Source organism: Streptomyces sp. KL116D, assembly GCF_030766975.1.
Classification (GTDB): Bacteria; Actinomycetota; Actinomycetes; order Streptomycetales; family Streptomycetaceae; genus Streptomyces; species Streptomyces longispororuber_A.
In genome coordinates, this window is record NZ_JASERH010000154.1 from 1 (window position 1) to 54,162 (window position 54,162).

The window sequence follows — 54,162 nt, forward strand, 5'->3', positions numbered from 1 at the left end:
CGGTCGGCGCGGTCGGCGCGGTCGGCGGCGACATCCGGAACGGGCCGCGGGTGGCCGTCATGGCGCGGCCGCCCACGGCGCACAACCGACGACAGCCGCCCGCGGCGCACCTCCGACAACGGGCGCACGGCAGCGACAGCGGCGGCGGCATCAGAGGCAACGGCTGCGGCAACGGCAACGTCCGGTGTGGCGCACGGGGCGCCACCGGCGCGCAGGCGTCGGCCGCGCACGACGTGGCGTCGTGCGAGGTGGGGTGATGGTCCGTCACGGAGTGCACTTCCAGGCTGCCGGCCAGTGGCGGAGGATCTGGGCCAGCTGTTCGTGGGCGGGTCGGTAGACCACGCGGTCGTCCTCGTGGTCAGTGGTGAGATACCCGGCAAGGCGGCTCTTCAGCAGTTGGCGGATCTTCTCGTCGGGGTCACGCAGGGGCGCTTGGAGCACGGCGTGCGTCAGCGCGGGCCACACGTCCCCCCATGCGACCCCGCGCCCCAGCGCGAACGCGCTCGCCCGCAGCAGGCCGACGGCCTCGACCGCGGTCAGGCCGCTGCCCGCGGCGACGGCGAGTTCGATGTCGGTCCTGAGCAGGCCGGTGATGCCGTCGGCGACACGGTCCAGCCAGGCCGGGTCGGTCAGCAGCCGCGGACCCTCGGCGCGCAGCTGCTCGACCGCGAGACGGGCTTGCAGGAACGAGCCGTCGGCGCGGGCGCCGACCTCCAGCGCGGCCCGGGACACGGCCGCCGCGTTCCAGCTCTCCTGGTCGCGCAGGAGGACGTTGACGTAGGCGCGGATGTCCTGGTCGGGTGCGGTGTCGCAGCGCACCGTGCGGGCGTGCGGGAAGCGGTCGGCGAGTTCGGCGAGCAGGTCGGCGGCGGCCGGCCGGGGCGCGCCGTCGTGGGCGGTGGGGCGGGCGCTGCGCACGCCGAGGAGGAGGCGCACCCGGCGGCGCCGGGGGGCAGGCCCCCGCACGGCGGGCGCGGGCACGCCGCCCGTCGCGCGGTCCTCGGGCCGGGTCGCGGAGACGAACGGGGCGAGCGCCGTGGTGATGAAGTGCGTCGGGTCGTACGCCTCGTCGAGGCTGTCCACGACGACGGTGACGGGTGGCCCGGGGCGGGCCAGGAACTCCTCCAACGCGGCCTGCCAGTCGCCGAGTTCGTCGCCGTCGTCGGCCGGACGGCAGCCCAGTGCGCGGCCGATCCTGCGCAGCGCGGACACGGCGGTGTGGTTGCGGGCCGAGACTGCCGCACTGACCGCGTGCGGCGGCGGAATCGTGTCGGGCGGGCTGTCGAGCGCGGTCTTGTAGCGTTCCTCGCCGCGGAAGAGGGGGTCGCTGAGGGTCACCATGCGGCCCAGCAGGGCCGACTTCCCGGTGCCCGCGCCGCCGGTGACGATCATGGCACCGCGGGGGCGCTGGATGAACTCGACCAGGAGCCGGTTGAGTTGGGTGCGGCCGGAGAAGTACCAGCCGCCGTCGGCCTTGTCGAGGCGGCCGCTCGCCTTCTCCAGCCAGTACTCCAGCTCGTCGAAGGTCGCGGCGACGTCGCTGACCTCGGCCAGGGCGACCCGCGGCGCGGGCTCGTAGCCCGGATTGGGCAGGGCACGGGAGCGCTCGTGCTGCCATTGGGTGAGCAGCGGCTGCGGGATGTTGACGCGGGCGGCGGCCCGGCGTGCGCCGCGGCGGCGTACGGGACGCTCGTCCTCCAGGAGCCGGGCGGCGCGGTTGAGCAGCTGGGTGAACTCGCTCATCGTCAGGTGCGGGTGGGCGATCTGCTCGCTGGTGGTGGCCAGCAGATGGGCGCGGGACAGCACCCGGGCGAGCTCCAGGCCGAGGACCTGGCGGCCGCGCTCGGTGGTGGCCAGCACGTTGAGGCGGGCCTCGTCCTTGCGGGCGGGGTCCAGGTCGTCCTGGAGGGTGACGAGTTCGCTCTGCACGGCCGCCGATTCGCACATGTTGAGGATGACCAGGACGTCGTGGGCGTGCGAGTCGAGGGCCGCGTAGGCGAGGCCGGAGGTCGGGACGGCGGTGGTGAGGAGCCGTTCGTCGGAGGTGGTCGGCAGGCGCAGGTAGTGGCGGGCGGACTTGGCGGTCATGCCATGGGCGCTGACGAACAGCACCAGCGGCGTCCCGGCCTCGGCCTCGCGCACGCCGCTGGCCTCCAGGTACGTCTCGACCTCGTGCCGCGTCGACAGCGGGGTGCCGTCCGGGTTCTGCGACATCCGCCAGCCGAACTCGCCGCCGGAGCGGGGCCACCACAGCTCCAGTGCGGCGAGCTGCTGGCGGAGGGCCTCGTCGAAGGCCGGGTCGCCGTCCGGGACGATCAGGCCGACGAGCAGCCCGCGCGGTCCCGTCGACAGCGGCCCGTGCGGCCATTCCAGTGCATCCGGTTCGGCGGCAACCGCCACAACCGGCCCCCGTTGCTCGTGCATCTTGCCTATTGTCCCGTTCATGAGCTCCCAGCGACAGGCTTCCACCTCCCGCTCCGCCTCCGGAGAGGGCGAGTTACCACTGCATGTGACGCAGGACGCGGTCGTCATCGTTCCCGGCATCATGGGCAGCGAACTGCGCGACACGGCGACCGGCGACGTCCTGTGGGGTCTGTCCGGGGCCGGCTGGCTGCTGCGAGCGTGGACCCGGCGCGACGGGCTTGCCGACCTCCGGCTGACCGATGACGAACTGGCCGGGAAGACGGGGCGGGTGACGGCGACGCAGCTGCTGCGGCACGGCACCTGGACGCCGTACCTGCGGGGCCAGGAGCCGTACACCGACCTGGTCGACACCGTGCTGGAACACGTCGCCGACCCCGCGGCGATCCTGCCGTTCCCCTACGACTGGCGGCTGCCGGTCGCCACGAACGGCAAGCTGCTCGCCGAGCGGGCCCGATCGCACCTCACCGCCTGGCGCGAGCACCCGGCCCACCGTGCGGCGCTGGCCCACCGTGCCGACGAGCGGCCCGCCCGGCTGGTGTTCATCGCCCACTCCATGGGCGGGCTCGTCACGCGCAGCGCCCTGGACGGCACGCACTCCGACGACCTGGCCGCCGACACCCGTACCGTCGTCACCCTGGGCACGCCCTTCCACGGCTCGGTGAAGGCCACCGTCATCCTCAACAGCGGCCGTGGCGCGCCGGTTCCGCTGCCGCACGCCAAGTTGCGTGCGCTGTGCGCGACGATGCCGGGCCTGCACGACCTGCTGCCGCTGTACCGCTGTCTGCGCGACGCCGACGACGTACGGCGTCTCTCCCCCGGCGACATCACCGCGCTGGGCGGCCACCCGGACCTGGCCCGTGACTCGCTCGCCTTCCACGAGAGCCAGCGGCACGTGCGGCTGCCGGACCACCGTACGGTCGTCGGCGCCCGTCAACCGACGTGGCAGAGCCTCTCGTTGACGGGTGGTCAGGTCACGCCGTACGGAGCGGGTCCCCGGCCGAACAGTGACGGCACCCTCATCAGAGACGCCGCGGGCCGGGTACGGCACTTCGCGACGCACGGCGACGGCACGGTGTACCGCGACGCGGCCGCCCTCGCGGGCCACGTCTCGACGGTCCCCGTCCAGCACGGCGACCTGGCGCGCGCCGACAGCGCCCTGGACGCGGTCGCCGACATCCTCCTGGAGGACCTGCCGCTCGGCATCCCGCTGGGCGAGCCCGGCTGCGGCCTCGACGTCCCCGACCTCGCGGAGGCGGGCGTCCCCTGGCAGGTCACCGCCGAACACGTCGACTCGCTCCAGGGCCTGACCTGCACACTGACCGACACCGCGACGGGCACGGAGCGGCCGGTCCGCCTCGGCATGCGCGACGGCCGCCCGACGGCCGAGGTGACGGCGGCGACGCCGGGGCTGTACCGGGTCGAGCTGCATACGTACGACCGGTACACGGTGAGCCAGTTGGTGCTGGTGGGCGAGCCGGGGGTGGCGGTGGAGGAGGCGGACGGGTAGGGGTTTGTGGGGAACGGCTTGGTCGTGCGGGCTGCCCTGCCATGACGTGTGTGTGAGAGTGAGGTGGTCAGGCGAGCGTCGACCGGATCCGGTCGATGGCTCGCAGGACCTCGCCTCGGTTCTTTGCACTCTTGATCCAGGTGGGTAGCCGCGCGACGACTGTCATCTTCGTGACCGGCGCATCCCACGGGGCTCTTTCACGCAACGGCGCCTGTACGAACTGCCGGAGCAGCTCCAGGTGTTCCGGGTTGTAGGCCCACAACCAGCCGTGCCGCGTCTCCGCCTGCAACCACAACGGCAGCCCGAAGTAGGGATCTGTGGCTTCACCACTCCCCCGGAAGAGCCGATACCCGCGCCCGGCCGCATCCCGAGTCAGGCCGCACGCCCGACAGACGAGCCGGCGGCACGCGAACACCGAGGGCACCGAGCCATCGGTCGCGGGCACCGCCGGGGCAACGTGTGCGATCCCGGCGCACTTCGGACAGCGCACGAGCACGTGGTCGATGAAGTGGTACTTCGTGTGCCGAGAGTCTCGGCATCGCAAGGGCGGGAGCATGACGCCAGTATGCGATCCGTCCACCAGAGCAACCGAGCTACGGATGCTCGGCTCAAGGGAGAAGCGATGGCTGAGAAGCCAGGTAGACGCAGGCTGTACGGCCTGTGGATCACGGTGATGATCTTTATCTCCGGCAGGGTCACTGTGTGGCCGTTGCTCGACGGGCACCGGTTCGCTCAGGAGGCAGCGGTCTTGGGGCTCATGGTGCTTGCCTACCTGCTTGGGTTCGCGGGCGGAAGCTCACGTGGGAGCACCTCTCCTGGTGGTGGGAACGTCAAACCGACCACGGATGTCTGACAACACCGGCTGACACCAACAGCCACCGCCAGAGGCGGTCAGTGTCGATCCCCGACGACCGACTACCGGGTCAGACCGTTGCCCGCCGGACCGAGTAGCCCCAGCGCGTGAGCGACCTGACGACGGTCTCGGAGCCGATGGGGTTGGCGCTGTGCACGAAGACCGTGCCGATGCGGAAGGGCCGCCCGTTGAAAGCGGCTTCTTCCATGAGGGTCACCACGGGCAAGATGCTGTCGTCGCCGCCGAGGTCGTGGTCCAGCCAGAGTTCGTCGATGACGCTGTCGCGGTGCTCTTGCAGGAGCTCGATGCCTTCGGCGCTGCTTCGCGCGATCAATGTGGTCCAGGGCAGCGGACGGAGATCGTCTATGCCGAGGATGACGGGCGTCAGCACCGCCGACTCTTCTTCCATCCGACCATTGTCGCGGCAGTGCTACGAGTCAACGGGCGCAACCTGTCGAGTGGTGGGGTCGTCCGCAAGGTAGAGGCCGACCCGGGGTGAGACATGGGTCGGCTGCCTCACACTCAGGTCCGTGCCGGGCCCGTGCGGGGTTGGGCGGGGAACCACGGTGAACTGCGGTGCACCGGGCCGTCGGCGTCGAGGGTCGTGAGGCCCCTTCGCCGCAGGTCGGACGGTGGCAGGTGCAACGCGGCCACGAGATGTTCATGAACAGCACGTGCAGCCCGGTCTGCAACCGCAGGCATCCGCTGCCGGGCCGTCCAGGGGAACACCGACGGTGGGTGCGCAGCAGCCCTTGCCCTGCCAGGCGTCGCGGCCTTCCTTGACGACGATGACGGCGATGACGAGGGCGGCGATCGGGTCGGCCCAGGACCAGCCGAGGGTGGCGTTGAGCAGCAGGCCGACCAGGAGGACGGCGGAGAGGTAGGTGCACAGGAGCGTCTGCTTGGAGTCGGCCACCGCGGAGGCGGATCCGAGTTCCCGGCCGGCGCGGCGCTGTACGGCGGACAGGAAGGGCATCACCGCAAGGGACAGGGCGGCGATGACGATGCCGGTGGCCGAGCGTTCCGCCTCGCCGGTGCCGGCCAAGGCACGGATGGCGTCGACGGTGACGTAGGCGGCGAGGGCGAAGAACGAGACGGCGATGATCCGCAGGGTGGTTTTCTCCCGGGCCTCGCGCACGGCGTGATCGCGGGCGGAGAACTGCCAGGCGACCGCGGCGGCGGAGGACACCTCGATCACGGAGTCCAGCCCGAATCCGACCAGGGCCGTCGAGGAGGCGATGCTGCCCGCGGTGAGGGCGACGACCGCCTCGATGACGTTGTAGATGATGGTCGCGGCGACCAGCAGCCGTATGCGGCGGGTGAGCGCGTCGCGGCGGGCCGGGGACGGCCCGAGGGATATCGCGGTCATCAGCAGCAGCCTTCCGTGGCGGCGTCGGGGCAGGTCCTGTCCGACTCGACCGCGACGACCGCGGCGAGCAAGTCGTCCAGTGCATGGCCGAGACGTTCGTCGGCAAGTTCGTAGCGGGTGCGACGTCCGTCCGGGACGGTGACCACGAGACCGCAGTCGCGCAGGCAGGCCAGATGGTTGGACAGCCGGGTCCGGGAGACTTCGAGGGAGTCGGCGAGGTCGGACGGGTAGGCCGCTTTCTGGCGCAGTGCGAGCAGGATCCGGCAGCGGATCGGGTCGGCGAGCGCGCGGCCGAAGCGGGCCAGCACGTCGATGTCGGAGGCAACGGTCAGCACCCCCCGACAGTACAGCTCATCCTGAATTCAGGAAACAGTGGATAGTGGTGTCGAGCGATGCCAGGTGGCGCCGGGCCTACACTCGTCCCGCTGACCAGCGCCGAAAGGACGAAGACCATGGCAGGAGACGCGCACGACCTGGCTGACGCGCAGCAGGCGCACTGGCAGAGCACGTACTCCGCCCATCCGGGCATGTACGGCGAGGCACCCTCCGGGCCGGCATGTCACGCGGCCTCGGTCTTCCGGAAAGCCGACGCCCGGGACGTGCTCGAACTCGGGGCCGGCCACGGTCGCGATGCCCTGTACTTCGCGTCCGAGGGCTTCAGCGTCCACGCCACGGACTTCTCCGCGACCGGCTTGGAGCAGCTGCGCGAGGCCGCCCTCACCCGGGGAATCGCCGGTCAGGTGACCACGTCCGTCCACGATGTCCGCGAGCCTCTGCCACTGCCGGACGATTCCGTCGATGCCGTGTTCGCGCACATGCTGCTGTGCATGGCCCTCTCCACGCGGGAGATCCGGGCCGTCGTCGACGAAGTCGGTCGGGTACTGCGGCCTGGAGGCACCTTCGTCTACACCGTGCGGCACACCGGCGACGCCCACTACGAGACGGGCATCGCGCACGGTGACGACATCTGGGAACAGGGCGGCTTCGCCGTGCACTTCTTCCCACGCGACCTGGTCGACGCCCTCGCCGACGGCTGGGTTCTGGAAGACGTCCATTCCTTCGAGGAGGGCGAACTGCCCCGTCGTCTGTGGCGCGTCACCCAGACGCGACCAGCCTGAGCCGACCGCGCGCCGGGTTCTAACCGCAGGCACTGATACGGAACCTGCCAGGCGTGCTGCACCCGTGCCAGGGCGGGCGGGAAGCCGCGGTGAACGGCGTGCATCGAGTCATCCGCCGAGGGGCCGTCAGGCCACTCCCCCGCAGGCCAGACGCCCAACTCCCCTACATCACGCTGTTTCCCAAGCTCTGGGCACAGGCACGAGCTTCTGTATGCAACTCGCTCAACGTCAGAGTGTCAGACCCTAATGGCACCGTAGGCCGCCAACCACACAGAGGTGAAGTCTCGCCACCCCGACAGCTGAATCGGTAGAGCAAGGGCATGGTCCAAGGGCTGGCGATACCCCGGTCGTCCCAAGTGGCGGCGGCCGGGGTCGTACAGATCTACTCACCCCACCCCGATCGCGGCCTCGATCCCCTCGAGATGCCCGGCCAGGATCTCCTCGAACGCCGCGGAGCGGTCCTCCCCGAGTGGGCGGACCTCGCGCGCGAAGTGGGACAGGGCCGGGAAGCGGTCGGGGTCGGCGCCCAGGACGGCGACGCGGAAGAGTTCCGTGCCCTGTTCGTACTCCTCCGGCGTCATGATGCCCACCCCGGCCTCTGAGGCGATCAGCGAGACGATCAGGACCACGAGACGGTGGTAGCGGCGCGGGATCTCCTCGTCGGGGAGGCCCGACTCCCGCAGGGCTTGCAGGACTTCTTCCATGATGAGGCGGGAGCCGGCGCCGCCCGACGCGTATCGGCCCCAGGCATGGGCGAGTTGGGGTTGTTCGGCGAACGCCGCGCGCACCCGTAGGGCGAGGGCGGTGAGGCGCTGCTTCCAGTCGCCCTCGGGGCGGTAGCCGTCCATGGCCGTCACCAGGACGCGGTCCGCGACCGCCCGCAGCAGCTCCGTCTTGCTGCGGAAGTGCCGGTACAGGCTGGAGGAGTCCGTGCCGAGCGTCGCGGCGAGTTTGCGCACGCTGAACGACTCCGCGTCGCTCGTGCGCAGCAGCTCCGCGGCCGCGTCCAGGATCTCCTCGGTCGTCCAGCGTCTGCGACCTGCCATTTCGCTCCTCTCGCCGGCCTTCAGCCTAGCCCATGCACCCACTTCTGCACCCGATAGTGCACTTGCTGCTGCACGCACCGCGTGCATAATGAGGACATCAGTCTGCCGGGGACTGCCCCGGGCCTACGAGAGGACACCTGTCGTGAGCGACGAACTGAATCCCGCACCACTGGACGCCGCCCTGGAGCGCGTCCACCGCGCCGGAGTTCCGGGCGTGTTCGCCGAGGTGCGCGCCGGTGACCAGGTCTGGAGCGGCGCGGTCGGCGTCGCCGAGACCGGGACCGACCGCCCCGTCACCCCGCGCATGCGCCACCGCATAGGCAGCGTCACCAAGCCGTTCACCGTCGCCGCGGTGCTGCGGCAGTTCGAGGCCGGCACGATCGACCTCGACGCGCCGGTCGGCCGGTACCTGCCGAAGCTGGTGCCCGGTCCGCGCGGCGACGCGATCACCGTCCGGATGCTGGTCAACCACACCAGTGGCCTCGCCGAGTACCTGCCGTACGTCTACCCCTCACTGGAGGGGTTCGCCGAGTTCGACTTCGCGCGGACCGGTCCGCAGAGCCTGGAGGACCACCGGTTCACCCGGTTCGAGCGCACGGAGCTGATCAGGATGGGCGTCGAGGCGCCGCCCGCCGGTGCCCCGGGGAGCACTCCCGGGCTGTACTCCAACACCAACTATCTGCTGCTCGCAGAACTCCTGGCCGAGGTGACGGGGATGCCCGCCGAGGAGTACATCACCCGGGACGTCATCGAGCGCGCCGGGCTGCGCGACACCGTCTTCCCGAGCGGTCCGCGCATCGAGGGACCGCACGCGCGGATGTACGAGTCGTGGTTCGGGAAGCACGAACCACCGCGCGACTACAGCGAGTTCGACATGTCCTTCGTCGGGCCGGCAGGTTCGTTGATATCGACGGTCGCCGACCTGAACCGCTTCTTCGGGCTGCTGCTGGCCGGAGAGATCGTCGGTCCCGCGTCGCTCGCGCAGATGCAGCGCACCGTCAAGGTGGTGTCCCAGGAGGCCAAGGTCATCGACTACGGGCTCGGTCTGTACCCGATGTCGGTGCCCGGCCTGCCCACCTTCTGGGGACACGGCGGCACCGTCTGGGGCGCCGGCACGCTGGCCATGACCCGCGCCGACGGACGGCGGCAACTGGCCGTCGCGGTCAACCTCCAGCGGTGGAACGTCCTCGACTCCGAGGGCAGGCCCCAGGCCCATCCCATCGACGCCGCGCTCGCCTCGCTGTACGAGGTCGCCATGTACGGCTGAGCGTTCAGGCCGTCGGCGCCCCGGGAGCCGGGACGACCACCCGCAACGGCTCGCTCAACGGGACCGGCAGACTCCAGGCGCGGCGGACCCCGTCCAGGAGCGTACGGGCGCTGTGCGGGGAGACGGCGAGTTCCTGCCGGGCCTCCGCCAGCAGGTGCGGGTCCCCGTCGGGGCCGAACGCGGCGGCCGCACGGCGGCGCTCCCCGAAGGCCGGACCGGTGAACACGTCGAGGAAGGTCAGGGCCAGGTAGGCGTACGCGGTGGCCTCGTCGACCAGGCGGACGGCCTCCTCCGGGACACCTGGGGCGGGCGGCAGGGGGTGGAAGGCGAAGGTCTGCAGAGCGTCGGTGAGCCCTCCGTCACGTGCGTCGGCCGCGGAGGCCACGGTCCGCAGCAGGGTGGTCAGACCGCGGAAGCGAGTGAGCACCTCGCTGCTCTGCGCGGACCACTCCTGCTTTCCGAGCAGGATGCGGAACCCGGCCAGGGTGTCGGCGAGTTCCTCGACCACGAGGCGTCGGCAGACGGTCGCCAGTTCGTGGGACTTGGTGTGCGCTTGCATCTCCACGATGCGGCGTGCGTAGCGGATCAGGTCACGAGGGATGCCGCCGGACAGCGCGTGGGCGAGCAGGACGTACGGCTCGGGGATCCCGTCGGCGCGTCGGGCGAGTATCGCCTTCGAGGCCTCCAGCGTGCAGGGCTGCACGTGGAGGACGTCGTCCAGCGAGCTGTCGGTGGCATCGCGGTGCGGAAGGCCGCGGCGGATGAAGGCGGCGCCCACGTCCTCGGCGACGGACAGCAGAAAGTGGACGTGCGGGATGCCGAGCACCGCCTTGATCTCGCCCAGGAACTCGAGCGCCCGGGTGTCGGTGCCGAGACGGTCGAGCTCGTCGACCGCGATCACGACACGCTTCTCCTTCTCGTCCGCGTCCAGAGCGATGCGCGCGAGGAGGTCCCTGAAGTCCTCGACCAGTTCGGGGAAGCGGGGTGGCACGGAGGTGACCGCGGCGGCGTGCGAACTGCCGAGGGAGACCATGGGGGCGACGGTTCCCGACAGGGTCGTGGTCATCGTCTGCACCGTCTGCAGCCGCATGAGTTGGGTCCGGCACTCCTGCACCAGGTCCGGCACCCGGGCCGGCGGGCGGAGCCGGACCCGAAGCCTGATGAGGGCCCAGCCCAGGGCGAAGAGGGCCGACCGGGGCAGGTTCTCGGCGTCGAGCACGATGGCGCGGGTGTGCTCGTTGTTCCACAGGAGCACGAGAGGCACGACGATGCCCGGGATCCCCGTGACGACGGTGATCAGAACAGCGGTCCAGCCTTTCGAGCCGCGCCAGCCCTCGGGCGTGACGGCCTTGCACTTCCCGTACCAGTGCATGGACACCAGGAGCGGTATGAAGCTCACCACCAGCGCGGCCAACGGGTCGCCTCCCGGCTGGCCCTTCTCGTTCTTGGGTCCGCTGGCCACGAAGTCCGACCAGTGCCGGGCGATGCCGGGGTCGGTCAGGAGGTCGTAGACGCTCCACAGCATGAGGGCACTGCCGACGAAGACGCAGACGGCGTTCCACAGCACCCGGATCCCAGGACCGAGCCAGGGCACCCTGCTGAGCCGGAACAGCAGGAAGGCGGCGAGGAGCGTCAGGAGCGCGGCAGTCGGCCGGCCTCCGGCCCAGGAGTTCTCGACTGCCTCCCGGACCACGCCTGTCGCGTCCTCGGCCCGGTGGACGAGAACGCCCTCGTTCCAGTTCTGCAGAGCCCGCACACCGGGCGCCACCCCGAAGATCGCCAGCACCGCCGCGAGGAACAGCGTCGCCGTACGTCCCAGCAGGCGGCGGGACGTGCCGGTGGCGGTGCGCAGCGCCCGGCGGAACCTGGACAGGTCGTCGTAGCGGGGAGTCTCGTGGCCGCGCCAGACGATGTACCGCTCGCAGACGGTGGTGAACAGCAGGAGCAGGAAGTCGTGCGCCACGTAGCCCGCCGGCGCCTGGACCAGGACCGAGAAGTCGTCGGTGCGGGCGATGCTGCTCAGCAGGGTCGACTTGCCGGCGCCGCGGGGGCCGCTGACTGCGACCGTACCGCCCTGCAACTGGTCGAGTTTCGTCTCCAGGCGCTTCATGGAGTCGACCTGGACGACGAGTTCGGCGGCGTGCCCCTGGCTCAGGCCGGCGGGATCCAGGGGGATCCACACCGCGTCCGGGTCGGCACCGAGCAGCTCCGAGATCGCGTTGTGGACGTCCGGCGTGAGATCCGACTGCCCGAACTCGCGTTTCCAGCATTCGAGTTGAACGTCCCGCAGCAGCAGGACCGGAGTCTGGGCCACCAGGCAGCTTGCCGCGTCGCGCATGAGCACCAGCCCTTCGCGGGACGCCGGATGCTGTGCCACCGTGACGCCGAGGACGCCGGTGCCCGCCAGCAATCCGATGCCGACCCAGCCCGGCAGTTGTCCCACGGCGAGGCCGGCCACGATGGCGGTGCCCACGCCGAGGATGACAGGGCGGGCCGGGTCGCCGTGCCGCTCACGGACCCCCGGGTCCGTCCGCCACAGGCCGATCGCACCGAGGAGCACCACGCTGAGGAGCAGGAACAGTCCCGTTGGGCTGTGGCCCAGGACGAAGAGGCCCAGGAACACGGCACACACGACCAGCCCGCGCAGTCGGCGGGTTCCGACCCGCCACCAGGGCGCAGGCAGCTGGCCGCGGCTCCGCTCCCGCCGCTCGCGGCGCAACCAGCGTCTGGCGCGCACGACCGGGCGGTGCAGTCGCAGGGCGACGGCCTCCGTGCGGCGGGCGGCGACCAAGAAGCGCCGGCGCTGTCGCAGTGCCCGTGCGATGCGCGCGGGATCGGTGGTCATGACGTGGTGGACGGCCGCTCTGGTGACGGTGGGCCGCATCGCCGATGCGCGACCGCGCCTCGGGTCCGTCGAGGGCCTTCTCCAGGACGTCCACGTACACGTCCGTTCCCGGGACGACCGCAGCCCCAGCGAGTCCCCAGCCCCTCGGCCTCGGTCACGGCGGCCCTCCCTTGCGTTGCCCGGATGCTCCGAACTCCATTGGAGCGGAAGGGCGTTCGGGACAGGAGGGTTCTCCGGGAAACGGCGCCCCGGGCGCCCCCGCGTGATCCGCGGAGGGCGTCCGGGGCACCGATCAGTTCACCTCAGGTGAGCTCAGGTCTCGTCACTTCACGCCGAGCAGCTGCTCGACCGGGTCGATGCCGAAGTAGACGAGGAAGAGCACCGACACGCCCCACAGCAGCCAGTGCACCTCGCGGGCCCGGCCCAGTGCCGTCTTGATGATGACGTAGGCGAGGAAGCCGGCGCCGATGCCGTTGGTGATGGAGTACGTGAACGGCATGACGGCGATGGTCAGGAACGCCGGGATCGCGATGTCGTAGCGGTCCCAGTCGATGTGCTTGACCTGCGTCATCATCAGGAAGCCGACCGCGACGAGGGCGGGGGCGGCGGCCTGCAGCGGGACGATGGTCAGCAGCGGGGCCATGAAGAGGGCGAGCGCGAAGAGGCCGCCGGTGAAGAGGTTGGCGAAGCCGGTGCGGGCGCCTTCGCCGACGCCTGCCGCCGACTCGATGTAGGTGGTCGCCGAGGAGGCCGACGCCGCGCCGCCCGCGACCGCGGCCGCGCCGTCGATGAGGAGCACCCGGCCCAGCTGGGACCTGGCCGTCCTCGTCGAGGAGGCCCGCCTCGGCGGTGACGCCGACGACCGTGCCCATCGTGTCGAAGAAGTCGGACAGGATGAGGGTGAAGACCAGCAGCAGGACGGTGACGACACTGACCTGCCCGAAGGCGCCGAACAGGTCGAAGTTCCCGAGGAGTCCGAAGTCGGGGGTGTCGACGAGGGTGTCGGGCAGCGACGGCGTGGTCAGGCCCCACGTCTTGATGTCGGCGGCCTTGTTGAGGACGACGGCGACGAGCGTCATCGTGACGATGCTGATGAGGATCGCGCCCTTGACCTTGCGGGCGAGGAGCACGACGGTCAGCACCAGGCCGAGGCAGAAGACCAGCATCGGCCAGCCGGTGAGGCTGCCGGTGCCGAGCTGGACGGGCACGGTGGTGTTCGCGACGTCGGGGATGCGGGTGACGAAGCCGGCGTCGACGAAGCCCTGATGAACGCGATGAACAGGCCGATGCCGACGCTGATCGCTTGTTTGAGCGGCTGCGGATGGCGTGCATGACCGCTTCGCGCAGGCCCGTCACCACCAGGGCGCAGATGATGAGGCCTTCCAGGACGATGAGTCCCATCGCGTCGTCCCACGTCATCAGCGGGGCGAGCTGGTAGGCGACGACGGCGTTGAGCGCCGAGACCGGCGGCCAGGGCCAGCGGCAGGTTGCCGCCGACGCCCATGATGACGGTCATCACGGCGGCCACCAGGGCGGTGGCGGTGACCAGTTGCCGGGTCGAGCTTGGCGCCGGTCATGTCCTTGGCGCCGCTGAGGATGATCGGGTTGAGCACGAGGATGTACGCCATCGTGAAGAAGGTGGCGAGTCCACCCCGGATCTCACGGCCGTACGTCGATCCGCGCTCGCTGATCTTGAAGTACCGGTCGACCGGGCCCTAGGGCGTCTGCCGGGTGTGCGGGTGTGCCGGGCGGATGGGGGGCGTCGTGCACCGCGCCCGTCGCGCTGCTCTTCATCAAGTCTCCAGGATCGTGCGCGTCGCGCCGGGGGTGCGGGGACGCGTGGGGAAGCGGACGGACATTCGCGGGCGGAAGGGCAGGGATTGGACGATCTGCCGACTCCGCCGTCGGCGAGGCGATGCACGAACGCACATGCGGACGCGGTGGATCTTATGGCGACACGCTCCGCTCGACAGCCCTGCAAGAGCTCAACTGCCAATGGTTGCAAGGATGCTATGGAGATCGCGTGGCGCTGCGGAGCATTCCGGATGTTCGGGACCGATCACTCACTCGGATGTTTCGACGAAACGTGTGCCTTGATCAACGCACCGTAGCCAGAACGGAGTTCGGCACGTATCATCCAGCCCCGTGCCTGGTCCCCCTCTTATGACGCGCCCCGCCCTTCGATGCCGCCGCCGCGCGCCGCGTCCGCGAGTCCCTCGGCATGGCGGCCATGTCGCGCATCGGCATGCAGGCGTCCTACGGGTCGCGTCACATCACCCCGACACCATCGCGGCCTGGGAGCGCGGCATCGCCTCCCCAGCCCGTCCGAACTCTCCGCCCTGGCAGCCGTGTTGCGGTGCGAGCCCACCCGTAGCTGACCGGCACGCCGCGCTCGCTGCGCGAGTCTCCGGCTGACTCCGCGGCGTACGCGTCTCGCCGACGTGGCCCGCGCGATCGGCATGGACCCGGCCTCGTACGAGCAGGCCGAGCGGACCGGCAAGTGGACCGGCGACGCCCGCCAGTCCGCCGCCCTGGCCTCCGTGCTCTCGCTCTCCGCCCGCGACCGGCTCACCGCCACCGGCCACGACGACCGGCTCGCCGAACTGCGCGGGAGGCGGCCGAGACCCGCTGGCAGGCCCACATCCGCCGTCGCGAAGCTCACCGGCATCGACAAGCGCACGCTGGAGGAGCCGCTGCGCACGATGCACCAGGAGTACCAGCGCCTGATCGCGGCGACCCTCAGCCGGGCCGGCGGCTCGGCGGCATCGGGCGAGCAGGGGCGGGTCTATCTCGACCAGGTCCTGGACCACTTCTGAGCCGGCTGCCCGGAATCTGAGCGCGCCGCACTGGCTGCCGGGGCGCGGGTCCACCGACCGGTGGACCCCAGGTTCCACCGGTCGCCGCTGCCGCCGCACCGCCTCCTCCGACCAGCATGGTCGCCATGAGGAAACCAGGGCGGGCGCCGGTGAACGGCACACAGGATCAGCAGGCCGGGCCGGTTGTCCGGCTCGACCGCGTCAGCAGGGTGTACGGCGGGGCGAAGAACCGGGTGACGGCGCTCGACGACGTCAGCATCGGCCTGGAGCGGGGCACCTTCACCGCCCTCATGGGGCCCTCCGTCGGGCAAGTCGACGTTCCTGCACTGCGCGGCGGGCCTCGACCGGCCGACGTCGGGCGCGGTGCACCTGGACGGCGTGGATCTCGGCGGGCTGCGGGAGCGCGCTCCCGACGAGGTTCCGGGACGCGAGCGCATCGGGTTCGTCTTCCAGGCGTTCAACCTGCTGCCCGCGCTGAGCGTGGTGGACAACGTGACGCTGCCGCTGCGGCTGGCCGGCACCCGCCCCGCGAAGGGCGTCGTCGACGAGGTGCTGGAGCGGGTCGGTCTGGCCGGCCGGCGGCGCAGCCGCCCCGGTGAGCTCTCCGGCGGCCAGCAGCAGCGCGTCGCCCTCGCCCGGGCGCTGGTCACGCGGCCCGCGGTGGTCTTCGGCGACGAGCCGACGGGCGCCCTGGACACCCGGACCGCCGCCGAAGTCCTCACACTGCTGCGGCCGTCGGTGGACGAGGCGGGGCAGACCCTCGTGATGGTCACGCACGACCCGCTGGCCGCCGCGCGACGCGGACCGGGTCGTCTTCCTCGCCGACGGCAGGCTGATCGGCGCCCTGGAGCGGCCGACCGTCAGAGCAGATCACCCGGCAGATGCAGGAACTGGGCACCTGGGGCGACCCGTTCGCGCCGCGGCCGACGACCGGGCTCGGGGTGCGCCGATGATCAGGCTCGCGCTGCGCACGCTGCGCTTCCCGCAAGGGCGGCTTCGTCGCCCTCGTTCGTGGCGCTGTTCCTCGGCGCCGTCATCGTGATCGGTTCCGGCGGACTCTGGAGACCGGCATCCACAACGCGGCGCCGCCGCACCGGCTGGCCGCCGCACCGGTCGTCGTCACCGGCGACCAGCGGTACGCGCGTACACGCAGGCCGAGCTCGTCTTCCCCGAACGGCTGCGCGCGTGGACGCCGAGTTGGCCGACCGGATCGCGAAGCTCGGGCGTGGGGTCGGCCGTCCAGGACCTGCCGTTCCCGGCGGCCCTGGCCGAAGGCGGCAGGGTCACCGGCCACAACTGGTCCGCCGCCAGGCTCTCCCTCGTGCGCGCTCACCGACGGCACCGCACCGGCCGGCGACGGGCAGATCGTGCTCGGCGAGGGCGCTCGCGGAGCGTGCGGGACTGAAGCCGGGCGAGCGAGTCCGGCTCCTGGCCCACGGCGCCGCGAAGACCTACCGGGTCTCGGGCCTGGCCTGCAGGGCCCGAGGGCGAAGACTACGGGGACGTGTTCCTCGCGGACGCCGAGGCCGCCCGCGCCGCGTGACTGCGTCGGCGAGGTCGACTCCATCGGTGTGTTCCCGGCCTCCGGCGCCGACCCGCGACAGGTGGCCGACGCCGTCCGCGCGGCCGTCGACGGCGCCCAGGTCACCGTGCTGACCGGGGACGACCGCGGTCGCGCCGAGGACCCGGACGTGGTGGCCGACGGCGGTGATCTGATCCCGCGCTGGCCGCCGCGTTCGGCGGACTGTCGGCGATGGTCACCGTGTTCGTGGTGGCCGGCACTGCTCGGGCTCAGCGTCCAGCAACGGCAGCGCGAGATGGCCCTGCTGCGGACGGTGGGCGCGACTCCGGGGCAGCTGCGCCGGCTCGTGCTCGGCGAGACCCTGATTCCTCGCGGTGGTCGCCACCGGGCTCGCGGCGCTGCCGGGGCAGTGGTTCGGGCGGTGGCTGCTGGGGGCGTTCGCGGACGCGGGCGTCGTACCGGGGTCGATCGCGTACCGGGCGGGGTCCGTGCCCGTGATCGTCGGGATCGGCACGGCGCTGCCGACGGCCGTCGGTTCGGCGTACATCGCGGCGCAGGCGGCGGCCCGCACCCGGCCGACCGAGGCGCTGGCGGAGGCGACGCTGCGGCGCCGCTGGTTCAGCGCGTTCCGGCTGGTCGCCGGGCTGGTGTGTCTGGCCGCGCGCGGCGCTCGCCTGGGGACGGCCGGTTCGGCGGGGCCGGACGCGGCGGGTGTGGCGACTCCGGCGGCGATGGTGTGGGCGGCGGCGTTCGCTGCTGGGGCCCGTGGTCGTCCGGGGTCTGAGTGGCCGTGCTGCGCCGGCCGGTCGGCCGGGTGTCGGGGCTGGCGGGCGAGCTGGCCGCGCACAACGCCCGGGCGCGCACCGCCCGGCTCGCCTCCGCGGTCATCGCCGGTGATGCTGGCCGGCGGACTCGCGCTCGGACTGATCTACATGCAGACGACCCAGTCGGACGGAGCGAAGCGGGCGTTCGACGAGAACCTGCGCGCCGACGTCGTGCTGACATCGGCCTCCGGCGGACTCCCGCTCGGCCGTGAGTCGACACCGTCCGCGCGCAGCCCGGGGTGGCGGCGGCCTCCGCGCAGATCCCCACGACCGGCTACCTCGAACCCGACGAACCGCTGCGCCCGAGCGAGGCGAGGACACCGGCCCGCAGCCGACCGAGGTGTCGGTGCAGGGCGTCACGGCGCGCGGCCTGGACCGCACCACGGCGTACCGGGCGGCGAGCGGCAGCCTGTCGGCGCTGACCGGCGACTCCGTGGCGCTGCCCACCGCGTACGCGAAGGACCACCGGCTCGGCGACCTGGTCCCGATGCGGCTCGGGGACGGTACGCGGGTCAAGCTGCGGCTGGTCGCCACGGTGGACGGGCGGCGCGGTTACGAGACGGCGCTCGTCCCTGCGGCACTCCTGATCGGACACACCGACGGCGGGCTCGTGCCGCAGATCATGGTACGATGCGGCGGCCGGCACCGACGTCTCCCAACTCACTTCCTCCCTCGGCAAGTTGACGAAGGCTCATCCGGGCTCCTGGTGTCCGGCAAGGAAGTCCTGGAGGCGGCGCAGGCCGACGCGGACGACACGCAGGCGTGGATGGCCTACCTGGTCCTGGGCGTCGTCGTGGGCTACGCGACGCTCGCCCTGGTCAACACGCAGGTGCTTGCCACGGCCGAGCGGCGCAGGGAGTTCATGCTGCAACGGCTCGTCGGGGCCACCCGTCGTCAGGTCCTGCAGATGATGACGGTCGAGGCGTCGCTGGTGGCGCTGGCCGGGATCCTGCTCGGGCTGCTGGTCGCGGCGGCGACGCTGGTACCGCTGAGCATCAGTGTGCTGGGCACCGCGCTGCCCGGCGGCTCCCCCTGGATCCTGGTCGCGGTGGTGGCCGGGGCGGCGGCCCTGACCCTGACGACGACGCTGGTCGCGGCGGGGGTGGTGCTGCAGCGGCCCGGGGACCTGGCCGGCGTCAAGGAGTAGCGCGCGCAGGCAGGAGGAGTGGCCCCCGTCATGCCAGGGCGGGGGCCGTCCGTGGTGCGGAGGAGGCCAGGCGCAGGCCCACCTCGACCAGGGTCCAGCCGAGGCGGGCGCGCAGGCCGTACCGGTGGCGGGCGGCGCGGGCGCGGCGGTGGGTATCGGCCTCCGTACGCAGGTCGGCGGCCCGGATGCGGTGCAGGGCGAGGCTGGTCTCGGGGTGCATCGTGGGCCTCTCCATCGGTTCCATCGGCTCAATCGGTTCCATCGGTTCCATCGGTGGAGACCGGCATGACGTGTGTGTGGATGCGGACCTGCTCGACGCCCGGGGTGTCCGCGGCAGGCGCCAACTCCTGATAACTCTCAGGAGTTGATGCATCTTGCCGACGAGTTCGCGGGCGAGCCCGGGCGTGAGGCTCAGCGTCCAGTCGCTCAGGTCCGACGACCGGAGCCACTCCTCGCCACTCGTCGCGGGTGCCGAGCCAGGCGGCCAGCTCACGGGCGTGCTGGCCGGCGGCCTCGTGCAGGAACAGGTCGGCGGCGCCCCGGACTTCGGGGTCGCGGTCCTTGAGGAGTGCCTCGTCGAAGCGCACGCCCTGGTGGACGGCCTTCCACCACCGCTCGCGCGCCGTGCCGCGCCCGGGCGCGTCCTCGACGAAGCCGTGCGCGGCGAGCTGGCGCAGGTGATAGCTGGTGGCGCCGCTGGACTCGCCCAGTTTCGCGGCCAGTCGGGAGGCGGTGGCCGGTCCTTCACGGCGCAGCGCGTTCAGCAGCCGCATCCGCAAGGGGTGCGCGAGTCCGCGCAGCGAGCGCGGGCGTCGAGGCTGTGGATCTGCTGCTCCGTGGGCTCGTCCATGCATGCAAAGGTAGCGTGTTGCAAAGAAAGCGTTGCAACGCTTTCTTTGCATCTTGTCCATCGATGAGGAACGTCAGACCGCCGACGGAGACCGACTGGTGCGGAACGCCCGTCGGTAAGCGGCGGGTGTGGTGCGCAGGGCCTCGTGGAAGCGGCGGCGGAGGTTGACCGCGGAGGAGAGGCCCACCCGGTGCGCGATGGTCTCCACCGGGAGGTCGGTCTCCTCCAGCAGGGCGCGGGTCGCGGCGCGATGCGGCGGTCCAGGAGCCAGCGGCCGGGACTGACGCCGAGCTGGTCGGTGAAGCGGCGGGTGAGGGTGCGGGCCGACACCTGCGCCCGACTCGCCAGTGTCGGCGACGCTGGTCGGCTGGTCGAGGCGGTCCGTCAGCCAGTCGAGGAGCGGCGCCAGGCTTTCCGGGGCCGGTCCCGCGGCGGGCAGTTCGGCGTACTGGAGCTGGCAGCCCTCGCGGTGCGGCGGCATCACCAGCCGGCGGGCGACGCGCAGCGCGTGGGCGGCGCCCGGTCGCGGCTGACCAGGTGCAGGCAGAGGTCGATGGCGGCGGCCGATCCGGCGCTGGTGGCGACGTCGCCGTGGTCGACGTAGAGGACCGCGCGGGGTCGACCTGGACCCGCGGGAAGCGGGCGACCAGTTCGGCGGCGTCGGCCCAGTGGGTGGCGGCCCGGCGGCCTTCGAGGAGTCCGGCGGCGGCGAGGACGTTGGTGCCCGAGCAGAGGCCGACGACGCGGGCGCCGCGACGGTGGGCACGGCGGATGGCGTCGAGGACGGCGGGCGAGGGCTCGGCACCGGCGGGCTCCGCCAGCCGGGGATCAGGACGGTGTCGGCGCGGTCGAGTGCGTCCAGGCCGTCGGAGATCAGCATGTCGTAGCCGGCCAAGGTGCGGACGGGGCCGGGGTGTTCGGTGCAGGTGCCGAACGTGTAGCGGGCGGGGATCGTGGGGCCGTGGTCGCCGAAGACCTCGGTCGCGCAGGCCAGCGGGAAGGTCGACTGCGGGGGCCGCAGAAGGGCCACGACCCGGTGCGGGGCCGGGGAACCGACGTGGACCGGGGCGTGGGCCGGGTGTCATGGCCGGAAAGTACCTCATCGTGTCGTTCGGGACACTGGGATCACGGTATTGGTCCAGTCCAATATCTCTACGGTGACCACCTCGCAGACGCAAGCCCCTGGCACCGAGCCCCACCCGCCCCTCGCCCGGCCCCCGTTGTGGGACCGGCGCTTCACGCTCTACTTCACCGCCCGCGCGGTCTCGCTGCTCGGCGACGCGATGATGCCGGTCGCCGCCGCGCTCGCGGTCGGCGCGCTGTACGAGGGTGTCCGGGGTCGGTCTCGTGCTCGGCGTGTGGACCGGGACGTTCGTGCTGCTCGTGCTGTTCGGCGGGGTGTTCGCCGACCGGTTCGGGGCGCGCCGGATGATGGTCGGCGCCGACCTCGTACGGGTGCTCACCCAGGGCGTGCTGGCCGTCGCGTTCTTCGCCGGGACGCCGCCGTTCTGGCTGCTGGTGTCCATGGCGGCGGTGGCCGGCGCGGCCGTCGCGATGTTCCTGCCGGGCGTGAACGGCATGGTGCCGCTGGTGGCGAGCGAGCCGCAGCGGGCCAACGCCACGCTCAAGGTCGCCGACGCGCTCGCCCATCTGCTCGGCCCGGCCCTCGCGGGGCTGCTGATCGCGGTGACCAGCGCCGGCACGGTGTACGCGATCGACGCCGGGACCTTCCTCCTCAGCGCCCGTGCCTGGCGCACTCGTCCGGCTCGCGCCCGGCGCCGCCAGACTCCCGCACGCACCGGAGTTCGCTGCGCCGCGAACTGCGCCAGTGGCGGGAGTCCGGCCCGCACCTGGATGTGGGCGGTGATCCGACCTGGGTGGTCTCACGGCGTGCCGGTCTCGCCGCTGGTGCCGCTCACCTCGGCGCTGATCGGCGAGCGGCTCGGCCCGAACGCCTCACGGTCTGGCCGTGTCCTTCCTCGGCGTCGCCACGGTGCTCGGCGGGCTGCTGGCGAGCTGCGCGTGCGCCCGGCGCGGCCGCTGGCCGCCGGTGCGGTGGCGATGGCGCTGTTCACCCTGCCGCCGGTGAGCGTGGCGGTGGGCTCCGGGATGCCGGTACTGCTCGTGGGGCACGTGCTCGGGGGCGGGGCGATGGCGTTCTGGTCGGTGATGTGGGCGACCAGCGTGCAGACCCACACGCCGCCCGAGGTGCTCAACCGGGTCTCCGCGTACGAGCTGGCGGGGTCGGTGTCCGGCATCGCCGTCGGCCAGATCCTGGCCGGTCCTGCCACCGGACTCGCCTCCCCGCCCGGCTGTTGACGGTGTCGGCGGGGGTCCGTCTGGCCGGCTGCGTGGCACCGTTCGCCGTCCCGGCGATCCGACGCTGCGCCGGGCGGCGGTACCGGACGGGGAGCGAGGCCACCGCGTACGGTGCCGCAGTCAGCAAGCGCCGGTCAGCAGGCGGAGTTCAGCGCGCGACCTTCCCGGCGAAACAGCGGAACAGGGCACGCCCCGACCAGTTCCCGGCCGCGGTCTCGTCAACAGCGCGACGACCAGCGTCAGCGCGATCGTCACGGCCGCCGAGGCGGGCAGCGCGGCGAGGCCCGCGGTGGTGCGCGCGGTCCCGCCGATCGTGTCGCCGGCCAGGGCCCGCACGGCGAGCGGCGCAGCCCAGGACACCGGCCGAACAGCACCAGCAGGGCCGTGGTGCGCAGTCGGCCCGTGCGGTGCCACGCGGTGACGGCGCCGGTGGCGAGGCCCGCGGCGAACGGCAGGAACCACAGGTCCGCCCAGGCGCCGAGCGCCACGGCCACGACGCCCGCCGCGATCACTGCCGGAACGAGCAACTGCGGCCTGCCGAATGTCCGTTGGGCGGTGTCGGCCGTCTCCCGGCGGTCCGGTCGGCGGTTCCCACGACGGTCTCGGTGGTCATGTCACTCTCCCGCTCGGAGGGTCCAGGTCGCCGTGGAGTCCGGCGACCCGCAGGGGCAGGTACTTCTTGTCCCGCCAGAACTCGACGAGGTTGTCGTACCAGGGGGAGGTCGGGTGTCGCTCTGGCCGCCCGGGTAGATCGCGACCGCGTCCGCCGTGCCCCGGCCGGTCCAGCGGACGACGAGGCGGATGCTCGGCCCGTAGCTCGAATTCAGTTCGCCGCCCGCCGCGTTCACGGTCCAGGGGTCGCCGCCGGCGGAGTAGCGCTCGTAGCCGAGGCCCGGTGCCCGGTGATCGAGGATCTCGCGGGTGTGCAGCTTGCCCCAGTCCCAGGCTGCGGGGCGGTCGCCCAGCTTGCCGGCGAGGTCGGTCACGGCCTTGCGGAACGCGGTGCGCATGGTCTGGGTGGCGTCGCGGCGGGCGCCGTCCGGCGGGGTGAAGGCCGCGTTGTCCGGATCATCGACGGTCCAGTGTTCGAGGACCTCGCGCAGCGGGATGGGCGAGCGGTCGAGGTCGAGGATCCACCGGTCCTTGCTCGCGGGGACCTTCTTCTCGTCCCACCACGGCTGGAACACCTCGTGGACGTAGGAGTCCAGAACGTCCACCACACCGAGGCGGCGGGCGAGTCGGTGTCCATCGAGTGGTTCCACCCGGTCAGCAGGTCACGGGCGGCGCGCTGCTGTCCGGTCAGCTTCGTGCCGTCGAGCGCCTTCAGCAGTTCCGGCACTGAGCCGCACGGCCAGGTCGTCGGTGACGTCGTTCTGCAGGGTGGTGTGAGTCCCGGGCCGCAGGGCGCCCCGGTCGGTGTGGAACCGCTCGATCACCGACTGCCGGTAGCCGGGGTCGAAGTTCATGGACGTGCCGAGGAAGTGCCGGGTAGTCGGGGTCCGTCGGGCGCTGGTTGGTCGAGGCGACCAGGTGGCTCGGCGGGTCGTACTGCTGCGGCATCACCTCGTAGGGATGGTGCCCACCACGTCCTCGTCGCCGGTGCCGGACAGCAGCAGCCACGGCTGGGAGCCCTGCGCGTCTGCGGGACGTCGCCCGCGACGAACGAGCCGATGTGGCCCCGGTCGTCGGCGTACACGAAGTTCAGCGCGGGAGCCTTCCAGTCGCGCAGCGCGCCGCGGAAGCCGGCGAAGTCGGAGGCGCGGTTGGCGGCGAGCAGCGCGTTGAGGTCGTTGTGCGCGAAGTTGCCCATCCAGTTGACGGAGACTCCGCTGGCCGAGCACGGTCATCATCGGTCCGTGCACGGTGAGGTCCGTGGTCAGCTCCACGGCCGAGCCGCCGCGCACCGGGATGCTGTAGCGGACCTTCTTCATCGGTCGCCAGGCGCCGTTCCAGTAGTAGGAGTCGGGCCGTTCGGCGGAGAGCTTCTCGCGGTAGTAGAGCGTGCCCACGGTCTGGGCGTTGGTCAGGGACCAGGAGATGTGCTCGTTGCGGCCGACCAGCACACCGGGCACGCCCGATGGAGCCGCCGGCGACCTGGTAGCCGGGTGAGCGCAGCGCTATCTGGAACCAGTACGAGGAGCGTGGTCGCCAGGTGCGGGTCACCGGCGAGCATCGCGCCGCCGCCGGCCACCTCGGGGCCGTTCGCCGCCCAGGCGTTGCTGTTGAAGTCGAGCTGCCGCACGCTGTCGGGCAGCGCGACGTCCTCGTGCGAAGAGGTGCGGGCCGCCGCCTTCGGGGCGTCGGCGGTCGACGTGCTCGACGGATCGGCCGCGTTGGAGCTGCGCACGGTCAGCGGCTCCGGCGGCAGGTCCTGTAGGGGCCGGAGTCGTAGGGGCGCTGCTTGGTGGGGGCCTGGACCGGGAACCACTCCTCGGTCAGCTTCGGGCCGAGGAGCGGCGCAGCAGTTCGTAGTCGACGGGGATCGTGTTGAAGTTCATCTGCTGGGTGAGGACGCCCTGCACGACCAGGGTGTCGGTGGGCGTCCACTTCTGCGGGCGCACACCGGTCAGGCCGTAGATCGTCGGCCACTCGCCGGTCTTCTCCAGCCTGCTCAGCCAGGAGTTGACGCCCGCGGCGTACGCGGTGAGCGCCTGACCCGCGGCGCTGTCGCGCGGGGTGGCGGCCCAGCAGGGCGCGGGCGGTGCGCAGCAGTCCGAGGTTCGGATTCGAACTTGTCGCTCTTCAGCCCGGCCGCCCCGACCAGTTCGGAGAGCCGGCCCTGCCCCATCCTGCGTTGCAGGTCGAGCTGGAGTGAAGCGCAGCCGGGCGGTGACGTAGCCCTGGGCGATGAAGAGGTCGTGGTCGGTCTCGGCGTCGACGGAGGCGTATCCCTCGGCGGTGAAGGAGACCCGTACCGGCTTGTCCAGTGCGGGGAGCGTCAGGGTCTCGGACCGTACGGCGGTCTGCGCCGACGCCGACGCCCACACGCCCCCGCCCGGCACCAGTGCCTTGCCCAGCGCGGGCACCGGCCGTAGCCGGCCCCAGCACCAGGAGCACCGCGAGGGCCACGGCGGTCGAGCCGACCAGGTGGATCGCGCGACTGACCTGCTTGCCATCGTGTCCTCGTCTTCGCCGGGGATGCTCCGCCGGAAGCCTCGCGGCGTCCGGCGGCACCCATAAGTCAGGAGGATTCCCTACGTCCCGTGCGGCCCGCCGGGCCGCACTGGGACGGGTGGATCAGGGCCGGGCCTCGCCGTCCGTCTCCCGGGCGAGCAGTGCGGTGACCTCGTCGTCGGAGAGCCCGGACAGCCAGCCGAGGACGTCGTCCACCTCGTTGCTGCCGGTCTCGTCGAGCTGCCTGCTCTGCACCAGCGCGGCCAGCCGCTCTGACGGTCAGTGAGCCGCCGAGCAGTTCACCGGCGGACAGGCCGACGCCGAACGTGTCCCGGACCCGCATCGCGACGCGGGTGGCCATCAGGGAGTGGCCGCCGAGCCGGAAGAAGTCGGCCGTGACGGACGGCACGGGGACGCCCAGCACCTCGCTCCAGATGGCGGCCATGGTGCTCTCCACCGGGTTGCGGGGCGCGGTCACCTCCTGCCCGGTGTCCGCGAGCGGGGCCGGGTCCGGCAGCGCGGCGCGGTCGAGCTTGCCGTGCGGGCCGACCGGGAACTCCGCCAGTACGGTCACCGCGTCCGGCACCAGGCCCGAGGGCATGGACTGTTCGAGGTGGTCGCGCAGCGCGCCGGCGGTGGGGGTCTCCGTGCCCGCCGGCACGACCCACGCCAGCAGCCGCGGCCGGCCCGTGACGTCGGGCCGGGCCTCGGCTGACCGAGGCGCGCACCAGCGGATGCCGGTTCAGGACCGCCTCGATCTCGCCGGGTTCGATGCGCTGGCCGCGGATCTTGAGCTGCCGGTCGAGGCGGCCCAGGTACTCGAACGTGCCGTCGGGGCGCATCCGGGCGCGGTCGCCGGTGCGGTACAGGCGGGCGCCGGGGCGGTACGGGTCGGGCACGAAGCGTTCGGCGGTCAGGCCGGGGCGGCCGAGGTAGCCGCGGGCCGGGGCGATCCCTGCCGATGTGGAGTTCGCCCGGGGCCATGGGCGGGGCGATCCCGCCGGACGAGTCGAGGACGTAGAGGCGGGTGCCCGAGATGGCGCGGCCGATGGGGATGCGGAAGGGCGGGGCCCGGTGGGCGCGACCTGCTGGGCGGTGACGTCGATCGCCGCCTCGGTCGGCCCGTACAGGTTGTGCAGCGCGACGCCCGGCAGTACGTCGGCGCAGCGCTCGGCGAGTGCCGGGGCGAGTTCCTCGCCGCTGCACACGATCCGGCGCAGGGTGCGCGCGGTGTGCGCGGCGTCGGGCTCCTCCAGGAAGATCTGCAGCATCGACGGGACGAAGTGGCAGCTGGTGACGGCGTGCCGGGTGATGAGGCCGGCCAGGTAGTGCGGGTCGCGGTGGCCGTCGGGCCGGGCGAGGACCAGGGTGGCGCCGGCGACGAGCGCGCCGAGCAGTTCGGTGCCCGCCACGTCGAAACTGACCGGGGTCTTGTGCGGCACGGCTTCACCGGCCTGCACGCCGCAGGCGCGCCGGAACCACACGAGCCGGTTGACGAGGGCCTCGTGGGTCGTCAGCACGGCGCTGCGGTTCGCCGGCGTCGAGCCCGAGGTGAACAGCACGTTGGCGAGGTGTCCCGGCAGCACGACGGGGAGTTCGGTCGAGGTCGGCGCCCTCGTCGGGGCCGACCAGCACGGTGCCGTCGGGCGGGGTGAATCGGGTGCGGAGCCGATGAGCACGCGGGCGCCCGAGCCGCCCAGCTGGCGCTCCAGGCGGGCCGCGAGGGTGCGCCGTGTCCAGCGGCAGATAGGCGCCGCCGGCCAGCAGGACCGCGTACACGGCGACGATCAGCTCGGGCGAGCGGGGCAGGCAGACGGCGACGGGTTCGTCGCGCTCCACGCCGAGTTGGTGCAGCCGGGCCGCGAGCGCGCGGACCCGCTGCCACAGGTCGCCGTAGCTGAGCGTTCCTTCGTCCCAGACGACGGCCGGCCGCTCGGGGGCGGATTCGGCGATGCGCGCGACGATCTCGTGGACCAGGCCCTCGTCGGGTTCCGCGGGGCCGCCGTCCGCGACGGTCCGCGCGATCCGCTCCGCCTCGGCGGGCGGCAGCGTGGGCAGTCCCGCGACGGGGGTGCCGGGTGCGGTGAGCGCCGCGTCGAGCAGGGCGGGCAGCCCGGCCAGCAGCGCGGCCACGGTCTGCTCGTCGAACAGGTCGGCCGCGTAGACGGCATGGCCGCTCAGCGAGCCGTCGGCCTCGGGACGAGGTGCACGGACAGCTCGAACTGGGCGCCGGGCGTGGGCGGTTCGAAGGGTTCGGCGCGCACGCCCCGGGCCTCCCAGGGGACGACCGGCAGGTTCTGCAGGGCGAGCAGGGCGCGCACCAGCGGGGCCCGGCCGTCGGCGGGTCGCTCGGTGACGGCGCGGACGATCTCGTCGTACGGGGCCGGTCCTCGCCGAAGGCCGCCAGGCACTGGGCCCGCACCTCGTCGACGACCGTGCCGAAGTCGGCCGTGCCGGTGCGCACGCGCAGCGGCAGCGTGTCGACGAGCATGCCGATGGCGGTCTCGGTGCCCGGCCGGTCGCGGCCCGCGGCCACGGTGCCGACCACCACGTCGTCCTGGCCGCTCCAGCGGCCGAGCAGCGCGCCGAAGGCGGCCATCAGGACCATGAAGGGGGTGGCTCCGCGGTCCGCCGCTGCCGTCCGCACCCGGTCGGCGAGAACGGCCGGGATCCGGACCGGCAGGGACGCGCCGTGCCAGGTCGGGGCGGCCGGTACGGGGCGGTCGGTGGGCGGCTCCAACGCCTGGGCGCCGGCGAGCCGTTCGCGCCAGGCGTCGAGGCTCTCCTCGGTCCACGGCGCCCGGGCGGGGACCGCCGTCGGTTCGGACTCGACGATCCCGCCGTTGCGGTAGGCGTCGCCGAGCCGGCGCAGCAGCAGGCCGAGCGACCAGCCGTCGAGCACGGCGTGGTGGGCGGCGACTCCGAGCACCCAGTCCGCGGGCCCTGGTGGAGCAGGAGCAGCCGGACGAGCGGGCCCGAGGCGAGGTCGAAGGGTTCGGCGGCCAGCGCGCGCAGTTCCGCGGCGACGCCGTCCTCGCCGGCCGTGCTCAGGTCGCGCAGCGGCAGCCGGAACAGGTCGGCGGTGGGCCGGGCGGCGGTGCTCAGGGTTCCGTCCGGTGCGGTCACGAACACCGAGCGCAGGAGCGGGACTTCGTCGAAGAGACCGGTGAGGCAGCGCTCCAGGAGGTCCCGGTCGAGCGGGCCGTGCAGCCGCAGTCCGCCGGCCACGTGGTAGGCGTCGCCCGCGCCCATCTGGTCGAGCAGCCACATGCGTTCCTGGTCGGGGGTGACGGCCGCCGAATCCGGGTCCGCCGTCTCGGCCGTCTCCGTACCGGTTCGCCGGGTTGGAACGCGGCGAGGTCGCGGAGGGTGAGGCCGTCCAGGAAGCGCGGCAGCGGGACGCTCACGCCGCGCGTCTCCAGGAGCGCCGACCGGAGCCGGACGGCGCGCAGCGAGTCGAGGCGCTGGCGGACCAGCGGGGTGTCCACGACGAGGGCCGACGGGTCGGTCTCCAGCGCGTCCGCGACGAGTTCGGCCAGTTCCACGGGGACGACGCCCGCCCAGTCGGGCTGCCGCGTCTCCTCGGCGGGCTGCTCCGCGCCCACCGGCTGGAACACTCCGGCGAGCAGGCGCGTGCGGCACTCCGCGCGCTCGACCTTGCCGCTGCTGGTGCGCGGGATCTTGCCGGTGCGGACGAGGACGACGTCGGCGAGCGCGAGCCCGTGCTCGGCCGTCACGGCCTCGCGCACGGCCGCGGCGACGGCGGGCCCGTCCTCCTCTCGCGGAAGCCGCGGACCACCTCGTGCACGAGCACGACCTGCTCGGTCGCCCCGTCGTCGACGGCCAGCGCGGCGCCGCGGCCCGGGTGCAGGAGCGGTGGGCCCGCTCGGCGGTCAGCTCGATGTCCGGCGGGTAGAGGTTGCGCCCGCGCACGACGATCAGGTCCTTGATGCGGCCGTTCACGTACAGCTCGTCGCGCGTGCCGGAAGCCCAGGTCACCGGTGCGCAGGAAGGTCCGGTCCGGGTAGCCGAGGGCCGCGCCCGCGAAGGTCTCGGCCGTCTGCTCGGGCCGGTTCCAGTAGCCGGCGGCGACGGTCGGGCCGCTGACCCAGATCTCGCCGACGCCGCCCTCGGGCCGCGGTTCGCCGGTGGCGGGGTCGACGATCAGCACGAGGTCCTGGTGGTGGGCCCAGCCGCAGGCGGTCAGTTCGACGGCGAGGGCTCGTCGGGTGCGGCCACGACGGCCCGGCCCTGGTCCATGTCCGCGCGGCGCAGGCGCGGTACGGTCGGTTCGGCCGTCGGGTCGGACCGGCCGGTGACGAACAGGGTGGCCTCGGCGAGGCCGTAGCACGGGTAGAACGCGGAGCGCCGGAAGCCGTTGTCGCGGAAGGCGTCGGCGAAGGCGTCGAGGGTGGCCCGGCGGACCGGTTCCGCGCCGGTCAGCGCGTGCCGCAGCGCCGACAGGTCGAGGTCGTCGCGGTCCCCGGGCACGGCGCGGCGCAGCACCTCGGCGTAGGCGAAGTCGGGGGCGGCGGTGACCGTGGCGCGGGTGCGGCTGAGCGCGCGCAGCCAGCGCATCGGCTGGTGCAGGAACGTCATCGGCGAGAGCAGCGTGCAGGGGAAGCCCGCGTGCACCGGCTGCAGGATGCCGCCGATCAGACCCATGTCGTGGTACGGCGGCAGCCAGCTGACGGCGCGGTCGCTCTCGTCGAGGCCGACGGCCCGCCCGATCGTCGCCGAGTTGTGCACGAGGTTGGCGTGGCTGAGCATGACGCCCTTGGGCGTGCCGGTGGAGCGCCGACGTGTGCTGGAGGAACGCCAGGTCGTCCGGGGCCGCCTGCGGGTCCTGCCAGTCCTCCGGCGCGTTGGTCGCGTCGTCGGTGGTCACCCACTCCAGGGGGACGGACAGGTCGAGCCGGTCGCGGCGGGCGTCGATGAGGGCGAGCGTGCCGGTGTCGACCAGGGCGAGTTCCGCGGCGCAGTCGGCGGCGATGGCCCGGACCCGTTCGAGGCCGTTCGCGCCGAGCGGCGGGTGAGACGGGGACGGCGACCGCTCCCGCGTACAGGCAGCCGAAAAACGCGGTCACGTAGTCGGGGCCCGGCTGGTGCAGCAGCATGACCCGGTCGCCGGGGCCGACGCGCTGCTGGATGAGCGCGGCCACCGTCCGTGCGCCGCGGTCGAGTTCGGCGTAGGTGTAGGCGCGGATCTCGGTCTCGGAGAGCTCGAACTCCAGGGCCAGGCGGTGGGGAGTGCTCGCAGCCCGCCCGCGGAGCGTCTCGACGAAGGTCTGGTACACGTGGACTCCTCGAACGGCGGTCGGTCAGCGGTAGCGGAGCAGGAGGTCGTGGAAGCGGTCGGCGCCGAAGCGCACGGCCTCGACGGGCACCCGCTCGTCGGCGGCGTGCATCGCGTCCTGGTAGCGGCTGCCGGCCGGAAGCAGCATCGGCACCCAGCCGTAGCAGGCGATGCCGAGGCCGGCGAAGAGCCGGGCGTCGGTGGACGCCGGGGTGATCATCGGCAGGACCGTCGCGTCGGGATCGGCGTCGCGCATCACGGCGGCGATCGAGTCGTAGAAGCCGCCGAAGACCGGCGGGGGCATCGCGTCGCCCTCAAGCAGGAGTTCGAGGTCGCCGTCGGGGCCGATCGAGTTCGCGCAGTTCCGTCCGGAAGTCGTCGACCGTCCAGTCGCCGGGCAGGATGCGTCCGTCGAGGTCCACGGAGAACTCGCTCGGCAGCATGTTGATCTTCTCGGGCGTGCGGACGATGGTCGCGTTGACCGTGTGGCGCAGCACGGAGTCCAGATAGACGGCGTCGGCCTCGGGCAGCAGGTCGTAGGGGATCTCCGCCTTGCCTTCGGGGTCGCGCAGATCGCGCAGCCGGCCGGCCAGTGGTTCGTCGGCGGCCGCGGCGAGGGCGTCGAGCATGCGGTCCAGGGCGGGGGTCACGTGGGCCGGCAGGCGGCCGTCCTCCAGGCGGGTGAGGAGCCGGCCGAGTTTGCCCATGGACGTGCCCGACCAGCCCTGCCGCGAGGCGTGACCGCCGCGCCCGCGCACCGTGAGGCGCGTCCAGCAGGCGCGCTTCTCGGCGACGACGATGGGGTGCACCCGGCCGGGCAGGCAGCTCAGGACGGCTCCGCCGTCCTCCCCCACGCCGTAGGCGATGCCGTCGAACAGTTCGGGGTGCTGTCTGACCAGATGAGCCGGCGCCGACCTTGCTGCCGGCCTCTCTCGTCGGGCGAGAGGGCGAGCAGGACGTCGCCGGCCGGCGCGGCGCCCTCGGCGCGCAGCCGGGTCAGCGCGGTGACCACTCATCGCCAGGCTGCCCAGCATGTCGATGGCGCCGCGGCCCCAGACGTGGCCGTCGATGATGCTGCCCTCGAAGGGCGGGTGCGTCCAGTGCTGGCCGTCGGTGGGCACCACGTCGGCGTGCGCGTGCAGCAGCAGTGGCGGGGCGTGGCCCTGCGCCGCGGACGCGGCGACCAGGTTCGGACGGTCGGGGTCGGAGCCCAGCAGCCGCACGTCCGCGCCGGCCGCCTCCATGAGGGCGGCGACGTGGCGGACGCAGGCGTTCTCGTTCCCGGGCGGGTTGACGCCGCGGAACCTGATCAGCTGCTGGAGCAGGAGGGTACCGGGTCGCTCGCGTCGCGCGGGTCGGTCATCGGGGGTTCTCCTTGTCCGGGCGGGGAGTTCGGGACGGGCCGCGGGTCACCGGCGTTCCGCCGCCAGGTCCTGTCCGAGTTCCCGTCGTCCGCCCGGAGGGCGGGCGCAGCGGCGGTCGGTGCGTGCCCTCGGTGTGCGGCGGCACGGGTCGTGTGGCGGAGCTCACCTGTCCTGTGCCGCCGTGCGGCGAGGAGTGCGTGCCGGGCGTCGGGGCGCAGACGGGGAACTCCGGACGGGACCTGCCTGCCCGCGCCGACGATCCGGGTGCCGCCCCGGCCGTCCAGCGCGTCGGCGACGGTCGCGGCGAAGCGTCCGTCGGCGATCCGTACGTCCTCGACCCCGGCCTCCAACGCCTCGCGGGCGGCGGTGAGTTTGACGGTCATGCCGCCGCCGACCGCGGGGTCACGGCCGTCGTGCACCTGGTACTCGGCGCGCACCGACGCGGGGTCGGAGCTGTCGGCGAGGACGCCCGGCGCGCCGGTGAGCAGCACGAGCCGGGCGGCGCCCAGGGCCGCGGCGACGGTGGCCGCGACCCGGTCGGCGTTGACGTTGACGGGCAGGCCGTCCTCGGCGAGCGCCGGCGGTGAGAGCACGGGGACCGTGCCCTCGGCCAGCAGGGTCCGCAGCAGCGGTGTCGCCACCGAGGTGAGCCGGCCGCTGCGGTCGTCGCGGACCACCACGGTCCGGCCGTCCACGACGGCGCGCAGCGCCTTCTGCGCCGGGCCCGCAGCAGTCCCGCGTCGAGCCCGGTGAGGCCGACGGCGGGCACGGCGAGCCGGGCGAGTTCCAGCAGCAGCGCCGGTTTGGCCTTGCCGGCGAGTGCCAGGGTGACCACTTCGAGCGTGGCCGGGTCGGTCCGCCGGCTGACGGTGCCGTCCGGCGACACCAGTTCGGCGAGCGGCACACCGAGCCGGCCGGCCAGTTCGGTGACCATGGCGGAGCCGCCGTGCACCAGGACGACCGGCCTGCCCTCGCGCACCAGTCGGGCCACCCCGCGCACACCGCCTCGGCCTGCACCTCTGCGGTGCCGCCGCACTTCACCACGGTCAGTCCCGTGCCCACGCGCGTCTCCTTCCTGAGTGGATGTGCCTGAGTGGTTGTGCCTGGGTGGATGTGCCGGCCGAACCTTCCGGGCAGCGCTCTACACCGGGTGCAGGCCGGGGAATTCGAGGCCGAGGCGCTCCGGCCAGCCCATGCGCACGTTCATGCACTGGACCGCGCCGCCCGCACCGCCCTTGACGAGGTTGTCCAGCGCCGCGACGGCCACCACGGTGGACGTCTCCGGGTCGGCGGCGAACCGACGTCGCAGTAGTTGGTGCCGGAGAGGATCTTGGGCTCCGGCAGCCGGTAGAGACCGCGGCGCTGGGCGATGATCCGGACGAACGGCTCGTCCTGGTACTGGCCGCGGTACAGCCGCCGTACCTCCTTGTCGTCCAGGGGTTCGCGCACCGGTACCCGGCAGACCACCTGGGCGCCGCGCACGGCTTCGACGCCGGTCGCGCTCATCCGCGCCCTGGACCCCTGGTCGCCTGCGCGATCTCGGCCTCGTGGCGGTGGCCCGTGGGGGCGAACAGCCGCATGGTTCCGCTGCGTTCGGCGTGCAGGTTCATCTGCTCGGCGCGCACTCCCGAGCCGCTGGAGCCGATCCGGCCGTCCACCGTCACGGGTCCGGCGACCACGCCCGCCTCGGCGAGCGGGCGCAGCGCCAGGATCGACGCGATGGCCATGCAGCCGGGCATGCTGATGGTGTCGGCCACGGCCAGCTCGGCCCGGTGGATCTCCGCGCACGCCAGGGGACGAGCGAGATCGAGCAGTTCCGGGGCGGTGTGCTCGGTTCCGTAGTAGCGCCGGTAGGCCCTCGGGTCCCGGAGCCGGAAGTCGGCGCCGAGGTCGATCAGGCACTGGCCCGGTCGCGCAGCCGGGCACGAGCTCCAGGCCGGCGGTCTGGGAGACCGCCACGAACACCACGTCGTGGTCGCCCAGTTCGATCGGGGCGGTGAAGGTCAGGTCGGTGCGGCCGCGCAGGTTCGGGTGGACCCGGTCCACCCTGCTGCCCGCGAGGCGGGCGGACACCGCGGCGCCCACCCGGACCTCACGGTGATCGAGCAGCAGCCGCAGCAGTTCACCGCCGATGAGCCGGAGGCTCCGACCACCGCGACATCGATCACGGCTACTCTCCCCAGTCCTCGTCGGCCTCGGGAGCCAGCGCGAGGAGCAGCGGCGCCACTCCGACGACCTCGAGTTCGGCCGCGCACTCCGGGCACTCGACGATCTCTGCCGGCCCGGACCTCGCTCTCCACCCTGCCTGGCCCTCACACTCCGGGCAGGCTTAGTACGGTCTTCTCCGCGATCGGCATAAGGGACTCTCCTCCTGGCCTCCTGGTCGGACACCTGTGTGCGTCAGCTTCCTTGCCGTGGCGCGGGGTCCAGTAGTCAGGTAGATCCCGGACTCGTGGGGCGGTCGACGGCGGACCAATACTTTGGGCCCCGTCCGTACGACGCGATCCAGGAGTGGCATGACAAGCAGGTTCACGGAGTTGACGGTCGACTGTCGCGACCCGGAGCGGCTCGCCGCCTTCTGGTGCGAGGTGCTGGGCTTCACGGTGATCGAGCGGTCCGAGGGCAAGGTCGAGATCGCCTCCTGGGAGCCGACCGTCGAGGCGATCAGCGGCCGGTCGGATGCCGCCCACCATGCTCTTCGTCCGGGTGCCGAGGGCAGGACCGTGCGGAAGAACCCGCTGCACCTCGACGTCAGTCCGATCGATTGCAGCACGGCGGACGAGAGGTGAGCAGGCTGCTCTCCCTCGGGGCCACCATGCCGACGTCGGCCAGGGCGCCGACGTGAACTGGGAGGTCGTGGAGGACCCGAGGGCAATGTGATTCTGTGTGGTGCGCAGTCTGGCCCCGAAGGACTAGACGGCCCGTGCGTGGAGATCGAGGGCTCGGTCCAGGTCGGTCAGCAGCGCCGCGGCCCTGTCCTCGAGCTCCCTGCCGCCGCCGCGGTGTCGGCCCGGGCGTTGGCGACGATGATCCGCACCGCGCTCCAGTGATGGGCCAGCCGCTCCACCAGCCGGGCCGCCTCGGTCGGGATTCGGGCCGGGCGAAGGCGTCGCCCGCGCGCGGCAGCCAGTCCGCGTGCACCCGGTCTCGGCGAGCACCGTGCCGGCCACGACGAAGGTCCGTCCACCACCTCGGGGTCGTCGCCCCTGCGCATCCGCGCCGCGGCGGCGTCCAGGAGGCGGGCCGATCCCGCGCCGCCCGCCGAACAGTCCCGCGCCGTCGTCGGCGTATCCGTCCCACAGGGTGCGATCGCCACTCCAGCGCGCGGCCACGTTGGCGGTGATCACCGTGCGGACGTGGTCGAGGTCCCAGGCCGGCAGGTCGGGGCGACCGTGATCTCCAGCCAGCGCCCGTCGATCGGGTTGCGGGTGAAGAACAGGTCGCGGTCGTGGTCCTCGGGGTTGGCGGAGAAGCGGGCGGCGGCGAGCTCGCCTGGGTGATGGCTCCTGGAAGCGCGGCGGCACCGGATCGGCGCAGCACCTCGTCCCGCTCGTCGTCGAACCCGTACATCGCAGTCAGCAGGTGGTTGCGTGGACGTCCCGGTACGCCGGACGGAACGGCAGGTGGAAGTTGTCACTGGCGGCGGCGGCGGCGACCGCGCGTCCGTCGCCCACCGCGTCACGGATCTGGGTCCAGGCCGTCTCCGTCCGGCGGGCGGTGCCAGCGTGAACTGCACGGATGGTGCGGGGCCATCGCCCCGAGCAGGGACCCGGCGCCGAAGGGGACGTGGTACTCCTCGCGCCGCAGGTCGCCCGAGCGGTAGCCGAACCCCAGGCCGCGCCGAGCACCTGGAGCGGGTCGGCGCCGTGGGCGCGGAGCAGTACGCCCATCGTGGCGTGCAGGCAGTGTCCGAGGTCGTGGCGCCACGGCGGACGTCCTGAAGTTCGACTCTCATGCCGCCGCCTCCACCAGGGTCAGTGCGAACAGATGCATCGCGCTGTGCGGCAGGATCGATCGTCGCGCAGCCCAAAGTCGGCGCACCGCTGACCGGTATCCGCTGGTGCCGTCAGGTCGACGCGCTCATCGTGAGCTGCTCGTGCCGCGGGCGAGAGCATCGAGTGCCGGCGCGGAAGGCTATGAGCCGCTCTGCCGAACCGCCCGGTCTGCGGCCAGAAACGTCCGGCAGCCGCGGCCACTGCCGGCGGGCGCTGCCGTCGGCGTACTCCAGGAGCACGTCGTCCTCGGTGCGGCGCTCGGCGGCCCCGAGGACGTGGAGCGGTCGGCCGCCCGGCGGCGCAGCGGATCCGGCGCTGGCCGCGCAGCGCAGTCATGGTCCGGCCGCACGCCGTCGGCCGGAGAAGCGGAACGGCACCCGGTCGGCCTCGGTAGAGCGTGCCATGCAGGGCAGCGCCTCGGCCGGAAGGCATTGCCCCAGATGTTGAACGCGCCAAGACCGGAGCGGCTGTTCGGTTCGACGCCGACGCTGTCGAGGAAGTCCTCGATCGCGACCGGGTGAGCCGTTCCGACCGCAGAACGGACGAGAGTGGGACTGACGTGGTTGACCACAGATATCTCCTCGGATCACAGGACGCGATACGGGCGGTGGAGACGCGCAGAGCGCGGTCCGGCCCTCGCGGAGCGGACCGCCGCGCTGGCCGGGCCGCGTTCTCCACGGGCGACCGGTATCCCGGTGCTGCCGCCCGCCGACGGCTCCGCGGAGACGGCCGGTGAGTGCTGGCCGAGCTGGCGCGCGGGACGCGACTGTGGACGGCGCTGGACCAGCACGGCGACGCCGTCGGCTGCGTGCGCGCGGTCCCCGGCCGGACGGGACGTGGGCGGTGCGCCGGCTCGCGGTCGTGCGGGCCCGGGGCCGGTCGGTGGGACGGCTGCTGATGCGCGCGCTGGAGGACGCGGTGCGCGCCGACGGCAGCGGCGCGCGTGGTCCCGACGCCGTGGTCGAGCGCGGCGCCGCCGTTCTACTGCCTGGCTCGGCCACCGCACGACGTCCCACTTCCCCGGCCCGGACAAGCCGCTCTCCGAGGTCCACATGGAGAAGGTCACTCGCCGCGCCGGACGACGAACTTGCGCCTATCCGTGGGGCGGCGAGCCCGTCCCGTTGTGGGACGGGCCGATGCGGGTCTGGTTCAGCGGGCCGCAGGGCACGGTGGCGCTGCGCGAGCCCGGGCCCCGCGCCCGAGGCCGAGATCGCGGCGCTGGCGGAGCGCGCGGCCCGGCGGGTGGGCGGCCGGGCGCGGTTCCGCGGCGCCGACGGGCTCACCCGGCCGGTGGCGTCCTGGCCGATCCCGGCCCGCCGAGGCGGTGCCCGCGTTCGTGCTGCCGCGCGGCGCGGACCGGGAGCGCGCTCGCCCTGTGGCGGGCCGGCGGCGAGTCCATCAGACCGCCGCTCCGGTCGGCAGCCGGGCCTCGGCGGCGATGCGCTCCGGGGTGACGCCCGCGTGCCGAAGCAGGTCGAGCTCGCCGCCGACCCGGTCGCTGAAGCGGTCGGGCACCCGATCCGGCGCACCGGGCGGCCGCCGCGGGCCGCCACGACCTCGCAGACCGCGCCGCCGCGCCGCCGGTCACCAGGTGGTCCTCGACGGTGACGATGCCTCCGGTCTCGGCCGCCGCCCGCAGCACGGCCCCCTCGTCGAGCGGCTTGATGGTGTGCATGTTGAGGACGCGGGCGCGAATGCCCTCGGCGGCCAGCGTCTCGGCGGCGTGCCGCGCCATCAGCACCGGATGCGGTCCGGTCGCGATCAGCGTGACGTCGTCGCCGTCGGCGAGGGTCAGGGCGCGGCCGATCCGGAAGTCGACGGGACCCCGGTGGACGAGTGCGTCTCGCTGCGGCAGCCGCAGGAAGACCGGGCCGGGGTGGTCGGCGGCGGCGATCAGCGCTCGCCTCCGCCTCCACCGCGTCGGCGGGCACCAGCACGGTGAGGTTGGGCAGCAGTCGCAGGATCCGATGTCGTCCACCGCGTGGTGGGTGGGCCCGTAGTGTCCCGCGGACGGTCCGCCGTGGGTGGCGATGATGCGGACCGGCAGGTCGTTGCCCGCCACGTCCACCTTGATCTGCTCGCAGGCGCGGGCCGCGGCGAAGCCGCTCAGGGTGCTGCGCGGGCGGGACGAGGCCGGACGCGGCACGCCGCGGCCATGCCGATCAGGTTGGCCTCGGCGATGCCCACGTTGACGTACTGCTCGGGCAGGTCGGCGAAGAGGGTCTCAGTCCGCCGACGTCGAGTCCACGCACATGATCCGCGGGTCCCGCCGGGCGAGTTCGGCCAGGGTGCGCCGGCAGATCTCGGCTCGGTCCCGCGTACCGCTCCTCCCAGCTGGGCTCCGGCGCGGCGGGCGCCTCTGCGCGATCGTCAGCTCGGTCACTGTTGTCGCTCCCTGCGGTTGCGAGTCCCGCCAACGCGCGCACGCGTGGAGCTTCGGCGTCAGCTTGACGCAGTGGCTCTTCTTGCGGTCCTCGAGCATCGGGACGCCGCGGCCCTTCACGGTGCGGGCCAGGACGAGCGTCGGCCGTCCCTCGGTCCGGCAGTCCGTCGAGCACGGCGAGCAGCGCGCGGGCAGATCGTGTCCGCGTCCACCTCGCGCACGGCCCAGCCGAAGGGGCGCCAGCGGTCGGCCAGCGGCTCCAGCGACAGACACTCCTCCGTGGTGCCGCTGATCTGCCAGCCGTTGCGGTCCACGACGGCGACGAGGTTGTCCAGTTTGTGGTGGGCCGCACCCATCACGGCCTCCCAGACCGAGCCCTCCTGTGGCTCGCCGTCGCCGTGAGCAGGGCGCGAACGCCCGAGGCGCGTGGCCGGAAGTCGGCGGGCGGCGAGCGCGGCGCGCCCGCGGCCAGCGAGAGGCCGTGGCCGAGCGAGCCGGTGGGGGACTCGACGCCCTCGACGCGGCGCAGCGGTGCGCGGCGAGCCGGCTGCCCGCCTTCGCGTAGTCGGCGCACTCCTCGGACGGGATGAACCCGTACTCGGCGAGCACGGCGTAGCAGGGCGGCGCCACGCGTGGCCCCTTGCTGAGCACGAACCGGTCGCGGTCGGGCCAGTCGGGGCGGCCGGGGTCGACGCGCAGCACCGAGCCGTAGAGCACGGTCAGCAGCCGGCGGCGGAGAGGCTGCCGCCGAGGTGGGTGCCGGTCTCGCCGGCGCCCATCTCGAGGACCCGCTCCCTGCACCCGGTGCGCCCGCTCGGCGAGCGTGGCGACGTCCTCGCGGGCTGTCGTGTCGTGGCCGCGGCGGTCGCGGCAGTTGTCACTGTCATCGGACCGCTCTCCGCCGGCGCGGGGCTCATCGTGCGGGCGAGCGTCGCCACCCGGTCGAGGTTCGCCCAGACCTTCTCGAACGCGGCCGCGCGGTCCTGGAGGACCGGCCCCGCGGCCGGGTTGAGGTGCCAGCGCTGCAGGGTCAGCGAGTCCTCGATGACGGCGAGGGTGTTCGGGTAGGTGTCGGTCGGCCCGTACTCGGGCCGCAGCTTCCACGGGTAGCCGCCGAACCCCTTGCGGGTCAGCAGCGCCTCGCCTGCTCGGGCAGCGGCACCGGCTGGTACTGCTGGAGCGGGACGCCCTCGTGCCCGCATCACTCGCTCGACGGCGGCGCGGACCGCGCCGGGCGTCGCGCCCTCGATGCCCATCTGCTCGGGCGAGAAGCGGAAGCGGAGTGATGTGCCAGGCGTGCGTGCGGTCGTCGGGCAGTGCGGCGCACGGAGGCCGGGCAGCGCGTCGAGCCGGTCGAGCAGGGCCCGACGTTGCGGTCGCGCGCCTGGTGGTACTCCGGGAGCCGGTCCAGCTGGCAGCGGGTGAACGCGGCCTGGACCGCGCTGAGTTTGGCGTTGCCGGCCAGCTCGTGGGAGATGTAGTCGCGCTTGGCGCGCCCTTCGAGCTCTCGCCGAACTGGCGGCGGCGCAGCAGCCGGGAGTACAGCTCGGAGTCGTCCGTGGTGATCAGGCCGCCCTCGCCGCAGGTCGGCAGGTTCTTGATCACGTTGAGGCTGAAGGCGGCGACGTGCGCCGAGCGCGCCGGTCCGGGTTCCGCGGTACTCGGCGGCGCGCGCCTGGGCGGCGTCCTCGATGAGCAACAGGCCGTGGCGGCGGGAGAGTTCGCGCAACCGTCCATGTCGCAGGGCAGAGCCGTGCGTGATGAACGGCGAGGATCGCGGCGGTGCGCGGCGTGATGCGCCGCGGCGACGGCGCGCGGGTCGCATGGTGTGGGTGACCGGGTCGATGTCCACGAAGACGGGGACGACGAGCCGGTGCACCGGGGCCACGGCGCTCGCGATGAACGACAGCGCCGGGACCAGGATCTCGAGCCGGGCTCGACGCCGGCCGCGGCCAGGGCGAGTTCCAGCGCGGTGGTGCCGTTGGAGACCGCGCGCAGTGCTCGGTGCCGACCAGCGCGGCCCACTCGCGTTCGAGGAGCTGCACCTGTCCCGCGCCGGGGTTGTTGGAGGTGAGCTGGCTCGCTCTCCAGGACCCCGACGACGGCCTGGCGCTCCGCGTCGGTGATCACCGGCCAGCCGACCAGGTCCTTCGTGGCCCGGTCGCGGGTACGGCGCGGACCGCCTGAACATCGCAGCCCGTTTCCGGTCACGCGGCAGCCTCCTCGATGTGGACCCAGACGCCCGGACGGTCGGGCAGGCGGATCGCGGTGGGGTTCTCGGGCCTGACGAGCGGGACGCGGGCCCGGTTCAGCCCCGGCCGGCAGTGGATCCACTCGGGGTCCACCGCGTCGGTAGTGCACCAGGACCTCGGCGCCGTCGACGGCGCGTGCCTGGTCGTCGCCGCCGAACACCAGCGGCAGCCAGTCCCGGTGGCCGGGCGGCAGCGGCACGAGGCCGCCCCGGCACTCGATGGGGTTCTCGCTCACCGGGTCACCACCCTGCTCAGAGCCGTGGTCGACGTAGCGTCCGACCAGGTCCACTTCGGGGACGTCCAGCGCCCCGTGGAACTCCGGCGTGTGGGTTGACCTCGTTGACGTCGTAGGCGCCCGAGCGTCCTCCAGCACGTCGATGCCGAGGACGCCGTCGCCGATCGCCTCGGCCGTGGCGGTGAGCAGCTTCAGCAGGTCGTCGTCCGGTGTGCACACCGAGGGGATGCCGCCGCGCTTGGTGTTGTGCGCCACTCGTCGGAGCTCTTGTAGATCGCTCCGACGGTCTCGCCGCCCATCACGTACGCCTGATCTCGCGGCCCGGCTTGTCGATGTACTCCTGGACGTACGTGATCTTGTTGACCGGTCCGGGCAGCGCGTCGCGGTGTTCGAGGACCGCCTCTTGCGCGTCGTGGCCGTCGAGGCGGGAGGCCAGCCGCACGATCCGACGACGGGCTTGACCACGGCGGGTAGCCGAAGTCCGCCAGGACGGCAGCGCCCCCTCCGGGGTGAGCGTCGCCATCCAGCGGATGACCGGGAGTCCGGCCGCCTCCAGCTTGAGGGTGGTGAACAGCTTGTCCCCGCAGGTGTCGAGGATGGCGGAGGAGTTCACCACGGTCACGCCCGCGTGTTCGAGCAGCCGGGTGGCGTACAGGCTGCGGGTGTGTCCGATCTCGCGGGTGAGCGCGCTCGGAAGCGGAAGTCGTGGCCGGTTCCGAAGACGGTCGTCCTGGTGTCCAGGAGCGTGAACGGGACCCGGCGCCTGTCGAGTTCGGCGAGGAGCCGCTTCTCCTCGAGTCTCGATCCGGGAGGCCAGCACGGCCAGCGGGAGGTCGTCGACGCTCACGGTCGCCGCTCTTCGTTATCGCGGCCGCTCCAACCGGCGGCCGGGCCAGGGACTTCGCGATGTCGGGAGTGCCTCGGTCAGGACGTCGACGGCGAGCAGGTACTCGGCCAGCGGGATGTGCTCCTCGTCGGTGTGGTCGAGCCGGAGTCCCCGGGGCCGTACGCGAGGCGGGCACGTCCCAGTGGGGCGCGAGATGTTCGCGTCGGAGGTGCCGAGCTTGACCTTGACGGAGACCGCGCCGGTCCGCCGGCGCACGGCGCCGGCGAAGGCGCGACCAGGGGCGTGCCGCGTCCGGTCCTGACCGCCGGGACCTGCTCGACGACGGTGATCTCGCCGCCCGCCGCGTGTCCGCGCACCTCGTCGAGAAGCGGGCGGCGTCGAGGCCGCGCGGCACGCGGCAGGAGATCTCGGCGGTGGCGTGGGTCAGAGCCGCCTCCAGGGCGACGAGGGCCGGCGCGGCGTGCTCGAGCGCGAGGCGTCCGCCGGGGCGGGCGGCAGCAGGGTGCGCACCGCCTCGCACAGGTCGCCGGCGAGTTCGGCGGCCCGTTCGGCGGGGGTGCCGTAGTGGGCGGGCGGGCGCTGCACTTCGTAGCGGAAGCGCAGGACTCCGCGGTAGCCGACGACGACGGAGCCGGCGCCGCTGGGCTCGCCGATCAGCAGAACGTCCGGCGGGTCGAGGCGGCGGCGAGGTGGTGGGCGCCGCGCGAGGCGGCCTCTCCTCCACCGCGCCGACCACGACGATCCGGGCGCCCGCCAAGGCGGCCGCCCGTGCTCCGGCGTGCACGAAGGTGGCGAGCGGGCCCTTGGCGTCGACGGTGCCCCGGCCGGGTAGCAGCGAGCCGCCGGACTCCCGTACCGGGAGGTCCCCCGGCACCGTGTCCAGATGGCCGACCATCGCGATCACCGGCGGTGGGTCGCCGATCTCGCCGATCACGTTCCCGACGGCGTCGGTGCGCACGTCGTGGCCGAGCGCGTGCATCCGCGCGCGAGGAAGGCCCCGGCCGCCGCTTCCGATCCGGACGGCGAGGGGATCTCCACCAGGCCGCGCAGCGTCCGCTCCGCTCGACGCGCGTGGGGTCAGCGCTCAGTGATGTCGACCAGCGAGCATGTCCCGTACGCCGGCGGCGCCGGCGGCGACGGTGGGGGTGACCTCGTGGGTGATCGGGTGTCGGACACGACGAGCGAGTCCAGCCGTTCGGTGAGCGTCATCCGGGTCGGCGGGAGTCCTTCGCGGTGGACGACCGACTCGCCGCCGCGCAGTTCACCCGGCCGATGAGGTGCATGCCGATGAAGTCGTGGCCGTCCCGGTGCCGGCCCTCGGGGGTCGGGCGGCCCGGCGCGTCGGGGGTGGCCAACACCCGAATCTGGTGCAGGCCCACCTCGAAGCGGGACGCCTCGGGGACGACCGCGCGACGACCGCCAGGTCGACGGAGATCAGTCCGGTGAGGACCGGGTCGGCCAGCGTCTCGGCCCGGATCGGCTGAACGATCCTGGCCTGTCCCTCGTACAGCGGGATGTGCTCCGCCGTCTGCTGGAAGGCCTGGTGCGGCAGCGGTGTGAAGCTCCACTGCTCCGCCGGGGCCGCGCGAGGCCGCCAGGCGCCCGTACCGCCGCTCGCGGACCACACCGCCGGTGACCAGCTCGTCGCGGTCCAGGTGGTTCCAGGTGGCGAAGAAGCGCGCGCGGTCCGCCGGTGTGAACCAGCCGGCCAGCTCGCTGCCCGGGAGCGCGACGAGGTCGTCGCCGCCAGGGCCTCCCCACTTCCCGAGTGCTTCCGCCCGACGTGTCAGGGCCAGGGGTTGCAACCGACATCCTTCCCACTGTCTCCGTGCGCTGTTGGTCCGTGTGCTGCTGGTGCTGGGTGCTGCTGGTCCGGGTGCTGCTGGTGCGTGTGCGGATGGAGCCGTGGGCCGCTGATCGGTGGGCCGCTGGTCGCGGCGGCTCACTGGAGCTGACCGATGATCGTGCAGGGCCTCGCCGGTACGGTGCCGAGTCGGCCGCGAGCTGCTCGATGGTGTGGTCGCCGAGCATGGGCTCCAGGGCCGTCGCCGAGCCCTTCGTCCTGGAGTGCGCTGGAAGACCCGGACGGCGCGCAGCGAGTGCCGCCGAGCTCGTAGAAGTTGTCCTGGACGCCCACTTCGGTGAGTTCGAGCACGTCCGCCCAGATCTCGAGAGCAGCCGCTCGGCGGGGTGCGCGGCGCGACGGCCGCCACCGTGCGCCTACGGCGAGGTCCGCCTCGGGCAGCGCGGCGCGGTCGATCTTGCCGTTGACGCTCACCGGCAGCGCGGGCAGCACGATCGAGCGTGCTCGGCACCAGCGCGCGGCAGCGTGCGCAGCAGGAAGCCGCGCAGGTCCTCGCCGGTCGGCTGGTGCTCGGGGCAGCCCACGTAGGCGACCGGCCGGATGTCGGCGCCGGAGCCGCGCACCTCGACCACGACCTGGCGACGTCCGGGTGCCGGCCGAGCGCCGCCTCGATCTCCCCCAGCTCCACGCGGATGCGCCCGCAGCTTCACCTGGTGGTCGTAGCGGCCGAGGACTCCAGTTCCCCGTTGGGCAGTCGGCGCACCCGGTCGCCGGTGCGGTACAGGCGTGCGCCGGCGGTGAAGGGGTTGGGGACGAACCGTTCCGCGGTGAGCGCGGGCGATCCGAGGTAGCCGCGGCCCACCGGCACGCCGCCGATGTGCAGTTCGCCGGGCACGCCCTGGGCGCCGGCTCGCCCTGTCGGTCGAGGACGTGCAGCTGCGTGCCGCCCAGTTGGTGGCCGATGGGCACCGCTGCCGGTCGAGGTCCGCGGCGGCGACCGGGTGGTGGCTGACGAAGGCGGCGGTCTCGGCCGGCCCGTAGAGGTTCCACAGCTCGGTGTCCGGCGGGACCTCGCTGAAGCGCCCGGCGGTGGCGACCGGCAGCGCCTCGCCGCCGACGTGCACGAGCGCGCAGCGTCCCGGCGCACCGGGCGGCGGCGGGCTCGGCGAGGACGCCTGGAGCATCGGCGGCACGAAGTGGGCGAGCGTCGCGACTGTTCGGCGATGAGGCCCGCGAGGTAGCGGGGGTCGCGGTGGCCGCCGGGTTCGGCGACGACGAGCCGGGCCGCGCTGAGCGGCGCCATCACACTCGACGGTGGAGACGTCGAAGCTCCACGGGGTCTTGGCCAGTACGGCGTCGGCGGGCGTCAGCGAGAACTGCCGCTGGGTCCAGCGCATCACGTTGACCACCCCCGGTGGGTGTTCATGGCGCCCGCGTGCCGGTGGAGCCGGAGGTGTGGATGACGTAGGCGAGGGACTCCGGGTGCTGGTCCCGGGTGTCGCCGGGCCGTCGTGACGGTCGGCGGGGACGCTGTCGGCGAGCAGGATCCGGACCCCGGCGCCGTCGTCGAGAGAGGCCGGCCGTGGCCTCGTCGGCCACGACGACGGGCGTGCCGGCGTTCGCGATCAGCCGTTCGAGGCGCTCCTTAGGGGTGGCCGGGGTCCAGGGGCAGGTAGCCGGCGCCGCTCTTGAGGATGCCGAGGGCCGCGACGATCTGGGCGCAGGAACGCTGCATGCAGAGAGCGACCAGCCGGTCGGGTCCGGCGCCGACGAGCGCAGCAGCCGCGCCAGTGGTCCGACCGCTCGTCCAGTTCGCGGCAGGTGATCTCGTCGTCGGGGGCGGTGATCGCGATCCGGTCGGCGTGTGCCCGGGCGGCCTCGGTGATCCACTGGTGCACCAGGCCGTCGCCGTAGGGGGTTCGGCGTCCTCGGCGCCGTCGCCGCGCACGCCGAGGGAGAGCAGTCCGACCGGCTTGGCCGGGTCGGCCACCGCGTCGGTGAGCAGGGCGAGCCAGCCCTGGGCCAGCCGCTGTACGTCGGCGGGGTCCCACTGCTCGTCGTGCACGATCCGGCCGGCCAGGCCCGCGTCCGCCGTCCCGGACAGGTAGAGGTTGAGAGCTGAACTGGGCGGGCAGGTCGGCGAGGTCGACCTGCTCGGCCGTGATGCCGGGCAGGTCCCACCGCGGGGCGGGCGTGTTCTGCGGGGCGAGGATCGCGTTGATCAGCGGGGTGCGGCCCTGGACGCGCTCGGCTCCGGAGACCTCGACGATCCGCTCGAACGGCGGGTCCTGGTGCTCGAAGGCACCCAGGCGGGTCTCGCGGACCGCGGCGAGCAGCGCGCGGAAGGACGATCCGGCGTCCACGCGGGTGCGCAGGGGCAGCGAGTTGACGAAGAAGCCGATGAGGTGGTGGAGCTCGGGCCGGGGCCGGCCCGCGACCGGGATGCCGATCACGATGTCGTCGCGTTCGGTCCAGCGGGCGAGGACCGCCATGTAGGCGGCGGTCAGCACCATGAAGGGGTCGCCGACTCCTGCTATCGCCAGCCGGTCGATCTCCTCACCAGCGCCGCGGGCAGCGCCGCACGGCACGTTGGAGGAGACTCCGGGCCCGGTGACGGGCACGGCGGGCTCCAGCGGCGCGGCGCCCGCCATGCGCTCGCGCCAGTAGTCGGCGAGCTCCGATCCGGCCTCGGTCACGGTGTCGCGCTGCCATGCGGCGAGTCGCCGTACTGGATGGGCAGTTCGGGCAGGTCCGCCGCCTCCGCGCCGATCTCGGCGCGGTAGAACGCGGCTGAGTTCGGTGTGGAAGACGCCGATCGACCAGCCGTCGGAGACGATGGCTGGTGCATCACGACGCCGAACAGCCAGGACGTCTCGCCGAACCGGACGAGCGCGGTGCGCAGCAGCGGGCCCGCGCGGCGAGGTCGAAGGGCGTCGACGTACTCGGCCAGTGCGGCGGGCGGCGTCGAGCGTGGGCTCGGGCGCCTCGAGCCGGGCCGTGGCGGACCGGACGTCCGGATGGACGAGCTGCACCAACTGGCCGTCGGTGCCGAGCTCCAGGGTGGTGCGCAGGATCTCGTGCCGTTCGACGAGCCGCGTGACGGCGCGGGCCAGGGCGTCGGGTCGAGCGGGCCGTCCAGCCGGATGGCGCCGCCGAGGTGGTAGGCGCTGCCGGCGGCGAGCCGGTCGAGCAGCCACAGCCGCTCCTGCCCGAACGAGGCGGGCAGCTCGAACGGTTCGTCGTCGGCCAAGGCCTGTTCCCTGCCTGATCGGGCTCCTTGCTCGGCGGGGGACGCGGTGGCGGCACGGGACGCGGCGGCGGCCGGGCGCTGTCGGCGGGCGGTGCGCGTGATGGGCGCGATCCGCGGGGTCGGCGTCGGCCGCGGTGCGGGTGATCCACTCGCCGACGGCGGCGATCGTCGGGGCGCGCAGCAGCACGCCGAGCGGCAGTTCGCAGCCGAACCGGTCCTGGATGCGGCCGACGATCTGGACGGCGAGCAGGGAGTGCCCGCCCAGCGAGAAGAAGTCGTCGTGGACGCCGATCCGAGTCGAGGCCGAGGGCCTCCTGCCAGAGACCGGGTGATGATCCGCTCGGTGTCGTCGCGCGGGGCGACGTAGCCGGTCGCGAGGGCCGGCCTGAGCGAGCTGGGCGAGGGCAGCGCGGCCCGGTCCAGTTTGCCGTTGGGGCCGATCGGCCAGCGGTCGACCACCATCAGGGAGGCGGGGACCATGTAGTCGGGCAGCGCCCGGTGCAGGTGCTCGCGCAGCCCGGCCACGGTGAGCCGGGCGCGGATCGCCCGTCGCGGGTCGTTGGCGAACTCCCCTTCGGTGGGCGGCGAGTTGCGGTGTGTGGCCGCCTGCCGGGCGGCTCCCTTCGCGGAACTCCGGGTCCAGCAGACCGGCCTCGGCGCCGAGCCGGGGCAGCAGCGTGCGGCCGGCGGGGACGGTCAGGTCCGCGGGTTCGCCGGCGGGCTCCGGGTCCGCGGCGGCGAGGGCGCGGCGCAGCGCGCCCACGGTGTCCGCGCCGCTCTCGCGCAGCAGCCGCACCCTGGCCAGGTCCTCGGCCAGGCGGGCGTCGGGCGAGCCCCGCAGCCCGTACGAGCCGGCCCGCTCGGGTGCGCCGGGCGCCCAGGGGTGCCAGGCGTCGAGGCGTGGCGGGGAGTGTCGGGTCCGCCGGGCGCGGTGATGACCACGTCGTAGCGGAACCGGGTCAGCTCGTTGCGGTGCGGGGAGGACTTGGCGAGCAGGGTGACCCGCTCGGCGGGGGCGATCGTCTCGAACAGGGCCGGGTGGAGGAGCAGTTCCTCCTCCTGGGCGATCTGCTGGTCGACGAGCCTGCGCAGGTCGGCGGCCGGGGTCGCGTCGGGCAGCCGGGCCGCCTGCACCCAGCAGTGGAACGCCTCGACCAGACGCAGGTCGCGTACGTCGCCGACGAAGAGGTGGCCGCCGGGGGCGAGCAGGGCGAGGGCGCCGCGCAGGACGCGCAGCAGATAGTCGACGTCGAAGTACTGCACGACCGAGTTGAGGATGATCGTGTCGAACTCGCCCTCGGTGAAGCCGGTGAAGTCGTCGGCGGGCCGCACCGCGAGCTCCGCGGTCGTGTCCGCGGTCAGCCGGGTGGCGAGCCGGTCGAGGCCCCCGGGCGAGATGTCGGTGCCGACGTAGCGGGCGCAGCGCGGGGCGAGCCGGAGCAGGAACTGTCCGGTGCCGCAGCCGATCTCCAGCACGTTCGACGGGTTCAGCGCGGTGATGCGGTCCACGGTCTCGTCGACCCAGACGCGCATCCCTCCTCGGAGATGGGTTCGCCGGTGGTGGAGTCGTTCCAGCCGGCCAGGTCCACCACCTCCGCCGAGGGGTTGGACGCCTGGTAGGTGTCGTCGAAGACGGTGCGCCAGCGGTCGACGTGGTCGCCGTTCTCCACCGGTTCTTCCACGGCGGTCCCGTCGTCCGGCCCGAGGCCCGCGTAGGCCGCGAGCTGGAGGTCGCCACTCCGCGTCGCGGAACGGCAGGACGACGGCCCGCTCGACGGCCGGGTGCGCGCCGAGGACGGCCTCGATCTCGCCGGGTTCGATCCGCTGGCCGCGGATCTTGAGCTGGTGGTCGGCGCGGCCGAGGTAGTCGAGCGTGCCGTCGGCGGCCCAGCGCGCCCGGTCGCCGGTGCGGGCACAGCCGGCCGCCCGGGGTGAACGGGTCGGGCAGGAACCGGTCGGCGGTCAGCCCCGGCCGGCCGCGGTAGCCGCGGGCCAGCGGGACGCCGCCGATGAACAGGTCGCCGATCGCGCCGGGCGGCACCGGTTCGAGGCGGGCGTCCAGGACGTGCAGCCGGGCGCCGGCGATCGAGGGTGCCGATGGGCAGGCGCGCCTCGTGCTCCGGCGCGAGCTGCTCGGGCACCTGCCACGCCGTCACGTCGATGGCGGCCTCGGTGGGCCCGTAGAGGTTGTACAGGCGGGTGTCGGGCAGCGCGCTCCTGAACCGGCGGGCGGTCGCGGGCGGCAGTTCCTCCCCGCTGCACACGACCCGGCGCACGCACGTCCGCGCACTCCGCGGCCGGGCCGTCGAGGAAGGCGCGCAGCATGGAGGGGACGAGGTGGCAGGTGGTCACCGCGTGTTCGCGGATCAGCCGGAGCGCGATGACGCGCGGGTCGCGGCGGCCTTCGTCACCGGCGACGACGATGCGCGCGCCGACGGCCAGCGGCCACAGCCACTCCCAGCCGGAGACGTCGAAGCCCAGCGGCGTCTTGTGCAGGACCGCTTCGCCGGGCCGGAGCCCGTACGCGTCCTGCATCCACAGGATCCGGTTGGCGACGGCCGCGTGCTCGTTGGTCACGCCCTTGGGCCGGCCCGTCGATCCGGAGGTGAACAGGACGTACGCGCTCGCGCCCTGCGGCACGTCGAGGTCGGGGCGGGTGGCGGGGACGCCGGGTCCGCGGCGATGTCGGTGAGGACGACGCGGGCGCCCGCCTCCTCGGCCAGTTCCGCGAGGCGGCGCGCCGGGTGGGCGGGGTCGAGCGGCAGGTAGGCCGCACCGGCCTTGAGCACCGCGAGCATCGCGACGACGGCGTCGGCCGAGCGCGGCAGCTGGACGCCGACGACGTCGTCGAGCGCACGCCGCGGGCGATCAGGTGGTGCGCGAGGCGGTTGGCGTGCTCGTCGAGCTCCGCGTAGGTCAGGGTCCGGGCGCCGTCGATCAGGGCGACCGCCTCCGGGGTCCGGTCGGCGGCGCTCGAACAGCTGGTGCGGAGCAGCCCGGTGCCGGCCGGTTCGGCCGCGGCCCCGCTCCACCGCTCGACGACGGTCTCCCGGTCGGCGGCGGACGGCATCCGCAGCTCGTCGGCCGGGACGTCCGGTCGTGCGACGCCCTCGTCGAGGAGCGTCACCAGGGCCTCGGTCAGCCGGACCGCGGTGGCCTCGTCGAAGAGGTCCGTCACGTACTCCAGCCAGCCGCCGAGCCCGCCGTCCTCGGTGGGGGTCAGCTCGATCTGGATCTCGAACTTGGAGGTGCCGGTGTCGAGCGGGAGGACCTCGATGTCGAGCCCCGGCAGGTTCAGCCGGGAGCGCGGGCTGTTGTGCAGGACGAGCATGTGCCGGACCAGCGGCACCCGCGCGCCCGGTTCCCTGGTCCGGCTGGAGGCGCTCGACGATCTGCTCGAGGGCACGTCCTGGCGCGTAGCCGTCCAGGCAGGCGGTGCGCGCGCGGCCCACCAGGGTGCGGAACGACGGCTGTCCGCCGAGGTCGAGGCGGAGCGGGAGGGTGTTCACGAAGAGACCCGATGAGCGGTTCGATCTCGCTGCGGTTGCGGCCCGCGACGGCGCAGCCGAGACGACGTCCTCGCGGCCGCCGCTCCACCGCCCGAGCAGGGAGGTGAGGGCCGCGACGAGCACCATGTAGGGCGTCGCCCGCTCCTGGTCGGCCAGCTGTTTGATCCGGGCCATCAGGTCGGCGGACACCGTCAGCGGCACCTGGCCGCCCGCGAGCAGGTGCCCGATTCGCGGCGCGGCCGGTCCGTCGGAAGGTCGAGGGCGGAGGCGCCCTGGAGGCGGTCGACCCAACCGCGCAGCGCGTCCTCGTGGGCGGGCTCGCGCATGCGCTCGTTGAGCCAGGCCGCGTAGTCGGCGTACACTGCACGGCGGGTTCGGGCAGCGGCGAGGGCTCCGGTCGAGAACGCCGGGTAGAGGGCGCCCAGTTCGCGCAGCAGCACGCCGAGCGACCAGCCGTCGGTCGGCGATGTGGTGCATCGACAGCCGCAGCAGGTGCCGGTCGGGGGCGAGGCGCAGCAGGCCCGCCCGCAGCATGAGGTCCTGGGACAGGTCGAAGGGGCGCAGCGCCTCGGCGTCGAGCCGCTCGCGCACCGCGCGGTCCCGGGCGGCCTCCGGCAGCGCGGACAGGTCGGTGAGCTCCAGCGGTGTACGGGGGTGAGGGGCTCGACCCGGGTGAACGGGTCGTCGCCGTCGCCGTGGAAGGTGGTGCGCAGCGTCTCGTGGCGGCGTACGACCTCGGTGAGGCAGCGGGCGAGCACCTCGCGGTCGAAGGTGCCGCGCAGTTCGGCGACCCGGAGATGGTGTAGAGCGCCGAGCCGGGCTGCAGCCGGTCGAAGAACCAGATGCGGCGCTGGGCGGAGGACGGCTCGGCGTGCGTGCGGTCCACGGCGTGCGGCCGGATCCCGGGGACCGGGGCGGGCGCGGCGCCCTGCTCGGCCAACAGGCGTTCCAGCAGTTTGAGTTGGTCGGGTGTCATGTTGCCGGGCCGCAGTGCCGCGGCGTCGATGGGGCTCATGCGCCGAGCCTCGTGTCACCTGGGCGGCGTCCATGCCGCTCACCTGAACGATCAGCTCGGCCACCTGGTCCACGTCGGTGCCCGCCTCGGCGGCCGCGGCGCGCAGCCGGCCGGCCAGCGCGACCACGGTGCCCGCGGCGAGGAAGCCGCGGATCGGGAAGTCCACCCGGAACAGGTCGCGATCCGGGAGACCACCTGTGTGACGAGCAGCGAGTGTCCGCCGAGGTCGAGAGAGTCGTCGGTCGCGCCCACCCGGTCGATCTCCAGCACCTCGGCCCAGATCCCGGCGAGGATCTGCTCCAGGTCGCTGGGCTCGGTGTAGGCGCCGGACAGTTCGGGGCGGACGGCGGCCGGGTCGGGCAGCGCGGTCCGGTCGAGCTTGCCGCTGGGCTGGAGCGGGAACTCGTCCATGAGGACGAACGCCGAGGGCACCATGTGAGTCGGGCACCCGAGTCGAGGAGGTACCTGCGCAGGTCGCCGATGCTCGGTGGCAGCGGGCCGCGGGTGGTGAGGTAGGCGACCAGGCGCCGCTCGGCGCCCTCGCCGCGCAGCGGCGACGGCGCTGCGCTTGACGTCCTCGTGGGAGGTGAGCGCGGCCTCGATCTCCCCCGGCTCGATCCGCAGTCCGCGCAGCTTCACCTGGTGGTCGAGCCGGCCCAGGAACTCCAGTTCGCCCGAGGTGCGCCAGCGGGCGGCGTCACCGGTGCGGTAGAGCCTCCCGGCGGGGTGCGGCCGAACGGGTCGGGCGTGAACCGCTGCGCCGACAGGCCCGGCCGGTGCCAGTAGCCGCGCCGCACACCGGCGCCGCCGATGAACAGTTCGCCGCGCACACCCACAGGGACGGGTTCGCCGTGCGCGTCCAGGACGTACAGCCGCTGGTTGGGCAGCGGCCCCACGGGATGGTGCCGGGGATCGGCTCGGGCCGGCGCACGAGGTGGTAGGTCGAGCAGTACAGAGACCTCCGTCATGCCCGCGAGGTTGAACAGCCGCAGGTCGGGAGGAGTTCGCCGAGGCGGTCGGGGAGCGCCGACGGCGGCCGGTCGCCGCCGAGGACGGCGAGGCGCAGCGCGGCACCGTCGAAGCCGGGGCCGCCGTGCGCGTGGTTGACCAGCAGTTCGAGCAGGGCGGGCGCCGAACTCCAGGCGGTGACCTGGGTGTCGATGACCAGTTGGCGCAGCCGGACCGGGTCGGTGACCTCCAGGTCGTCCGGCGGGACGACCACGCAGGCGCCGGCGAGCAGGCTGCCGAGGATCTCGTAGACCGACATGTCGTAGTTGAGGCTGGACACCGCCAGCATCCGGTCCGTCGGGCCGAGGCCGAGGGTCCGGTTCAGTCCGGTCAGGTGTTGACCACGCCGCCGTGCTCATTGGCCGAGCCCTTCGGGAGGCCGGTGGAGCCCGAGGTGTAGATGACGTAGGCGAGGGTGCGCGGGTGCACGGTCCCGGCCGGGCCGCCGGCTGCTCGTCGGCGCCGGTGTCGTCGGTGTCGTCGGTGTCGTCGATGAGGACGAGGGCGGGGCCTGTCGTGTCGTCGTCCCGCGCGTCCAGCCGGCCGGTGGCGGCGACGGTGGACTCGGTGACGACGAGTTCGACGCCCGAGTCGCGGACCATCAGCTCGATGCGGCCCTGCGGGTAGCCGGGGTCGAGCGGCACGTATCCGGCGCCCGCCTTGAGCACGCCGAGGACGGCCACCACCATGTCGGCCGAGCGGGGCAGGCAGATCCCGACGACGTGCTCCGGGCCCGCGCCCAGGGCCCTGCAGCCGGTGCGCGAGCCGGTCGGCGCGCTCGGTCAGCTCCCGGTAGCTGAGCACGGTGTCGCCGCACTCGACCGCCGGGGCGTCGGGCCGGGCGTCGGCCTGGGCGTCGATGAGGGCGTGCAGGCAGCCGGTGTCGGCGGCGCTCGCGTCACCGTCCCCGACAACTCGCCCACCAGACGCGCCCGTTCGTCGGCGGAGATCAGGGGCAGCCGGTCGACGGGCCGCGCTCGGGGCCGCGAGCGCGGTGTCGAGGACCCGGACGAACGCGTCGGCGATCCGGCCGGCGGTGGCCGCCTCGAAGAGGTCGGTGCTGAACTCGACGCGGCAGCGCAGCCCGCCGTCGTGGTCCGGGACCAGGTCGAGGACGAGGTCGAACTTGCTGGCGTCCTGACTCGTCGCCAGGTCCAGCTCCTCCACGTCGAGTCCGGCCAGGGCGGGCTTCTGTCCCGGCACGTCGCGCAGGGCGAGCATCACCTGCACCAGCGGCACCGGGCCGAGGGAGCGGTCGGGCCGCAGCGCCTGGACGAGCTTGCCGAAGGGCACGTCCTGGTGGGCGTACGCCTCGGTGCAGGACTGCCGGACCTCGGCGAGCAGCGTCTCGAACGTCGCCGTGTCCGGCACGTCGACGCGCAGCGGCAGGGTGTTGACGAAGAACCCGGTCAGCGGCTCCAGTTCGGAGTGGGCGCGACCGGCGAGCGGTGAGCCGATCACCACGTCCCGCTGGCCGCTCCAGCGGGCGAGCACGACCGCGAACGCCGCGACCAGGACCATGTACGGGGTGGTCCGCTGCTCCTCGGCGAAGGATCACCACGCGCTTCCACAGCTGCGGCGGGAAGGAGAACGGCTGCGACGCGCCGTGCCAGCTGCGGGTCGCGCCGGCCGCGAGGTCCGTGGGCAGTTCCAGGACGGGGCGCCGTCGAGCCGCTGCCGCCAGTAGGCGATCTGCTCGTCCAGCGGGCCGCTGGCCAGCCAGTCCCGCCGCCAGACGGCGTAGTCGGCGTACCGGATCCGCAGCTCGGGCAGCGGCGAGGGCTGTCCGCGCCGGAACGCGTCGTAGAGGACGCCGAGTTCGTTGAGCAGGACGCCGAGCGACCAGCCGTCGGAGGCGATGTGGTGCAGGCCGAGGACCAGCACGTGGTGGTCGTCGGAGAGCCGCACCAGGCGGGCGCGGACCATGAGGTCGGACGCGAGGTCGAAGGGCGTGGTGGCCTCGGCCCGGCAGACCGCCGCCACCGTGTCCTCGTCCGTCCTCGGCGTCCAGCACCGGCAGCGGCACGGACCGCGGCGGTCCGACGCGCTGTTCGGGCCGGCCGCCCTGCTCGGGGAAGGTGGTGCGCAGCACCTCGTGGCGGGCCACGATCTCGTCGAGGGCCGCGCCGAGCGCGCGCCGGTCGAGGGCGCCGCGCAGGCGCAGCGCGCCGGACATCACGTAG

At 73.3% G+C, this 54,162-nt stretch carries 52 protein-coding genes and 26 pseudogenes (1 of these 78 only partly in view); 13 read left to right on the forward strand and 65 right to left on the reverse strand.

All coding sequences use genetic code 11. The annotated features are described in order from the left end of the window. Positions 1-257, forward strand: a 257-nt coding sequence (locus RBJ77_RS60820; RefSeq protein WP_372352766.1) for a hypothetical protein, incomplete at its 5' end; no start/stop codon positions are given. A gap of 7 nt (positions 258-264) precedes the next feature. Here the strand turns inward: RBJ77_RS60820 and RBJ77_RS60825 are convergent. Beyond that, positions 265-2,424, reverse strand: coding sequence for a hypothetical protein (locus RBJ77_RS60825; protein WP_372352767.1), 2,160 nt, complete (start codon positions 2,422-2,424; stop codon positions 265-267). Positions 2,425-2,509: 85 nt separating this feature from the next. On the opposite strand from RBJ77_RS60825, the gene RBJ77_RS60830 reads away from it, so the two are divergent. Continuing rightward, positions 2,510-3,931: a hypothetical protein gene (locus tag RBJ77_RS60830; RefSeq protein WP_372352768.1), complete on the forward strand. Its 1,422-nt coding sequence runs from the start codon at positions 2,510-2,512 to the stop codon at positions 3,929-3,931. A 67-nt stretch (positions 3,932-3,998) separates the two neighbouring features. On the opposite strand, the gene RBJ77_RS60835 is transcribed toward RBJ77_RS60830, so the two are convergent. From RBJ77_RS60835 to RBJ77_RS60850, 4 genes are all read right to left on the reverse strand, one after another. Then, positions 3,999-4,487 carry a hypothetical protein gene (locus RBJ77_RS60835; RefSeq protein WP_372352769.1) on the reverse strand — a complete coding sequence of 163 codons (489 nt, stop codon included), beginning with the start codon at positions 4,485-4,487 and terminating at the stop codon, positions 3,999-4,001. Positions 4,488-4,854: 367 nt separating this feature from the next. Then, entirely contained in the window at positions 4,855-5,193 is a 339-nt protein-coding gene (locus tag RBJ77_RS60840) for a cyclic-phosphate processing receiver domain-containing protein (protein WP_372352770.1), read from the reverse strand. 252 nt (positions 5,194-5,445) lie between these two features. Then, the gene (locus RBJ77_RS60845; RefSeq protein ID WP_372352771.1) at positions 5,446-6,153 is read right to left on the reverse strand and encodes a cation diffusion facilitator family transporter; all 708 of its coding nucleotides are present in this window, start codon (positions 6,151-6,153) and stop codon (positions 5,446-5,448) included. Next, positions 6,153-6,488 carry an ArsR/SmtB family transcription factor gene (locus RBJ77_RS60850; protein WP_372352772.1) on the reverse strand — a complete coding sequence of 112 codons (336 nt, stop codon included), beginning with the start codon at positions 6,486-6,488 and terminating at the stop codon, positions 6,153-6,155. Before RBJ77_RS60850 ends, RBJ77_RS60845 begins: the two co-directional genes overlap by 1 nt. A 117-nt stretch (positions 6,489-6,605) precedes the next feature. On the opposite strand from RBJ77_RS60850, the gene RBJ77_RS60855 reads away from it, so the two are divergent. Continuing rightward, on the forward strand, positions 6,606-7,271 hold the full coding sequence (locus RBJ77_RS60855; protein WP_372352773.1) for a class I SAM-dependent methyltransferase: 666 nt from the start codon (positions 6,606-6,608) through the stop codon (positions 7,269-7,271). 386 nt (positions 7,272-7,657) lie between these two features. Here RBJ77_RS60855 and RBJ77_RS60860 read toward each other — a convergent pair whose 3' ends face one another. Then, positions 7,658-8,317 carry a TetR/AcrR family transcriptional regulator gene (locus tag RBJ77_RS60860; protein ID WP_372352774.1) on the reverse strand — a complete coding sequence of 220 codons (660 nt, stop codon included), beginning with the start codon at positions 8,315-8,317 and terminating at the stop codon, positions 7,658-7,660. A gap of 88 nt (positions 8,318-8,405) precedes the next feature. Between RBJ77_RS60860 and RBJ77_RS60865 the strand changes: the two genes are divergently transcribed. After that, positions 8,406-9,584: a serine hydrolase domain-containing protein gene (locus tag RBJ77_RS60865; protein WP_372352775.1), complete on the forward strand. Its 1,179-nt coding sequence runs from the start codon at positions 8,406-8,408 to the stop codon at positions 9,582-9,584. A 4-nt stretch (positions 9,585-9,588) separates the two neighbouring features. On the opposite strand, the gene RBJ77_RS60870 is transcribed toward RBJ77_RS60865, so the two are convergent. Next, positions 9,589-12,429 (reverse strand): P-loop NTPase fold protein, encoded by a 2,841-nt coding sequence (locus tag RBJ77_RS60870; protein WP_372352776.1) that lies wholly within the window; start codon positions 12,427-12,429, stop codon positions 9,589-9,591. Between the two features lie 322 nt (positions 12,430-12,751). Then, a pseudogene (locus tag RBJ77_RS60875) lies at positions 12,752-14,120 on the reverse strand (NCS2 family permease). A 750-nt stretch (positions 14,121-14,870) separates the two neighbouring features. Between RBJ77_RS60875 and RBJ77_RS60880 the strand changes: the two are divergent. Continuing rightward, a complete protein-coding gene (locus RBJ77_RS60880) occupies positions 14,871-15,245 on the forward strand; it encodes a hypothetical protein (protein ID WP_372352777.1) in 375 nt (124 codons plus the stop codon). 166 nt (positions 15,246-15,411) lie between these two features. Here RBJ77_RS60880 and RBJ77_RS60885 read toward each other — a convergent pair whose 3' ends face one another. Then, positions 15,412-15,537 (reverse strand): hypothetical protein, encoded by a 126-nt coding sequence (locus RBJ77_RS60885; RefSeq protein ID WP_372352834.1) that lies wholly within the window; start codon positions 15,535-15,537, stop codon positions 15,412-15,414. On the opposite strand from RBJ77_RS60885, the pseudogene RBJ77_RS60890 reads away from it, so the two are divergent. After that, positions 15,479-16,198: pseudogene (locus RBJ77_RS60890) on the forward strand (ABC transporter ATP-binding protein). The gene RBJ77_RS60885 and the pseudogene RBJ77_RS60890 overlap by 59 nt on opposite strands. Before the next feature lie 804 nt (positions 16,199-17,002). On the opposite strand, the gene RBJ77_RS60895 reads toward RBJ77_RS60890, so the two are convergent. Beyond that, positions 17,003-17,614, reverse strand: coding sequence for a hypothetical protein (locus RBJ77_RS60895; protein WP_372352778.1), 612 nt, complete (start codon positions 17,612-17,614; stop codon positions 17,003-17,005). Positions 17,615-17,937: 323 nt separating this feature from the next. Between RBJ77_RS60895 and RBJ77_RS60900 the strand changes: the two genes are divergently transcribed. Beyond that, entirely contained in the window at positions 17,938-18,738 is an 801-nt protein-coding gene (locus RBJ77_RS60900) for an FtsX-like permease family protein (protein ID WP_372352779.1), read from the forward strand. 28 nt (positions 18,739-18,766) lie between these two features. Here RBJ77_RS60900 and RBJ77_RS60905 read toward each other — a convergent pair whose 3' ends face one another. From RBJ77_RS60905 to RBJ77_RS60915, 3 genes and pseudogenes are all read right to left on the reverse strand, one after another. Then, on the reverse strand, positions 18,767-18,958 hold the full coding sequence (locus RBJ77_RS60905; RefSeq protein WP_372352780.1) for a hypothetical protein: 192 nt from the start codon (positions 18,956-18,958) through the stop codon (positions 18,767-18,769). A 28-nt stretch (positions 18,959-18,986) separates the two neighbouring features. Further along, complete coding sequence (locus RBJ77_RS60910) at positions 18,987-19,511, reverse strand: winged helix-turn-helix domain-containing protein (protein ID WP_372352781.1); 525 nt, start codon at positions 19,509-19,511, stop codon at positions 18,987-18,989. 150 nt (positions 19,512-19,661) lie between these two features. Beyond that, a pseudogene (locus RBJ77_RS60915) lies at positions 19,662-20,618 on the reverse strand (GlxA family transcriptional regulator). Positions 20,619-20,917: 299 nt separating this feature from the next. Between RBJ77_RS60915 and RBJ77_RS60920 the strand changes: the two are divergent. Next, the gene (locus RBJ77_RS60920) at positions 20,918-21,907 is read left to right on the forward strand and encodes an MFS transporter (protein WP_372352782.1); all 990 of its coding nucleotides are present in this window, start codon (positions 20,918-20,920) and stop codon (positions 21,905-21,907) included. Positions 21,908-22,158: 251 nt separating this feature from the next. Here the strand turns inward: RBJ77_RS60920 and RBJ77_RS60925 are convergent, their stop codons facing one another. From RBJ77_RS60925 to RBJ77_RS61050, 26 genes and pseudogenes are all read right to left on the reverse strand, one after another. Further along, positions 22,159-22,434 (reverse strand): hypothetical protein, encoded by a 276-nt coding sequence (locus tag RBJ77_RS60925; protein ID WP_372352783.1) that lies wholly within the window; start codon positions 22,432-22,434, stop codon positions 22,159-22,161. A gap of 87 nt (positions 22,435-22,521) precedes the next feature. Then, a complete protein-coding gene (locus RBJ77_RS60930; RefSeq protein ID WP_372352784.1) occupies positions 22,522-23,169 on the reverse strand; it encodes a penicillin acylase family protein in 648 nt (215 codons plus the stop codon). Positions 23,170-23,181: 12 nt separating this feature from the next. After that, positions 23,182-23,373, reverse strand: coding sequence for a hypothetical protein (locus tag RBJ77_RS60935; RefSeq protein ID WP_372352835.1), 192 nt, complete (start codon positions 23,371-23,373; stop codon positions 23,182-23,184). A 64-nt stretch (positions 23,374-23,437) separates the two neighbouring features. Beyond that, positions 23,438-23,717: pseudogene (locus RBJ77_RS60940) on the reverse strand (penicillin acylase family protein); the annotation flags it as partial. Positions 23,718-23,805: 88 nt separating this feature from the next. Next, positions 23,806-23,979: pseudogene (locus RBJ77_RS60945) on the reverse strand (penicillin acylase family protein); the annotation flags it as partial. Next, positions 23,931-24,254, reverse strand: coding sequence for a penicillin acylase family protein (locus tag RBJ77_RS60950; RefSeq protein WP_372352785.1), 324 nt, complete (start codon positions 24,252-24,254; stop codon positions 23,931-23,933). The pseudogene RBJ77_RS60945 and the gene RBJ77_RS60950, both read right to left, overlap by 49 nt. An 88-nt stretch (positions 24,255-24,342) precedes the next feature. Continuing rightward, on the reverse strand, positions 24,343-24,933 hold the full coding sequence (locus RBJ77_RS60955; RefSeq protein ID WP_372352786.1) for a penicillin acylase family protein: 591 nt from the start codon (positions 24,931-24,933) through the stop codon (positions 24,343-24,345). 211 nt (positions 24,934-25,144) lie between these two features. After that, positions 25,145-25,276 carry a hypothetical protein gene (locus tag RBJ77_RS60960; protein WP_372352836.1) on the reverse strand — a complete coding sequence of 44 codons (132 nt, stop codon included), beginning with the start codon at positions 25,274-25,276 and terminating at the stop codon, positions 25,145-25,147. A gap of 73 nt (positions 25,277-25,349) precedes the next feature. Next, positions 25,350-25,622, reverse strand: a pseudogene (locus tag RBJ77_RS60965) (phosphopantetheine-binding protein); the annotation flags it as partial. A gap of 538 nt (positions 25,623-26,160) precedes the next feature. Continuing rightward, a pseudogene (locus RBJ77_RS60970) lies at positions 26,161-26,583 on the reverse strand (AMP-binding protein); the annotation flags it as partial. Beyond that, positions 26,468-27,154 (reverse strand): AMP-binding protein, encoded by a 687-nt coding sequence (locus RBJ77_RS60975; protein WP_372352787.1) that lies wholly within the window; start codon positions 27,152-27,154, stop codon positions 26,468-26,470. The gene RBJ77_RS60975 and the pseudogene RBJ77_RS60970, both read right to left, overlap by 116 nt. 44 nt (positions 27,155-27,198) lie before the next feature. After that, positions 27,199-27,432 (reverse strand): hypothetical protein, encoded by a 234-nt coding sequence (locus tag RBJ77_RS60980; protein WP_372352788.1) that lies wholly within the window; start codon positions 27,430-27,432, stop codon positions 27,199-27,201. Between the two features lie 44 nt (positions 27,433-27,476). Further along, a pseudogene (locus RBJ77_RS60985) lies at positions 27,477-27,950 on the reverse strand (condensation domain-containing protein); the annotation flags it as partial. 77 nt (positions 27,951-28,027) lie between these two features. Then, positions 28,028-28,291: pseudogene (locus RBJ77_RS60990) on the reverse strand (hypothetical protein); the annotation flags it as partial. Positions 28,292-28,380: 89 nt separating this feature from the next. After that, positions 28,381-28,770, reverse strand: a pseudogene (locus tag RBJ77_RS60995) (non-ribosomal peptide synthetase); the annotation flags it as partial. Beyond that, positions 28,755-29,228 (reverse strand): AMP-binding protein, encoded by a 474-nt coding sequence (locus RBJ77_RS61000; RefSeq protein WP_372352830.1) that lies wholly within the window; start codon positions 29,226-29,228, stop codon positions 28,755-28,757. The gene RBJ77_RS61000 and the pseudogene RBJ77_RS60995, both read right to left, overlap by 16 nt. After that, positions 29,225-29,803 (reverse strand): annotated as a pseudogene (locus RBJ77_RS61005) (AMP-binding protein); the annotation flags it as partial. The gene RBJ77_RS61000 and the pseudogene RBJ77_RS61005, both read right to left, overlap by 4 nt. 242 nt (positions 29,804-30,045) lie before the next feature. Further along, a pseudogene (locus RBJ77_RS61010) lies at positions 30,046-30,318 on the reverse strand (AMP-binding protein); the annotation flags it as partial. 24 nt (positions 30,319-30,342) lie between these two features. After that, positions 30,343-30,621 (reverse strand): hypothetical protein, encoded by a 279-nt coding sequence (locus RBJ77_RS61015; protein ID WP_372352789.1) that lies wholly within the window; start codon positions 30,619-30,621, stop codon positions 30,343-30,345. Between the two features lie 10 nt (positions 30,622-30,631). Then, positions 30,632-31,561 (reverse strand): M20/M25/M40 family metallo-hydrolase, encoded by a 930-nt coding sequence (locus RBJ77_RS61020; RefSeq protein WP_372352790.1) that lies wholly within the window; start codon positions 31,559-31,561, stop codon positions 30,632-30,634. 65 nt (positions 31,562-31,626) lie between these two features. Further along, positions 31,627-32,376 (reverse strand): hypothetical protein, encoded by a 750-nt coding sequence (locus RBJ77_RS61025; protein ID WP_372352791.1) that lies wholly within the window; start codon positions 32,374-32,376, stop codon positions 31,627-31,629. 80 nt (positions 32,377-32,456) lie between these two features. Then, positions 32,457-32,615 (reverse strand): annotated as a pseudogene (locus tag RBJ77_RS61030) (acetylglutamate kinase); the annotation flags it as partial. A gap of 269 nt (positions 32,616-32,884) precedes the next feature. Beyond that, positions 32,885-33,187, reverse strand: a complete 303-nt coding sequence (locus RBJ77_RS61035) for a hypothetical protein (RefSeq protein ID WP_372352831.1) — start codon at positions 33,185-33,187, stop codon at positions 32,885-32,887. Further along, complete coding sequence (locus RBJ77_RS61040) at positions 33,184-33,420, reverse strand: hypothetical protein (RefSeq protein WP_372352792.1); 237 nt, start codon at positions 33,418-33,420, stop codon at positions 33,184-33,186. The genes RBJ77_RS61035 and RBJ77_RS61040 overlap by 4 nt, the downstream gene beginning before the upstream one ends. A gap of 235 nt (positions 33,421-33,655) precedes the next feature. Beyond that, positions 33,656-33,766 (reverse strand): annotated as a pseudogene (locus RBJ77_RS61045) (N-acetyl-gamma-glutamyl-phosphate reductase); the annotation flags it as partial. A gap of 85 nt (positions 33,767-33,851) precedes the next feature. Then, positions 33,852-33,995 (reverse strand): annotated as a pseudogene (locus RBJ77_RS61050) (lysine biosynthesis protein LysW); the annotation flags it as partial. 202 nt (positions 33,996-34,197) lie between these two features. On the opposite strand from RBJ77_RS61050, the gene RBJ77_RS61055 reads away from it, so the two are divergent. After that, a complete protein-coding gene (locus tag RBJ77_RS61055; RefSeq protein ID WP_372352793.1) occupies positions 34,198-34,470 on the forward strand; it encodes a VOC family protein in 273 nt (90 codons plus the stop codon). A gap of 138 nt (positions 34,471-34,608) precedes the next feature. Further along, positions 34,609-34,731 (forward strand): hypothetical protein, encoded by a 123-nt coding sequence (locus RBJ77_RS61060; RefSeq protein WP_372352794.1) that lies wholly within the window; start codon positions 34,609-34,611, stop codon positions 34,729-34,731. A gap of 2,224 nt (positions 34,732-36,955) precedes the next feature. Here the strand turns inward: RBJ77_RS61060 and RBJ77_RS61065 are convergent. The 7 genes and pseudogenes from RBJ77_RS61065 to RBJ77_RS61095 form a co-directional block, all read right to left on the reverse strand. After that, positions 36,956-37,822 (reverse strand): transketolase C-terminal domain-containing protein, encoded by an 867-nt coding sequence (locus RBJ77_RS61065; RefSeq protein ID WP_372352795.1) that lies wholly within the window; start codon positions 37,820-37,822, stop codon positions 36,956-36,958. Positions 37,823-38,175: 353 nt separating this feature from the next. Next, positions 38,176-38,415, reverse strand: coding sequence for a hypothetical protein (locus RBJ77_RS61070; protein WP_372352796.1), 240 nt, complete (start codon positions 38,413-38,415; stop codon positions 38,176-38,178). A 235-nt stretch (positions 38,416-38,650) separates the two neighbouring features. After that, positions 38,651-38,860, reverse strand: a pseudogene (locus tag RBJ77_RS61075) (hypothetical protein); the annotation flags it as partial. After that, positions 38,779-39,315: a hypothetical protein gene (locus RBJ77_RS61080; protein ID WP_372352797.1), complete on the reverse strand. Its 537-nt coding sequence runs from the start codon at positions 39,313-39,315 to the stop codon at positions 38,779-38,781. The gene RBJ77_RS61080 and the pseudogene RBJ77_RS61075, both read right to left, overlap by 82 nt. Before the next feature lie 301 nt (positions 39,316-39,616). Beyond that, positions 39,617-39,796 (reverse strand): annotated as a pseudogene (locus RBJ77_RS61085) (hypothetical protein); the annotation flags it as partial. Next, positions 39,747-40,250, reverse strand: a pseudogene (locus RBJ77_RS61090) (DegT/DnrJ/EryC1/StrS family aminotransferase); the annotation flags it as partial. The pseudogenes RBJ77_RS61085 and RBJ77_RS61090, both read right to left, overlap by 50 nt. Positions 40,251-40,266: 16 nt before the next feature. After that, a complete protein-coding gene (locus RBJ77_RS61095; RefSeq protein WP_372352798.1) occupies positions 40,267-40,404 on the reverse strand; it encodes a hypothetical protein in 138 nt (45 codons plus the stop codon). A 10-nt stretch (positions 40,405-40,414) separates the two neighbouring features. On the opposite strand from RBJ77_RS61095, the gene RBJ77_RS61100 reads away from it, so the two are divergent. Then, positions 40,415-40,645 (forward strand): hypothetical protein, encoded by a 231-nt coding sequence (locus tag RBJ77_RS61100; protein ID WP_372352799.1) that lies wholly within the window; start codon positions 40,415-40,417, stop codon positions 40,643-40,645. Between the two features lie 199 nt (positions 40,646-40,844). On the opposite strand, the gene RBJ77_RS61105 is transcribed toward RBJ77_RS61100, so the two are convergent. The 11 genes and pseudogenes from RBJ77_RS61105 to RBJ77_RS61155 all read right to left on the reverse strand — a co-directional run bounded on the left by RBJ77_RS61105 (position 40,845) and on the right by RBJ77_RS61155 (position 48,129). Further along, positions 40,845-41,393 (reverse strand): hypothetical protein, encoded by a 549-nt coding sequence (locus tag RBJ77_RS61105; protein ID WP_372352800.1) that lies wholly within the window; start codon positions 41,391-41,393, stop codon positions 40,845-40,847. Positions 41,394-41,408: 15 nt separating this feature from the next. Continuing rightward, positions 41,409-41,648 (reverse strand): hypothetical protein, encoded by a 240-nt coding sequence (locus RBJ77_RS61110; RefSeq protein ID WP_372352801.1) that lies wholly within the window; start codon positions 41,646-41,648, stop codon positions 41,409-41,411. A gap of 168 nt (positions 41,649-41,816) precedes the next feature. After that, on the reverse strand, positions 41,817-41,978 hold the full coding sequence (locus RBJ77_RS61115) for a hypothetical protein (protein WP_372352802.1): 162 nt from the start codon (positions 41,976-41,978) through the stop codon (positions 41,817-41,819). A gap of 620 nt (positions 41,979-42,598) precedes the next feature. Beyond that, positions 42,599-43,020 (reverse strand): annotated as a pseudogene (locus tag RBJ77_RS61120) (2OG-Fe dioxygenase family protein). A gap of 315 nt (positions 43,021-43,335) precedes the next feature. Further along, positions 43,336-43,689 carry a hypothetical protein gene (locus RBJ77_RS61125; protein ID WP_372352803.1) on the reverse strand — a complete coding sequence of 118 codons (354 nt, stop codon included), beginning with the start codon at positions 43,687-43,689 and terminating at the stop codon, positions 43,336-43,338. Beyond that, complete coding sequence (locus tag RBJ77_RS61130) at positions 43,668-43,829, reverse strand: hypothetical protein (protein ID WP_372352837.1); 162 nt, start codon at positions 43,827-43,829, stop codon at positions 43,668-43,670. The genes RBJ77_RS61125 and RBJ77_RS61130 overlap by 22 nt, the downstream gene beginning before the upstream one ends. A 74-nt stretch (positions 43,830-43,903) precedes the next feature. Continuing rightward, positions 43,904-44,092 (reverse strand): hypothetical protein, encoded by a 189-nt coding sequence (locus RBJ77_RS61135; protein WP_372352838.1) that lies wholly within the window; start codon positions 44,090-44,092, stop codon positions 43,904-43,906. A gap of 154 nt (positions 44,093-44,246) precedes the next feature. Next, a pseudogene (locus RBJ77_RS61140) lies at positions 44,247-44,594 on the reverse strand (hypothetical protein); the annotation flags it as partial. Between the two features lie 228 nt (positions 44,595-44,822). Next, complete coding sequence (locus RBJ77_RS61145) at positions 44,823-47,243, reverse strand: condensation domain-containing protein (RefSeq protein WP_372352804.1); 2,421 nt, start codon at positions 47,241-47,243, stop codon at positions 44,823-44,825. Next, positions 47,144-47,980 carry a class I SAM-dependent methyltransferase gene (locus RBJ77_RS61150; RefSeq protein ID WP_372352805.1) on the reverse strand — a complete coding sequence of 279 codons (837 nt, stop codon included), beginning with the start codon at positions 47,978-47,980 and terminating at the stop codon, positions 47,144-47,146. Before RBJ77_RS61150 ends, RBJ77_RS61145 begins: the two co-directional genes overlap by 100 nt. Beyond that, positions 47,935-48,129: a hypothetical protein gene (locus tag RBJ77_RS61155; RefSeq protein WP_372352839.1), complete on the reverse strand. Its 195-nt coding sequence runs from the start codon at positions 48,127-48,129 to the stop codon at positions 47,935-47,937. The genes RBJ77_RS61150 and RBJ77_RS61155 overlap by 46 nt, the downstream gene beginning before the upstream one ends. Positions 48,130-48,229: 100 nt before the next feature. Between RBJ77_RS61155 and RBJ77_RS61160 the strand changes: the two genes are divergently transcribed. Beyond that, positions 48,230-48,382 carry a hypothetical protein gene (locus RBJ77_RS61160; RefSeq protein ID WP_372352806.1) on the forward strand — a complete coding sequence of 51 codons (153 nt, stop codon included), beginning with the start codon at positions 48,230-48,232 and terminating at the stop codon, positions 48,380-48,382. A gap of 242 nt (positions 48,383-48,624) precedes the next feature. Here the strand turns inward: RBJ77_RS61160 and RBJ77_RS61165 are convergent. From RBJ77_RS61165 to RBJ77_RS61180, 4 genes and pseudogenes are all read right to left on the reverse strand, one after another. After that, positions 48,625-49,087: pseudogene (locus RBJ77_RS61165) on the reverse strand (AMP-binding protein); the annotation flags it as partial. Next, positions 49,021-49,778 (reverse strand): annotated as a pseudogene (locus RBJ77_RS61170) (AMP-binding protein). The pseudogenes RBJ77_RS61170 and RBJ77_RS61165, both read right to left, overlap by 67 nt. 82 nt (positions 49,779-49,860) lie before the next feature. Then, positions 49,861-50,130: pseudogene (locus RBJ77_RS61175) on the reverse strand (condensation domain-containing protein); the annotation flags it as partial. Between the two features lie 17 nt (positions 50,131-50,147). After that, positions 50,148-50,669 carry a condensation domain-containing protein gene (locus RBJ77_RS61180; protein WP_372352832.1) on the reverse strand — a complete coding sequence of 174 codons (522 nt, stop codon included), beginning with the start codon at positions 50,667-50,669 and terminating at the stop codon, positions 50,148-50,150. Here RBJ77_RS61180 and RBJ77_RS61185 point away from each other — a divergent pair. Further along, positions 50,601-50,762 carry a hypothetical protein gene (locus RBJ77_RS61185; RefSeq protein ID WP_372352840.1) on the forward strand — a complete coding sequence of 54 codons (162 nt, stop codon included), beginning with the start codon at positions 50,601-50,603 and terminating at the stop codon, positions 50,760-50,762. The genes RBJ77_RS61180 and RBJ77_RS61185 overlap by 69 nt on opposite strands. Before the next feature lie 260 nt (positions 50,763-51,022). Here RBJ77_RS61185 and RBJ77_RS61190 read toward each other — a convergent pair whose 3' ends face one another. The 4 genes and pseudogenes from RBJ77_RS61190 to RBJ77_RS61205 form a co-directional block, all read right to left on the reverse strand. Beyond that, positions 51,023-51,406 carry a phosphopantetheine-binding protein gene (locus tag RBJ77_RS61190; RefSeq protein ID WP_372352807.1) on the reverse strand — a complete coding sequence of 128 codons (384 nt, stop codon included), beginning with the start codon at positions 51,404-51,406 and terminating at the stop codon, positions 51,023-51,025. A gap of 200 nt (positions 51,407-51,606) precedes the next feature. Next, positions 51,607-52,268: pseudogene (locus RBJ77_RS61195) on the reverse strand (AMP-binding protein). Between the two features lie 41 nt (positions 52,269-52,309). After that, positions 52,310-52,668, reverse strand: a pseudogene (locus tag RBJ77_RS61200) (AMP-binding protein). A gap of 343 nt (positions 52,669-53,011) precedes the next feature. Beyond that, positions 53,012-54,162, reverse strand: a pseudogene (locus RBJ77_RS61205) (condensation domain-containing protein) (its annotated part continues 137 nt past the right edge of the window); the annotation flags it as partial.

Bases quoted from the DNA above. Each gene is read 5' to 3' on its own strand.
- RBJ77_RS60825 (WP_372352767.1), bottom strand. From the start codon at position 2,424: ATGCACGAGCAACGGGGGCCGGTTGTGGCGGTTGCCGCCGAACCGGAT.
- RBJ77_RS60835 (WP_372352769.1), bottom strand. From the start codon at position 4,487: ATGCTCCCGCCCTTGCGATGCCGAGACTCTCGGCACACGAAGTACCAC.
- RBJ77_RS60840 (WP_372352770.1), bottom strand. From the start codon at position 5,193: ATGGAAGAAGAGTCGGCGGTGCTGACGCCCGTCATCCTCGGCATAGAC.
- RBJ77_RS60845 (WP_372352771.1), bottom strand. From the start codon at position 6,153: ATGACCGCGATATCCCTCGGGCCGTCCCCGGCCCGCCGCGACGCGCTC.
- RBJ77_RS60855 (WP_372352773.1), top strand. From the start codon at position 6,606: ATGGCAGGAGACGCGCACGACCTGGCTGACGCGCAGCAGGCGCACTGG.
- RBJ77_RS60860 (WP_372352774.1), bottom strand. From the start codon at position 8,317: ATGGCAGGTCGCAGACGCTGGACGACCGAGGAGATCCTGGACGCGGCC.
- RBJ77_RS60865 (WP_372352775.1), top strand. From the start codon at position 8,406: ATGAGGACATCAGTCTGCCGGGGACTGCCCCGGGCCTACGAGAGGACA.
- RBJ77_RS60870 (WP_372352776.1), bottom strand. From the start codon at position 12,429: ATGACCACCGATCCCGCGCGCATCGCACGGGCACTGCGACAGCGCCGG.
- RBJ77_RS60885 (WP_372352834.1), bottom strand. From the start codon at position 15,537: ATGAGGGCGGTGAAGGTGCCCCGCTCCAGGCCGATGCTGACGTCGTCG.
- RBJ77_RS60905 (WP_372352780.1), bottom strand. From the start codon at position 18,958: ATGCACCCCGAGACCAGCCTCGCCCTGCACCGCATCCGGGCCGCCGAC.
- RBJ77_RS60910 (WP_372352781.1), bottom strand. From the start codon at position 19,511: ATGCGGCTGCTGAACGCGCTGCGCCGTGAAGGACCGGCCACCGCCTCC.
- RBJ77_RS60935 (WP_372352835.1), bottom strand. From the start codon at position 23,373: ATGAACTTCGACCCCGGCTACCGGCAGTCGGTGATCGAGCGGTTCCAC.
- RBJ77_RS61015 (WP_372352789.1), bottom strand. From the start codon at position 30,621: ATGCCCCCGCCGGTCTTCGGCGGCTTCTACGACTCGATCGCCGCCGTG.
- RBJ77_RS61020 (WP_372352790.1), bottom strand. From the start codon at position 31,561: ATGGAGGCGGCCGGCGCGGACGTGCGGCTGCTGGGCTCCGACCCCGAC.
- RBJ77_RS61035 (WP_372352831.1), bottom strand. From the start codon at position 33,187: ATGAGCGCGACCGGCGTCGAAGCCGTGCGCGGCGCCCAGGTGGTCTGC.
- RBJ77_RS61040 (WP_372352792.1), bottom strand. From the start codon at position 33,420: ATGCCCGGCTGCATGGCCATCGCGTCGATCCTGGCGCTGCGCCCGCTC.
- RBJ77_RS61055 (WP_372352793.1), top strand. From the start codon at position 34,198: ATGACAAGCAGGTTCACGGAGTTGACGGTCGACTGTCGCGACCCGGAG.
- RBJ77_RS61070 (WP_372352796.1), bottom strand. From the start codon at position 38,415: ATGGGTGCGGCCCACCACAAACTGGACAACCTCGTCGCCGTCGTGGAC.
- RBJ77_RS61080 (WP_372352797.1), bottom strand. From the start codon at position 39,315: ATGGGCATCGAGGGCGCGACGCCCGGCGCGGTCCGCGCCGCCGTCGAG.
- RBJ77_RS61150 (WP_372352805.1), bottom strand. From the start codon at position 47,980: ATGCGCGTCTGGGTCGACGAGACCGTGGACCGCATCACCGCGCTGAAC.
- RBJ77_RS61190 (WP_372352807.1), bottom strand. From the start codon at position 51,406: ATGGTGCCCTCGGCGTTCGTCCTCATGGACGAGTTCCCGCTCCAGCCC.